Raw genomic sequence first — 57,671 nt, 5'->3', positions numbered from 1 at the left:
TACTTGCCTCTGTTAAGAAATTCCAAGCTTCAGTTTCAAAGAGTTCTTCTCGGAACTTGCCGCCCTCTTTTAACCAAGGTACGAGCTTACTGAATCCTTCTTGCGTTTCAATAATCCGCTCTTCGTAATCGTGCCATCTTTTTGGCAAGGAATCGATACTTTCATATACATATATGCGATGCGCACCACGTTTTGGCGTAACGACTGTTTCGAGCTTCCACATTTCAAATTCTTCTTGTGGTTCTTGCAATCTTAAACCAACTGTAAATGGCAGGTCATCTTCAATATAACCAATTTTTCGAAGCCAATCTTCTTCATGTAGCGCTGTCTCCAATTGCCTTTTCGTAAAGTCGTAATGTTCGTATAGTCTCTTTGCATCTTCCCAGCCGTCATTTGAGCGAGTGTCTTGCAAGATACTTTCGTTCACCGCTGAAGTGAAAAGAGATGCTAATGTTTCATCATCGATTGGGGTATTTTGAACAATCCAAGATGGCTGATGAGACCAACGCTTCATATCGGGCACGAAGCTTCCACTTACGAAAGCGTCCCATAATTCATTTGCGTCCTTTGTAAGGGCTGTAATAGGACCGTTCATTTGAATATTTGCAAAAGAGTTCATCGGTTTATTTGCGATGTATTCAAATGCTTGCACATTCGTTAGCATAACGCCTTGTTTTCCTTCATATGTTGCCTCTTTTAAAAACGTACCGTAGAAGGAGGTAGAGTGCCATGTGAATGCATTTTGTTTCCAAGTTGCTACGGATAAGGGAGTACCGCTATCATCTTCTCCCCAAAGGAACCAACCTTGACTAACGTGCTGGAGCCTAATTGTTACTTCAGTTTGTATGATCATCGATTAATTTTCCTCTCCGTAATTCCTCTTGTAGTGCACGCAGACGTGAATGTAAGTTAGCGATATGAATAATGAAGGCATCCCATTCATCAGTTCGCTTCAGTCGTTTATAAAGCATACGTAATTTCTTTAAGTAACGAACGGCACGTCTATATGATTTGCGATTGCGCTCTTCAATTGCTGCCGTTGCGGCAAGGTGATAAAGAGGAAGTGCTGCTTCAGGCGCTTCTTTTTCAATATCTTTCAATGGTTCTTTCAAAAGCTCGATTGCCTCAAATCCATGTAATAGATGAAGCTCCGCCCATGTACGGTATTGTTTCTTCGCTAGTACGTATTGTTCATAGTTCGCGAAACTATACGGTAATAGTTCTTGTAAAATCATTTCTAATCCCGCTTGTTCATTCGTATGCGTTGCATATGTTTCATACATCATTACAAATAAACGAACGATATCTTGTATGAAGACAGTATTTTCTTGTTCATGTATTGTTTGCTTTACTTGTTTATACGTAAAGGAAAGCCAGTTTTTAGCACGATCCCACTGCATCGCACTTAATAACTCTTCTAACCAATAAAAGTAAAGGCTCACAACAGAAGCAGGCTGTTTCTCAAGTAATTCCATTGCTAATAGATCTTCGTTATTTAAAAAGAGCAGATGAGAAGATGCCAATGTTTTGGAAAGTGGATTGATTTTTGCATCGATTCGTTTTTCTTCTTCTAGTAGCTGTTCTTCTGTTCTTAACAGTTCACCCCATATGTGACGATAAATGAAGAATCGTTCTTGTGTATAGGAATCGGTAGAGAAGAATACTTCATGTACGAGACGAACTGTTTCTTGTAAAATCAGTTCAGATTCTGCCGGAATCGCTTCTGTTTTTAAGTCCCGAACGATGGATTCAACTTTATCGACGAATAGACGGACGACGTTAACTGGCTGGTGATAAGAATACAGTTTGTTTACTTCAAATTCTTGAATTTCTTCTAATAATTTTTGAAAGCAATAAAGTGCCGCATGCAACTTAAATAATTCATGTATAGCAATGATGCGCGGGGCTTTCCGTTCTAATTTTGTATAGAAGTCTGTAAAAAGACTCATAAGAAAATACATTTGTTTATAAGTGAGCCGCTTCTGTTCTTTTTTAAATGATTCATATTCATTTTCAAAGTACGATTGCCAACTTTTATAATCCGTTTCTTCAAAAGCAGATGATTGCAATACTTGCCTTGCAGTTCGAATAGGAGGAAGGGAAGGTTTCGTATTATTTTTGAATAAAGTTAATACATCTCCTACCTGTCCGAAACTTGAAGCCGCAGATAGCAATACAGCGAGCATATGCTCACATTGCGTTGGTGCGAAGCAATCGCAATAGCTTTCAGCAACATTACGAATCGGGATGTGAACGCTATATACACTGCCTCCAGCATCTACAGTTCCTGATAGCGTATAGCCATCAAAGTCAACGTTATAGACAACACCACTACGATACAGGTGCCGAGCTGTAGCGACATGTTCTTGATCAGCTACTTGCTGCGGGTCAAGCCCTTGAACGAACTCGTTCGCAATCATCATAATTTCATCTTTCGTAATTGAGTGTTGCAGCATAATTTTCCTCCGTACACAGATTTCTTTCCTTTACCATTATAAACAAAAAATGCTCAAAACAGAAAAAATGAAATTCTAATTACACATTTAGAAAATCATGGTAATATATATAATGTTAATTTGTATATTACTATATATTTATAGGAGGAGAAGTCGTTTGTCAGATTTACAGACTAAATTAGGTAGTGGGATGAATAAGCTACAAGAGGGAATAGAACAAGGAAAGATGAAGCTACAGGTTGCACAAGAAATTGCTCAGTTGAAAAAAGGAATGCAAGTGCAGATGCAGAAAAAAGCAGAGGTTCTATTAGAGCTTGGACAGCAAGTATATGTTCAATTAAGAGGAAATGGAGTAAATGAAGCGAGTTTAAAAGAAATGATTGCTCCAATTCAAGAGTTTGATGTTGCTATTTATCAAGCGAGAAAACGAATAGTTGAACTGCAAAAGCAACAAGGTGAGAAAGCAACATGTGAATGTGGTGGATCTTTATCAATGAATGATAAGTTTTGTGGTTCATGTGGAAAGCCTAATCCGATGTTAGCAGTAGAAAATAACAGCGAAAAGGCAAATTGTATTACATGTAATGAGCATATCGATAAAGACTCTACTTACTGCCCGGTTTGTGGAATTAAGCAAAGTGGGGAGTGAATAAGATGTATTGTCGCACGTGCGGAAAACAACATGGTGAAGAAGTAAACTATTGTCCAAATGAAGGAAGTATGGAAATCGCAGGAGCTTTAGATGCAGTGACTCTAGAACAAGAGGCTGCTAAGTATTGCAAAGGTTGCGGTAATGAAAATGCTCAGCAAAATTTATATTGCCAAAAGTGTGGACATTCTTTATTTATTGTGAAGAAAAAAGAACAAACTGTAAAATTACCTACGATGGACAGCGCTCCTAAAGTTGAATTCACAGCAGATAAAGCAGTTTTAAAAACAGGATTGATTGGTGGAGCTGTTGCAAGTATTCTCATGTTAGTTGCTGGTTGGATTGGAAGTTTATTATTTGCTTCTATATTAAGTGAGATGTTTAGCAAATTTGCAAAAGAATTAGAAATGCTACCGAATTTTTATACAAGTGCAACTTCAACGTTATTAAATTACCATTTACTTGGTTTTTCAGCTGGTGATGATAGTGGATTGATTTTATCCTTATCTTGGCATACTCCATTCTTTTTATTATTAATTATTCCATTCATTGTCTTGGCTGGAACAGGAATATGGTTAGGGAAACAGCGCGTTGCAAAAACGATTAAGGACCAAATGTTTATAGCGGCAACAGTCGGTATTATCTATGGAGTCTTCTTATTTATCGTAAGTTTTATAGCATCACAATCTTTTGCAATTCCGTTCTCAGATGCAGGTAAGATAACAGTTGGTTATTCAGCTGTAAAGAGTTTACTGAGCGGTTTTGTATGTGGAACATTATTTACTTTAGTAGGATTTATTGCTCATACAAGCAAAAACAATATGGCAGCAGCATTTCAAGAGTTAATGCCATATGGAGCATCTATTTATTATGGGATGTCAGCTATGATAAAAGGTCTTTTAGTAACAGCGGTAGTTGTATGTATTATGGCATTAGTAAGTAAGGAAGACAGTATTGAACCATTAAAAGAAATGACTTCTTCAAAAACTCAAAGCACATTATTGGCGCTAGAACTAACACCTCAATTATGGAGTATGGCTCATTTTGCTCCGTTAGAAGTATCAAGTCCAGCATTCAGTCGGGAATTTACTGGAATAAGTAAGAAATCGAAATCATCTGAGAACAAATTAGCATTTTCATTTGTATCAGGCATCTCTGTAAATGGCGTAGGGGTTAAAGATATAATGGTTTCGCAAGGAGCGAATCAGGAAGATATTGCTGAATTTGATGAAGTGAATAGCGTATTCCATTATGGTTTATTACTGCTTATTATTCCATTGTTCCTTATGTTTAGAGCGGGAAGAAAGTTAGCAGAATTACCGACTGCCAATATGTATATTACATTAGCGGTATGCAGTGGTTCTTATACAATTATGATGATTATAATGAATATGCTTTCTAAGTTCCAAATTGATGTTTCAGGAACTGTAACGAGTTTATTTGGAGCAAGTGGAACAGTATTATCTATGCAAAATTCATTTGTATACTTAACATTATGTAGTTTTATTGTGACATATGTAGCGGCATTTGCCGGAATGAAATTAGCAAAAAAATAGGGGGAGAGCATATTGAAGTTTTGTGGAACATGTAATAAGCAGGTTGCAGACCATTTGAACTTTTGTCCTGAGTGTGGAAGTAAAGTAGAAGTAATCGTCGATAACACTGCTGCTTCGCACATGGAATTACAAACTGAGACAAAACCAGTGAAAAGTAAGAAAAATTTATTTTTAATCATCGGTTTCGTCATAATTGCTGCTTTATTATTTGGGGCATATAAATTTGGGGCACATAAGTTTTCAAAAGAAAAGCAAGTGAATGTAATGATTGAAGCATTCCAAAAGAAAGATGTCAATGCAATCGACGAGTTTGTGAAAGTAGATGATCCAAGCTTAAAGGTGAAGACAGAAGATATTAAAGCGTACTTACGTTATTTAAAGGATAATCCTTCGTACAATAAAGAGTTATTGTCTTATTTACAACGAGAGACAGTAGATCAAAAGTTAGCAAAGGATAAAGCATCCTTTAAAGACGGGCAAATTATAGAAGACGGGAAAGAGTGGTTCTTATATCCAAAGTATAAGTTCAGCTTGAAATCTTATTATATGAGTGTTAGCACAACTGCAAAGAATGCTGAAATATATGTGAATGATAAAAAAGAAACAGAGCTTTCTAGTGATAAAACTTCGAAAGAAATGGGTCCATACTTCCCTGGTGCTTATGTTGTAAAGGCAAAGGCGAAGACAGAACTTGCTGAATTAGAGACGGAAAAAGAAGTAGATTTAGCAGATGAAAAGAATGGAAAAGTAGAAGTGAATTTATCACTTGAAGGAAATTATGTAACCATTTCTTCTGATGAAAGCGACGCAACAGTTTTTGTGAACGGTAAAAAACGAGGGAAATTAAGTTATGGAAGTTATAAACTTGGTCCTGTACCGACAGATGAAACGGTTGAAGTACATTTAGAGAAAAACACTGATTTTGGTGTCATTAAATCCGAAAGCATCAAAGTTGGAGAACAAAGCACATATTATTTAAAGTTCCCGAAAGAAACGTCAAGCTCTGCAGTTGGTGAATTTGTGCGAAAACATATTTATGATAATGTGCGCGCGATTTCGTTAAATGATTTTAGCTTAATTGAAAATAATTATGATAAGAGTGGGAAATCGTATAAGGAAGATCGTGATTACTTACAATATCTAAACAAAAAAGGAATTAAAGAAGATTTATTAACAATGGATATTCGTAATGTAGAGCGTCAAAGTGAAACGAAATATAAAGTAACAACATATGAAGAGTACCATATTCGATACGGTGATGGATCTGTGAAGTTCAAAAGTTTTAATAACGAACATATTGTAACCGTGAATGGAAATGGAAAGATGCTGTATCATTCCCTTGGTGCAAATAATACGTTGAAATCAGAGGAAGTATCTGGTCCGACTCGTTAATGTAAGAAAGACTATCTCTTTTAATTGAGATAGTCTTTTTTTGCAATTAGGAGCGTGTTTGCTTTAATATCGCTTGTACATATGGATCATTTAATATTTGTTCAACTAGCGGTAGCATTTCTTGCTCGAATGGAATATCGATAGGGAATGGTTTTTGAGAGCCAGGTTTTATTCCATATTGTACGATTTTGTAATGTGTATTTGCTTCATGGCCTAGCACAATTAATTTATAACGCTTGTCATCGTTTGTGAGTGAGAAGTCAATTGCGATGGCGTTATATGTTACATCATCTTTATATATGTACGTTTTTGGTGTACCGACCCAGTCTACTTTTGCTTGTAAATTCATCGGCCTAGCCTCCTTATAGCTATTATAAAAAAATAAAAGCCAGCTCTCAACAAAGAGAACTGGCTTGTCATTTAGCAGTCATTGGTTATTTTAAAATTTTCACTTTAACAGATTTACGTCCCCATTTGTTAGCAGCTGCATCAGAGCCAACTAAAACGTCGATACGGTTACCTTTAATTGCACCGCCAGTATCACCAGCGATAGCTTCTCCATATCCTTCTACCCATACTTTAGATCCTAATGGGATTATTTTCGGGTCAACAGCGATCATTTTCATGTTTGGGTTCGCTGTTAGGTCATGACCCATTGCAGTTAATACACGGCCGCCGTATGTGCCACCGTTTTCGCTCGGATGAGCTGTATATGCTGTAGCTACAACTGTTAAATCACGACCATCAGAAGGTTCGTTAGTTTCAGCAGCTTTCACAGCAGGCTTAGCAGCTGTTTTTACTGGTGCAGGCGCTTGAGCCTTAGCAGGTGCTTCAGCTTTAGCAGGAGCAGGCGTTTCTTGTTTCTCGATAACAGGTGCTGTACCTGTTAAGAAAGGAACATGAACGTAAGCTGTTTTCCCGTTATATTCAAATTGTAACCACTCATTTTGTACTTGGTTCGTTGTTTCGATCATATCGTCTTTCTTAAGCGTCCCAAGAATTTCTGAGTTTGTGTTCGCTTCAGCACGTACGTTTAATACGTTAGCTGTTACGTAGTAAGAGCTTTTTGTAAACTCTGTACTTACGAATGCGTCTTTACCATCTAATTTGATTTGTGACCATCCGTTTTCTGTATTTAGAACATCTAATTTATGACCATTTAGTAATTTACCGACAACTTTTGATTCAGTAGTAGGGTTTTCTCGTACGTTTAGTACGTCTGTTGTAACAACAGTTTCTGCGCTAGCAGATGATGTGAAAATCCCAAGACCAAAAACTGCTGCTGTTGCTATACCAATTAATTTTTTCATGATAGCCTCCATTGCGTTTGTTTTCGTGTCCTCATTATAGCAACAGATTTTTTCGGATTTAGGGAAAACACACAATTACAAACCATTCGTAATGAGTCGTTAACACTTTGTAACATAGCAAGAAATGAAGGAAAGCGTTTTTCATTCCATGCAATTATTAGGTTTCTAGTTGTATTCAAAATATTTAATACAACATATTTTTTTCGGTGTAAATAAAAGTATTACAGGAATGTTACGTAATGTTTACTAAACGGTTACAATCCTTGAGTATTTTACCGTTTTATGGGTAATATAGTTATATAAACATAAATATCTCGTTTGTGAAGTTATAAACACGCGCTATGTACTAGCAAAAAAACCGCATAATTGTTACAAGAAGAAAGGGCTGTAAGGAATAAATCTGCCCTTTTTTACAACTGTAACACATCCTTTTTTGGGGGAATCTCTTCCCATCCGCATTTTTCTCACGCAATTTGACAGCAGTATTCCTATCTTGTAGCTCTTGCAGAGTGAAAAGGTTGTACGGAAGGTAAGGCTGTCCATAAGAATTCTAATTGGTGAAGGCAAAACTGAGAGAACCGAAAGAAAATCACCGCAAAAACTATAGTTTTCTATCCGATTTAACATATCGGAATTTATGCTATTTACATACAAGGAATGAAACATACGAAGGGGGATTTGATGAGGAAACTGACGAAAACATTTATTGTCTCATTAACACTATGTATTGCATTTACAATTTGGGGGATTATTCCCGAATCTATTATTGGAAAAGGTAGTTTAGGAAATGTAACGACTGCAATTCAGGCTGCGTTAGTTAGTAAGTTTGGATGGTTCTATATTATTTCCGTTTCTATTTTCTTAGGAATTGCTATCTTTTTAATTGTTTCTAAGTACGGTTCAATTCGTTTAGGTAAAGATGATGATGAACCTGATTATAGTTATATGACATGGTTTGCTATGTTATTTAGTGCCGGCATGGGAATCGGTTTGGTTTTCTGGGGCGTTGCAGAACCGTTGAATCATTTATACACACCTCCGTTTGGAGAGGGTGCAACTGAAGAGAGTGCACGTCTTGCACTTCGTTTCTCATTTTTCCATTGGGGATTACATCCGTGGGGATTATATGCACTTGTAGCATTATGTATTGCGTATTTTACATTTAGAAAAGGAAAGGCAAGTACAATTAGTGCGACAGTTGGTCCACTATTTAAGGGCGGTGAACATGGCCGTATTGCCCATATGTTTGACGTTTTAGCTGTATTTGCGACAGTATTCGGTGTGGCGACATCATTAGGACTTGGGGCAAAGCAAATTGCGGGTGGTGTTAGTTATTTAACATCCATTCCAAACTCGTTAACAACACAGTTAGTGATTATCGGAATTGTAACAGTTCTTTATATGTTATCTGCACAAACGGGACTCGATAAAGGGATTAAATATTTAAGTAATACGAATATTATTTTAGCGTTTGCACTTATGATAATTGTATTATTTGCAGGTCCAACAAACTTTATTATGAATTACTTTACTTCAACAATTGGTTCATACATTCAAGAATTGCCAAGTATGAGTTTCCGTTTAAGTCCATTAAATGAAGGCGGAAATCAATGGATTCAGTCATGGACAATTTTCTACTGGGCATGGTGGATTGCATGGTCACCATTCGTAGGGACGTTTATTGCTCGTGTGTCACGTGGACGTACAATTCGTGAGTTTGTTATCGGGGTGTTACTCGTACCAACAATAATCGGTGCGCTTTGGTTCTCTGTTTTCGGAGGAACAGGTATTCACATGGAATTGTTCGACGGAGCGAATATATATGGACAAATTAAAGAAATGGGAACAGAAGTAGGATTGTTCGCTATGTTAGACCAGATGGGTAGTATGGGGCCGGCTTTATGTGTGTTAGGTATTTTACTTATTTCAACATTCTTTATTACATCAGCAGACTCTGCTACGTTTGTTCTAGGGATGTTAACGACACATGGTAGTTTAAACCCACCAAATCGCATTAAAATGGTTTGGGGTATTGTCTTAGCGGTGTTAGCTTCGATCTTATTGTATGTTGGTGGATTAGAGGCGTTGCAAACTGCGTCGATTATTGCGGCATTCCCATTTGTATTTGTTATTTTCTTTATGATTGCGGCGTTGTTTAAAGAGTTGCAAAAAGAAGGACGTATGAAGCAACATTAATAATAGAAGAAAAGGGGCTGATTTTCTATCAGCTCCTTTTTTTATGCACCCTTGTTGCCAATCAAGAGATTAGGAAAAAGTATGTATATCCATACTATTAAAAAGGAAAATCGATATGTTTCGACAATATCCGATATTATGTAAATTATATTCACATTTTTGACAAAAAATTGTCGGAAATGTGTTGTCACTTTTATGTATATGTGCTATATTATTTCCTGTAAGCGATTTCAAATAGTTTTTAAGCGCATTCAAGGGGGACATCTAGAATAATGAAACGTTACGAAAGAAAGTGGAAGCATATTTGCTTGAAACGTGTGGCACATCGAAATGTCCAGGAAAGCACGGAACCAAAGACTGAGACTCGTAAAGAGCATCAAGAGAAGCAATTGGTTTTACAAAAATAGCAATCACTTTTTCGTATATAAATGAAGGTCGATCGTTCGTTGGGGGATGGACGTGAAATAACTTTCAGCTAAGGGGTATTGTCTGATATATAGTATTATGGTAAAAAATAAGCACAGAGCATACGGCGCTCTGTGCTTATTTTTTATCCCGCTATTTGCGGGCTGATTAAAGTTTCACTTTATTTTTCCTTTTTAAATCGTACTGTTTTATCCCAGCCAATTACTTGTTTCTTGCTCTTTGCACGTAAGTAAAGAATGAGACTACGAATAAACAAATATGTAAAGAGCTGTGCGTACGTAAAGTACATAATGACGCTAATGAAAATGTTGGTTGGTGTAAAGGTGCGCTCGACGCTCTGTGCACTAAATAATTGCGAGACATATGTAATATATGCGACATACCACATAAATAGTAACGGAATGCTATATTGAATCTGGAATATCCCGAGCAGTCCAATTACAAACCAAACATTTGAAATGATTAAGAATAGCCAAAAAACGACATACACTAAAACCTGTTGTAAAGAATGGACGAGAAGCTTTCCTTTAAAGAAGCTTAACGAGGAAAACATTTTTTCTAAAATGTATAAATTTCCTTGTAGCCAACGTGTACGTTGTTTAATAAGAATTTTTAAATGCTCAGGTTCTTGTTCCCATGTAATCGATTCCGGAACGATTGGTAAGAGGTAACCTTTTTGTGTAATTCGTAATGTTAACTCAGCGTCTTCAGCAATTGCATAAGGATCATAGCCACCAAGCTCTTCTAATGCAGAACGACGAAGAAGCATATTGGTTCCTGTCAGCGAGCCTGTTTGGAATAGTAACCAGCGTCCAGATTGCATAAGGAGCTGAAAGATTTGAAACTCTAGTGAAATCATTCGTGTAAGCCAGTTTCTTTTCTCATTTACTGTACGAACGTGTCCAACTGCTCCAACTGCATCTTCCACTGTTTCAGCGTGTTCTACGAGCATTCGTAAAGCATGCGGTTCAGGTTGATTATCTGCATCGTAAACACAGAAATATTCACCATCCGAAATGCTAAGGCCATAGTTTAATACACGTGATTTTCCTTTCGGTTCGCCAGGTGGTACACGAATGTGACGAATATGAGCATAAGCTTTGTCGAAATCGTCGCCAATTTCTGGTGTCTCATCTTGAGAGTTATCATTTAATAAATAAACGGTTAGTTTGCCTGGGTATTCAATCTTTGCCATCGCTTCTAATGTATCTTTCATAACGACGCCCTCATTATGGGCCGGTATTAAAATATCTACACTTGGATAATGTTCTAGCGTACGATCTTTTCGTTTACTATTTCGATGAATTAAGCCCGCGAGTGTTAAGAGAGAGTAGTAAACGAGTAAGGCAGAGAATAGGAAGGCAGTAAAAATAAGTACATATTTAATTGAAAATGTGATGCTGATCCAAAAAACGAGTACGCAGAACAGAAGGAATAAAAGGAGTATAATGAGTGTCATCATAACAATGTCTGTCCTTTACTTCCAATTTGCTCTCGCGAAATTTTTATATCTTGGATTGCTTCAGCAGCAAGCCATTGCTCCATTTTTGGCTGTAGGCGGTTCATTACAATATTAGCGCCAGCTTCATTTGTATTTTGTAATAAAATGACCAATGTATTACTGTTATATTCAGCAGCAAGATCAAAGTCAGCTCTTACCGTATCAACTAATAATGAAGCTACACGATCCATGACACTTTCTTTCGTGTATTTACTAAAGGAAGTAAAATCAAAGAAAATGATAATGCCTGTTTCATTACGACGATTCATTGCAGTTGTTAATAATGCTTTTCGTCTTTCGAATTCTTGTCTTGTTAATAATTTTGATTCTCCAATGAATTGCTCCAATACTCTCACTCGTTCAGTTAACTTTTTATTTTCAAGAATAACCTTTTTTAATAGATGGGTTGAGATATAAATAATGAAGAAGTTAGCTGCCATCAGGAAGTGGGTAATAATATATTTCCATTGATCTGATGTACTCCATAAGTGAAGCCACGCTTCATAAAATAAATAGAATACTGAAATAATGGTTCCCAGTATAAAGAAAATAAATGCTGTTTTATCAGCTAAAAATAGGAACAGTATATTTATGATGACATATATAATTGTAAAAATGAGCGCGTGCTCATAGTTCGTCACATGTACGGTAGTAAAATAAAATAAAATTTGTAAAATCCACATAGAAAGGATTTTATAGGATTTATTTTTCACGAAACTTCCCTCCTTAAAGATGATTCGTGCAGGATATTTGTAGTATGCACAATTATTAAGAAATGGACTATGTAGTTGGAATTCTTTTTGGAGCAAGAAACATCAAATAGTATCTCTTTTTTACAAGAAAAAATAAACAGGCCTACTAATTATTGTAACATAATGTCTATACATCTAGACATAAAGTATTTAATATATATATAAAAGCCTCCTCTTTTAAAGAGGAGGCTTTGCATAAAATTATAGGAACATCATACCTGCAACTGCTGCGTTTAAGAAGTTCGCTAGTGTACCAGCGATAACTGCTTTAATCCCTAATTGTGCAATTTGTTTACGGCGGCTAGGAGCTAAAGTTCCTGTTACACCTAATTGAATTGCGATAGAAGAGAAGTTTGCGAAACCACAGATTGCAAATGTTAAAATCATATTTGTTTTTGCAGAGAGCTCTGCCATGTGTGGTCCTAAGTTTGCATATGCAACGAATTCGTTGATTGCAAGTTTTTGACCGATGAAACTTGCTGCTTGTATAGCTTCGTTTGGTGAAACACCGATTAAGATTGCAAATGGTGATAGTAAGTAGCCGAAGATTAAATCAAGGCTAAGTTTAATATCGAACCAAGAGCCAACCCATCCTAATAGACCATTTAATAGAGCAATTAGTGCGATGAAAGCCATTAGCATTGCGGCTACGTTAATAACAAGTTGTATACCTTCAGATGCACCGCGTGCAGCTGCATCGATAACGTTTGCGTCTTCACGCTCTGTTGAAAGTTGAACATTATTATCTACTTTTTCTGTTTCTGGCATAATTAGTTTTGCAATTAATAAACTTGATGGAGCTGCCATAATTGCAGCTGCTAATAAGTGCTCTAATGGAATGCCCATCGCTGCATAACCGACAAGAACTGATCCGGCAACAGCTGTCATACCACTTACCATAATAGTGAAGAACTCACTGTTAGTTAAACGTGCTAAGTAAGGTTTAATTAAGATTGGTGCTTCTGTTTGTCCTAAAAATACAGTTGTTACTGCATTTAAGCTTTCTGCTTTAGAAGTTCCAAGAAGTTTACTTAATGCACCACCAATGACGCTAACAAATTTCTGCATAATACCTAAGTAATATAAGATTGCTACTAATGAACTAATAAATACGATTGGAAGTAGTGCTTGAATAACGAAGATAAATCCCCAAGGTCCTTTTGCGTTGACTAAATCCCCAGCAACGAACTTAATTCCCTCGTAAGAAAAATTGATTAATCCTTGAACACCGTCAGCAGCGTGTTTTAAGCCTGCTTTCCCGGCATCCCATCGTAATACAATAAATGAAAATGTCATTTGTAATGCTAGCGCGATTAAAACTGTGCGCCAATTAATAGCTTTGCGGTTGGAAGATAGTAAGAAAGCGATTGCTAATACTCCAATCACGCCGCCAATTCCCCATAAAAGATTCATGCAGTGTATGCTCCTTCCTCATAGTAAAAAAAGTGTATAAAACAGTTGTCTATACTTCTGCAAATATAACATCTTAAGTAACTTATCATAATGGACATCAGAGGTCAAACGTCTATTGAAAAGTTTAAATAGAAAGAAAATTCTTCAAAAAAACACATATAAAATGAATAGACATGAAATAGGTTATGTTTTTTGTGGAAATATATTCATTATGATAACGCTATGGACAATTTTTGTAGAATATAGTGTACGAAAGAGAAGAAGGAACGCATAATTTTTTCGCGAGAAATAGAATAAGAGGGATTCATATATTGAAACCTTTAAAAAAGAGCCTTCTAGTAAACTAGAAGGCTCTGAATCTATAACTTAAGGTGCTTTCGTATAACCTAAGAAATGGCTTTTCCAATAAGAGTTGCTTAATGAAACGATTGCTACACCTTTATCTCCAGCTTGGATAAATGATCCGCCCCCAAGGTAGATACCCATGTGAGAAGGACCTGCTTTATAAGTGTCTTTGAAATAAATTAAGTCACCTGGCTGTGGACTTGAAGTTTGTGGTAAGCTACTCCAATATCCTGCAACACTTTGGCGGCTAATGTTATGACCAAATTTCTTATATACGTGGTAGATGTAACCACTGCAGTCAACACCGTTAGCAGAAGTACCGCCCCAAACGTATGGTACGCCTTGCATAGATTTCGCGTATGCAAGTAGAGAAGAACTGTCACCGCTATTATTGCTTGTAGTATTATTGTTGTTGTTATTGTTTTGATTGTTATTTTGGTTATTGTTAGGTTTATTATCTACTGCGCCCCCAACTGGTGTTTTAGATAGGAAACGTGTTCCGATGTAACCAGTTTGACCGTTGTAGTTAATTTTGCTCCATCCATAATTTTCAGAGATTACTTGAACCTTCTGTCCTTGTGGAAGTGCGCCTATGATTCTATAATTTGTACCTTCGCCGCTACGTACATTTAGTGCAGAAGCATTAATGTAGTAGTCACCAATTGCACCTTGTTCAGGTTGTTTCGGTTGTTCAGGAGTAGCAGTGCCACCTTTAACGAATTTCATGAATTCGCTACTAACGTAGCCTGTTTTTCCCTGATAGTTAACTTTAAACCAGCTACCTTCAGATCCAATTACGTTTAATGTCGTACCATTTAATACGCCACCAATTACGCTATGGTAAGTAGCAGGGCCTGTACGAACACGTAGGGATGTTGCGTTAACAACGTAAGTACCGCCAGTTTGAACAGTTACATTATTATTTTGCCCTTGGTTGTTACCTTGAGTGACGTTTTCGTTAGAACCGCCTTTTGTTACGTAGTCTTTGCTTAAGTAAGCTGTTTGCCCTGCATAATTGATTTTGAACCAATCTTGAACTTCGCCTACAACTTGTACTACTTGTCCTTGTTTAACAGAACCTACAGTTGGGTGAGAAGTGCTAGGACCTGTACGAACACGAAGGGAAGATACATTTACTGTATAGTTTCCGCTTGCTGGTTGAACAGTTGCTTCATTGTTATTACTGTTTGTAGAACCCGTATTTGAAGAAGCACCTGATACAAATTGGCTACTTACGTAACCTACTTGTCCGTTATGCTTGATTTTTACCCAACCATTTTCTTGACCGATAACGTTTAAAGTTTGTCCTTCATATACACGTCCTGAAACAGAACTAGAAGTGCTAGGACCTGTACGTACACGTAATACATCAGCAGTAACTTTATTGTTTCCACCTGTGCTTACATTGTTATTTGTTGCTCCGTTTTTTGACACAAATTCGCCACTAACATAGCCTGTTTGACCATTATGGTTAATTTTGAACCAACCATTCTCTTCTCCAATTACGTTTAATGATTGACCATTATAAACGCGAGTGATGATGTCGTGAGAAGTACTTGATCCTGCACGAACATGTAATACGTCAGCATTCACCGTATACGATGAACTGTTTGATGCGGAAGCTTGGACAGCTTGTGTAGCAGCTTTTTGTGTATTTTGTTCTGGGGCAGCTTGAACGCTATCAAGTGTAGGTGCTGCTCCTCCTGCTACAGACACTGCCGCAAGACCGGCAAGGTATTTTTTCATAATTTGTCGATTCCTTTCTGTCTGTAATGTAGTGTAGTGTAGTGAAGAAATATTTACCAACTATTAAAAATTCTAAAAGGCATGTCGATTACTGTCAAGACTTATACGGGAATCTGAATATGACAAAAAGATTACAAGAAAAAATCAAGGCATAAATTCATACCTTGATTTCTATTTAAATACATATATTTGTTGTAGAAAGAGAGGAGATTATTCGTATTTAAGAAGATGGAATGTTGGATTTTAAAAGGCTTTGAGAAAATGACTTTTGTAGTAATTTGGTGATAGGACCAACTTGCCCATCTTGAATCGCAGTTCCATCAAGGTGGGTCATCGGTAAAATCTCAATAGTCGTTCCTGTAAAAAAGCATTCATCTGCGTTATAAACATCGCGAGTGCTGAAAAGCTCTTCTTGCACAGGAATTTGAAGGGTGTTAGCTAAAGAAAGGACGTACTGACGAATAATTCCGTTTAAAATAAGATGGTTAGCTGGATGCGTATATAGCGTTCCGTTTTTTATGAGAAAGAAGTTAGATTGGCTACCTTCAGTAACATTACCATTTCGTACGAGAAGTGCCTCTTTACATCCTTTGCGTTCAGCTTTCGTATAAGCTAATACATTTGGTAATAAATTTAGCGATTTAATATCGCAGCGAAGCCAACGAGTATCAGGTTCTGATATGGCGCGTACACCATATTCAATCCATAAAGCAGGCCGTTCCTTTTTGGATATATAAGCATAGATTGTCGGGGGTGTGTCATATGAGAATGCATGTGCACGAGCTTGTACACCACGAGATACTTGTAAATAAATCGTTCCATCTTCATGGAAATTATTACTCTCAATTAGTTTGTAGAGTAATATAATGAGTTCTGCTTTTGAGAAAGGGAGTGATAATTCCATTTCGTCCATGGAGCGATATAATCTTGTTAAATGTGGATCTAATAAGTGAAAGTTTCCGTTATAGAGGCGAATAACTTCATAGACACCATCTCCAAATTGTAAGCCTCTTTCTTCCAGCTCTATGTACGTTTTTTGTTTCGTTGTATCAATAACTGCATCATTCCATAGTACAAATCTTTCGTATGCCAATTTCCGTCCCATCCTTTCATGAGTACACAAATAAAAAAATCACTATAGTTACTGTTATGCAAGTGATTCTCTACATATGACGTATACGTACTTGTAAATATTAGAGAAATAGCGATGATTTATAGCATTTTGTATATACAAATTCGAAAATGAGAAATAAGAATCCTGCTTTTTGAAATAAAAAAAGCAACATTCGATGGAATGCTGCACAAGGAGGGTAGCTATCTTGCATAGGGACATCGTCTTTAAAGGTTTAGTTTATGTAAACAAAACACTTTGAAAGACAATAATAAGAAAGTTGAAAACAAATGATGCGCATATTTCTCTAAGGGATCTTGTTAAAGATGAGAGATAAGAAATATGTGGAACCTTGTTTACGTATTTTATTATAAAGATGCTTCATTAATGTAGTGTAAATATTTGGTGAAGGTTATGTAATTTTAAAGTTAATGTATAGAAGAAGTTATAGAGAGAAATATAAAAAAGAGGCTGAGATTACTCAGCGCTCTTCTTTTCTTCTTTAATAGCTGTTTTTACTTCACCAGTTTTGATCTTATTACTTTTAGAAAAACGAAGTAAGTCGCCCTCAATGAGTTTATCAGACATGTGCAATTCATTTTGTGCACGATCAATTAGTGGTTGAGCTTCTTCTTTCGGTAATTGTACAACTTCACCAGTGTTACGGTCGTAGAATGTACTGTTTGTGTACATGTATTTATCTGTAACGAAGCTACCGTCACGAAGAACAACGAATCCTTTATTATCTGGTGAGAATACGTCATGACCGAATCGAACGTCATCCGTAGAATCTACACCAAGTAGGTTTAGAATAGTTGGTTTAATGTCAATTTCACCAGTTGGTTTTGAAATTGTTTTACCTTCTTTTTGACCTGGAACGTGAATAAACATCGGTGTTTTTTGTAAGTTCATATGGTCAAATGTAGTAATTTCTTCTTTTCCTAAGAACTGTGCCATTGCACGGTTATGGTTTTCAGAAATACCATAATGGTCACCGTAGAATACAATTACAGAGTTGTCATAAATACCTTCTGCTTTTAGACGCTCAATAAAGTGTTTCATCGCTTCGTCTAAGTAGCGAGCTGTTACCATGTAACGGTCAAATACACCATCACCAGAATTGTATTCGTCGATTAATTTCGTACTATCATCATAAGTGAATGGGTAATGGTTCGTTAAAGTAAGGAAGCGAGTATAGAATGGTTGCTTCACTTGTTTTAACATATCGATAGACTGATCGAAGTATTCGATATCTTTTAGTCCCCAGTTTAATTTTGTTTCTGGCGTAATCTTGTAGTCAAGCTCGTTGTAGTAACGATCATAACCAAGTGCCGGATACATAATGTTACGGTTCCAGAATGTTGCGTTGTTTGCGTGGAATACTGCAGTGTAGTATCCTTGCTGACGCAAAATTTCTGGAGTTGCTGTATATTCGTTATTACCGTGTGTGAAGAATACAGCACCGCGGTCTAGTGGATATAGTGAAGTATCTACTAAGAATTCAGCATCAGATGTTTTACCTTGCCCAGTTTGATGGAAGAAGTTATCGAAGTAATAACTTTCTTTCGCAAATTGGTTTAGGAATGGTGTAACTTCTTGTCCGTTAACTGTCGCACCAATTAAGAATGTCTGTAATGATTCAAGAGAGACAACAATTACGTTTTTCCCTTTAGCAACACCATACATATTTGGATCTGGTTTACTTTGTGTTGCTTTCACGTAGTTCTCTGTTTCTTGCAATTTACTACCGTCGGCAAATGCTTTTTGTGAACTTGATTTTGCTTGTAAGCCAAGATCGTATGCTTGGTGTACATATAATCCTAAGTTTTTAACAAGCATAACGCGGTCGAATGAACGAGTTAATAGTTCTGGACGCTCAGTTTCTGCAAGTCCTAGGTTTGCGAAGAAAATAGCAACCGTTGACACGAAGTATAGGGAACGCATCGGACGCGCTACACGCTCTGTCGGTGCAAAATTTTTCTTCTTCTTCAATAGAATGAAGAATACGATAATATCAGCAAATGCCAAAATAATTTTGTAGTTAAATAATTCTTTTACACTAGAACCTAAACTTCCGAAGTTTGATGTTTGTCCTAGTACTGGTAAAGTAACGAAGTCATTGTAGAATCCGTAGAACATTACGTTACCAACAAGAATGAACGTTAAGACAAAATTAATTCCAAGTGCTATATAGTTACGTTTTTTCCCTTTTGCAAATAATGCAAGACCCACAAACAGTAATGATGCTGCTAATGGACTAATGAATAAAATAAATTCTTGCATAAAAGATTCAAGTTTTAAATCGAAGCTTGTGCGTGTAATGATATAGGTTTTTAGCCATACGGCCAAAGCTACGAATAAAGTGAAACGCACATTTTGAAATTGTGATTTCATGGTTTCTTTCATTCATTCCCACCCTTTCTCTATCAGGCTTGGTCGATTTTGGAGCGAAAAATGTCAAAATAAAAAATACATAGTTTTCTTGGCCATAATTAGAGTTTCTATATTCACCCATATACGACTTTAACTATGCATACCCTTTTTGGTTTCTTGTGTTGCTCATAAGCATAACGTCATTTCTGTATTATACAACAAAATTCATTTCTGAGAAACACTATAACATTTTACATTTTTTGTATGTGTTTTGTCACTACCAGAGAAAACTTTAACATTCGTTTATATGCTCGTCAACTAGAAAATATAACAGAAATTGAAAGTTTTTTTGTTGAGAAATATGGAATGAAGAGTTTTAGGTTGCTGTCTAGAAAACTATTATATGAAGGAAAATACGTAAAAATCAGCGAACACTTGTTCTTTTTGAGTTTATTTGTTACAATAAAATTTCATTGATAGATTATGTGTAATTTTGATGAACTTTTACTGATAACATAACATATTGTAGCTTATTTCTTTTGAAGAATAGGGAGGCTTTTGAATGAAACAAAAATTTTCAGCTGAAGCGTTTTGGAAGAAAATAAAACATGTTGCAAAGCAGGCAGGGCAGTCGGTAATTTATGCGAGTTTATTATTGTTTTACGTTTTGCAAAGACCTGATGTTCCAAAACGAGTGAAAATTATTGTAATTGGAGCACTTGCTTATTTCATTGCACCGATTGATGCAATCCCGGATTTCATTGCTGGAATTGGTTATACGGATGATTTGGGTGCGTTAACGGCCGCACTATTACAAGCATCGATATACGTAAATGAAGATGTGAAAGATAAGGCACGAGTGAAGTTGGCAGAATGGTTTAGTTCGGATATAGACACATCATTTATCGATCAAAAATTAGATCAATAGGTGAGAACTGTCATAGGATGACAGGGCGAACGTAAGCGAGGAAGTGCATTATGCCATCAGGAAGAACGCATACGAAAATAAACTTAATATCTCTTCCAGTTGTTTTGTTTATGCTCTTTTCGTATGGATTAACAAATTTTGATTTTTTATTAACTTTTGCAATTGGCTTTTTAGTAGGCACTTCATTTTTAACACCGGATTTAGATACGTACAGTAATGCGTATAATAAATGGGGATTCCTCCGCATTTTTTGGTATCCATATAGGAGCGTAATGCCCCATCGTTCCTTTTTCACACATACGATTATAATTGGTGATATTATTCGTATTGCATACATGTTAATCGTGTTTTCTCCGTTTTTATTCCTATTAAATGTAATAGCATTGGACGGAAATTTAATAGAGATTGCGAAGGAACATGAAGTTGAAATTGTAACGTTTGTAATGGGAATTGTTGTGGCGAGTACACTCCATATTATAGCGGATAAAGTGAATACGCGCCGAAAGAAAATGATGAGAAAAAAGAAGAAACGCAGAAGATAAAGTGAAACTTTAATCAGTGGGGGTTTTGTTCATCCCCACTGATTATTAGTTGAACCAATCGGGCGTTTACGGGCAGTTGATCTCCCACCTAACTTCTTTGCTCCAGCCGAATTTTGAGGTGGGAGTCTTACTGCCCGTTAATGCGGGATAAAGGACACTTGCAAATCGCAAGTGTCCTTTTTTAATTAAACGTTTGTTTAAAAGAAGGATTAAGATTTCAGTACTTTAATACCTTTTACGATATTCCAAACGAAGTAGTATAAGCTAATGATTCCGCAAATACATAAGACAATGATTGCTCCGATTCCAAATGTTACATCAGGTTGTTCAGATCCAACGCCCATAATTCCTAGAATAATTAAACCGATAAATGTAGCGATACTTGGAATTATGTGTGTCCATAGAGCTCGTTTCGCATGTGGTTTTGTTTCAGAATCGCCTACAATCCAAACGATAATAGGGAATAAGATAGGCGCAAATAGTACACTAAAGTATGATAAAGCTGCTAGTATTTTGTTTCCGTTCATATATATCACCTCATAAATAATGTCCGTTGTTATACTTTTATTATGCAGGGAATTTGTCTAGCTTCCTATCGATGAACCTTACAAGAACGTGACGTTTTTGTAAGATTTTCACGCAAGATAATAAAATTTTCAAAAAAATCTTTTTTAATGGAAAATGATATGTTAAAGTAGAAATGAAACTTAGTGAAAACGTTTTCTTAAACGTTTTTTATTTTTAGGCTAAAAGGTATGATGACCTGATAGTCTATTGATAAGGTTATGTTTTATTTAAAAGGGGATTATTGAGGGGGAGAGAACAATGAACACATGGACACAAGTTTATGACCCATTCGGTAACATTTGGATTTCCGCAGCGGTCGCACTTATTCCAATTATCTTTTTTTTCTTAGCTTTAGCAGTTTTCCGCATGAAGGGGTATGTGGCAGGATTTATTACAGTTGTATTAACAATTTTGGTGGCGTTATTTGCGTATAAAATGCCGTTCACAATGGCAATGGCAGCAACCGGTTATGGTTTCTTATATGGATTATGGCCAATTGCTTGGATTATCATTATGTCGGTATTTTTATATAAAATTTCTGTGAAGACAGGTCAATTTGATGTCATTCGTGCATCTGTATTATCAATTACAAATGACCATCGATTACTCGTTATTTTAATCGGATTTTCATTTGGAGCATTTTTGGAAGGGGCAGCAGGATTTGGTGCACCAGTAGCGATCACGGCAGCGCTTCTTGCAGGTCTTGGATTAAATCCTTTATATGCAGCAGGTCTTTGTTTAATCGCAAATACTGCACCAGTAGCGTTCGGAGCAATGGGGATTCCGATTACAGTTGCTGGACAAGTAACAGGCATTGATCCGCATAAAATCGGACAAATGGCTGGGCATCAATTACCATTCTTATCTTTATTTGTTCCATTCTTTATCGTATTTTTAATGGACGGTTTTAAAGGAATAAGACAAACGTGGCCTGCTTTATTTGTAGCGGGTAGTTCATTTGCAATTACACAGTTTATTACAGCGACGTTTTTAGGGCCAGAACTTCCTGATATTACGTCAGCACTTGTAAGTTTAGTAAGTTTATCGCTATTCTTAAAAGTTTGGCAGCCGAAAGAAATTTATCAGTCTAAAGAAGCGAATGGTGAAGTAGCAGCAACGACGGTGACATCTATACCGAAACTAACAGTAGGCAAAGTAGTAAAAGCGTGGTCTCCGTTCATTATTTTAACTGTGATGGTAGTCATTTGGAGCCAAAGTTTCTTTAAAGCATTATTCGCTCCAGGTGGCGCTTTAGAAAGTCTCGTATTTAAGTTTGAAATTCCAGGCTTGCACAATTTAGTAATGAAAGCAGAGCCTATTGTAAATAAAACAACACCTTATGAGGCAATCTTGAAATTAGATATTTTATCAGCGACTGGAACAGCGATTTTAATTGCGTGTATCATTTCTATCTTTATTTTGAAAATGAGTGCAAAAGATGCAGTGGCAACATTTAAAGAAACGTTAAACGAACTAAAAATGCCAATTCTATCTATCGGATTCGTATTAGGATTCGCATTTATCGCAAACTATTCTGGTTTATCTTCTACATTAGCGTTAGCATTAGCAGGAACTGGCGGACTATTCCCGTTCTTCTCACCATTCCTAGGCTGGATTGGCGTATTCTTAACAGGATCAGATACGTCAGCTAACGCACTGTTCTCGAATTTACAAGCAATTACAGCGCAGCAAGTTGGCGTATCTGAAGTGCTTCTTGTTGCGGCAAATACAACAGGTGGTGTAACAGGTAAAATGATTTCTCCGCAATCGATTGCGATTGCTTGTGCAGCAGTTGGTCTTGCTGGAAAAGAATCAGATCTGTTCCGCTTCACATTGAAGCATAGTTTATTCTTCGTTACTATTGTTGGGATTATGACGTATGTGCAGGCTTATTATTTGACTTGGATGATTCCGTAAACAATAAAAGAATTAACCTTTGCATTTTTCAGATTATCGTGTATGATGGGAAAGTATTGAAAATTAAATCAGTGATAAACTAGGGGTGCCTAACGTATGCGTAGGCTGAGAGAGAAGCGTGTGAACTTCTTAACCCTTTGGACCTGATCTGGCTCGTACCAGCGTAGGGAAGTTAACGGCTTTACATAATTATGTCTTTATGAGCCAGGTCCTTATTTTTTTATGGACCTGGCTCTTTTTATTTTGGCATACGCTGGCCATATCTCGTCCTTGTCACGAACAGGGGGGCAATAAAGGTTATGAAACAGTCTGTTTCAGCTGAGCAAATTGAATTGAAATCGAGTTTACCAGGGAGTAAAAAAGTATATGTGGATGGACCACGTGAAGGTATGAAAGTACCGATGCGCGAGATTGAACAAAGCGACACGAACGGCATCCCAAATCCGCCAATCCGTGTGTATGATACGAGTGGCCCTTATACGGATCCTGAGTATAAAGTGGAGCTGGAAAAGGGGATTCCAACGCCGCGCCACTCTTGGATCATCACGCGTGGTGATGTGGAAGCTTATGAAGGGCGCGAAATTAAACCCGAGGATGACGGTGTAAAGGTGGCTTCAAAACATACACCTGTTTTCCCGCAAATGAATCGCAAGCCGCTTAAAGCGAAGCAAGGTGCAAATGTTACGCAAATGCATTATGCACGTAATGGCATTATTACATCTGAGATGGAATATGTTGCGATTCGTGAAGGGGTAGAACCAGAGTTTGTTCGTAAGGAAATTGCGGAAGGACGCGCAATTTTGCCGGCTAACATTAACCATCCAGAAGCAGAACCGATGATAATTGGACGTAATTTCCACGTGAAGGTAAATGCAAATATCGGAAACTCAGCTGTCTCGTCTTCCATTGCAGAAGAAGTAGAGAAGATGACATGGGCAACGCGCTGGGGTGCGGATACGATTATGGATTTATCTACAGGTAAAAATATTCATACAACACGAGAGTGGATTATTCGTAATGCTCCGGTACCAGTTGGAACAGTGCCAATTTATCAAGCGCTTGAAAAAGTAAACGGGATTGCAGAAGATTTAACGTGGGAAGTGTATCGCGATACGTTAATCGAGCAAGCGGAGCAAGGCGTTGATTACTTTACGATTCACGCTGGTGTATTACTTCGTTACATTCCAATTACTGCAAAGCGTACGACAGGTATCGTTTCCCGTGGTGGTTCTATTATGGCGCAGTGGTGTTTATTCCATCATAAAGAAAACTTCCTATATACTCATTTTGAAGAAATTTGTGAAATTATGAAGCAGTACGATGTTTCGTTCTCTCTTGGAGATGGGTTACGTCCAGGTTCCATTGCAGATGCAAATGATGAAGCACAGTTTTCTGAGCTTGAGACACTTGGTGAATTAACGAAAATTGCTTGGAAACATGATGTGCAAGTTATGATCGAAGGACCTGGGCATGTACCGATGCATTTAATTAAAGAGAATATGGAGAAAGAACTTGATATTTGCCAGGGCGCGCCGTTCTACACACTTGGGCCGTTAACGACTGATATCGCACCAGGTTATGACCATATTACATCAGCAATTGGTGCAGCGATGATCGGCTGGTTTGGAACGGCGATGCTTTGCTATGTAACACCGAAAGAACATTTAGGTTTGCCGAACAAAGATGATGTTCGTGAAGGGGTTATTACGTACAAAATTGCTGCGCATGCGGCCGATCTTGCGAAAGGGCATAAAACGGCTCATCAGCGTGATGATGCCCTTTCAAAAGCACGATTTGAATTCCGTTGGCGCGATCAATTTAATTTATCTTTAGATCCTGAACGTGCGATGGAGTATCATGATGAAACGTTGCCAGCAGAAGGGGCGAAAACAGCTCATTTCTGTTCGATGTGTGGACCGAAGTTTTGCAGTATGAGAATTTCACATGATATTCGTGAATATGCGAAAGAAAATGATTTAGAAACGACAGAAGCAATTGAAAAAGGAATGAAAGAGAAGGCAGAACAATTTAAAGAAACTGGTAGTCACTTATATCAATAATACGTTACACCTCTTTACTTGATTGATCACACTGTACCTAGCTTAAATATAGAAGAAGCCCCCTTTGCTAAGACGGTAGCAAAGGGGGCTTCTATTTTCCCTTGAGCAAACGTAGCTTGTCTCAAGTTTGTACTGGTAGTATATTCAGCAAAAAATAAGAAGAACTAGACGTATAATGGAATGATGTGAATATGTGTTTTTTTAGATATAAGGCAAGTATACATAGTGGTGAAATAACTATTAGGAGAGGTGTCTAATAAATGAGGGGCATTCTATGTTTCAATGCCCCTCATTTATTATTTTTCCTTCAAAAAAGTTCGATCCTTCAAGAATAAATTCCAGAAGAAAATAAATCCTGGTAGTAAAATTGCAATCCCGATTGCGTAAAGAATAAGCAATGCATAAAATGTTTCGGTCGTCGTAAAGCTTGTAAATACAGTTACATCTGGGTAAATGATATATGGTAAATGCGCGACGCCGTAAGCGTAGCTTGCAAATGCATACTGAGCGACAACAGCTAAAACTGCAATACGAGGGAAGCCTAGTGTGTTGTATTTCTTATTTGTCCACCAAAGGGAGGAATAGCCGATAACAAATAAAACGATAGAAACTGTAAACCATGGGAATTGTTTTATTAATCCCTGCATAAGCCAGTGTGTTTTAGGGTCCATTACAACGAGAGCAATAATAGCAGTAACAAGCGTTGCGGGACCAAGTATGATGGCATTTCTTCTATAAATTCGGTACGTATCTTCAGAACCTTGTTCTCTCGCAAAATCAGCAAGGAAGAGAGAAGAGAGAAATAGTTCCGATGTTAGTCCGAAGAGCATATAACAATATATAACGGGGCTAGAAAGAAGCTTTCCATAAAGGAGCACTTCTTTTCCTTCAGACATTGTAATATAGGCGCCCTCTGTGACGGGTAGAACGGTAATTAATAGAGCTGGAATTAAGAGTCCAGTAATACCTGAAATAATACGAAGAAGATGTTGGTATTTCGGCAAAGAGTAAGCAAATACCATAAATGTACTTCGAATCGCAACGAGTACTAAAATTAACATAACTGGTACGAACATAACCGTTGCAAGGGTAAAGGCTGCTTTTGGAAAGAAACCGAGAAAAGCGACTACGACAAAGACGAGAAACGTATTTGTTACTTCCCAAGTTGGTGATAAGTACCGATTGGCAAGCTTTGCAGCGAGTGTCGGATGTTTAGCGTATACCATGCCCCAAAAACCAGCTCCAAAATCAATGGACCCTAATATACTATATACGAAAATAAGAGCCCATAAGATGATGATTGCAATGCTTTCCTCATGCACGAGAATCGCCTCCTTGTTGATGTAAATCATTCTTTAGCGGATGTCTCTTAAAGAATGTCCGTAGTACAAAGACTGTTAAAATAGCGAGCCCGATGTATAAAATGATGAATAGGACAAATAAAGGACCGACGAAATCGGCACGTGTAGCAGCATCTAACGTACGTTGCATGCCATAAATTGTCCATGGTTGGCGACCACTACAACTGAAAATCCATCCGAATTCAATACCGAGCATCATAACGGGTCCACATGCAGCAGTCGCCCAAAGAAGCCATTTCGGTAACTCCGCTCCTTTTTTTCGATAAACAAAGTACCAATACATGAGGGCAATAGCTGCGACAGCAAAGGTAAATGTAGCAGAGCCGACCATTAAATTAAAAAGCGTATGTGTATAAAATGGTGGCCACGTTTCTTGCGGGAATTCATTTAGCCCTTTTACGACGGTACTAGGATCGAGTCCTACTAATAAGCTGAGCATGTTTGGAATTTCGAGTGCATAGTTTAGTTCAAGGGTTTTAGGATCAACAACCCCGCCAATTGATAAAGGAGCATGTGATGTCGTTTCAAATAAAGCTTCAGCAGATGCTAGTTTTTCGGGTGAATGTTTATGTAAGGCGATAGCAGACTCGTGCCCTGAAAGCCACATCGTAGCACCAGTAATGAAAGTAACGACAAGTCCTAAAAGTAATCCTTTTTTATGATAAGCAATTTCACGTGCGCTTATATTTCGTTTCAATAATTTAAATCCGGCGATAGAGGCGATAACTGCTGCTCCAGTTGCATATGCCGTAATAACAACGTGGAATGCACTTGTACCAAAGCTCGGATTAAAGAAAGCTTTCCACGGATCAACGTTAAAAACTGAGCCATCCGGACTCATTGAAAAGCCCGCTGGTGTATTCATCCATGTATTTGCTGATGTAATAAGCACGGCGGATGCAGTGGCACCAAGCATAACGAAAAAGAGCGAGACTAACCTCATAAAGGGAGGTAGTTTATCAGCTGCATATACGTAAATAGACATGAATAAAGCTTCCAAAAAGAAGGCGAAAATCTCAATTTGAAAGGGAACGGAAATAACTTGACCAACAATTTTGGCGAAGCCAGGCCAAAGAAGTGAAATTTGCACACCAACAATTGTTCCAGTTGGAATTGCTACACCGAGAAGGATGGCAAAAGCCTTTGTCCATCTTTTTGCCATAATGGCATAGTCAGAATCCTTCTTCCAGTGATACAATATTTCACTTATAAAAATCATTAAAGACAGTCCGACTCCAAGCGTTGCAAAGATAATGTGGAATGCTAGTGAAGAACCGAAAAAGGCCCTTGCTAATGTTACAGTATCCATATGTATGCTCCTCTTCTCTTTTTGCCATTATTTTCTGATTGAATTGGAAGATTTATTCAAAAAACTACCAAAAATATGTGTGTATTTAAAAAAGTGAGTGTGGTAATATGATTTTGAAATATTCGAAAGAGAAAGAAATATAAAATCGGTAATATTTTGTTTGTTTTTTAGCAGGTAATATTTTATAATCTTTTATGCGAACATAAGTTCTGTTTAAGCGTGTTACGTTTATAGAATGAAGAAGTTTATGTGAAATGGAGAGGGTGTCTTATGTATCCTGAAGTCATTAAAAAGATGGCATTTTCAAAAGAGCATAGAGATTTATTATTAAAGTTATATAATAAAGAAATTACGCGTCGTGAATACGATCGACTTGTGGAATCGCTATATAGGCCTTCTAAAGAAGCTTGTGAAGGATAAATGGAGGAGACAATCTAAAGGATTGTCTTTTTTATATTTGTGTATGTTCTAGTAAAATTAAGGTTAGTCTTACTAGGGAGGTGAAAAGTTTGCGAAAACGTGTATATATAGGGATTGGAATTATTGTCTTACTTGCTTTAGGAGGAATTGTGTTTTGGGCGGCTTTACAAGGAAATCGTACGGAACGTTTTATTTTAAGGCATATGGTAAATGAAAATGGGACACTTGCAACGTACCGTTTAGCAGATACAAAGGCAGGAACAGGTGAGGCGAAAGGCCACGAAGCTTTATCGGAATCGGCAGGATTATGGTTACAGTATACGCTTGATAAAGACGATCAAGCATTATTCGATGAACAAGTAAAGGTCATTCAAAATTATTTTGTACATAAGGATCATATTGTTTTATGGAAAATCTCTGAAAAAGGGGAAATGCAGTCAGCCACAAATGCACTTATAGATGACCTTCGTATTATTGAACAATTATATCGGGCTTATGAAATGTACAAGGAAGAGCGTTATAAACATTTGGCAGATCAATTGAGCGATGCTGTACTTCGGTATAATAAAAAAGATAATTATTACGTTGATTATTATGACGTAGATGCAGGTAGACAAAATAAATTTACAACAACATCTTACATAAATCCTCATGCATTCTCTTATATGAAAAAGTACGGAAAAATTTCTGCTGAACAATATCAGGGAGTTGTTCAGTTTTTAGCTAATTATCCGAGAAACGGTTGGGCATTTCCGAAAGAGTATAAAGAAGATGGTACATTTACGTATGATAAAGAAGTGAATCTTATTGATCAATCGTACGTTGCTTACCATCGTAGTCTAGGTGGTCTTTCATCAGATGCTTATTTGGAATTTATAAAGAGGAAATTCCACGAGGATGGAAAGTTATACGGTCGCTATAACTTAGAAACGGGAAAACAAGCTGTGAATTATGAATCACCAGCCTCTTACGGTTTAACTATTTTGTATGTACTACAAACAGGTGATACAAAGTTTGCTAAGGAATTGTATGAACGGATGACTACATTCCGAAATGATAATGTATTTAGTAGATATTACGGTGGATATGTAACAGGTGAAAATAATAATACACATATATTCGATAATGTATTGCCACTTCTAGCTGAAATGGAACTGGAGAAGAGTAAGAAATAGAAGGTGCCATCCTAGGGAATGGCGCCTTTTTATGTTTGTTGTTATTTGTTGATAAGTCGATATAATTTCATGTACTAATAGTAGAGAAGTACTTGATAACAAACTTACGAAATTGCTGGGCAGTTTTTGATAAGTAACGTTTCTTTGACCAACTTAAGCCGATTGTTCTTTCGCAATTGGGTTCAATAATACGTAGTTTATTTGATGCTAAAGTAGAGTTTTTCAATAAAGTTAGGCCTGGAACAAAGGCGACGCCAAGACCTTGTTTAATAAGGTCGCTAATAACGGTTGGTTCATCTACTTCAAACGCGATATGCGGAGTAAAACCAGCTTCTTTACAAAATTCATCTGTTAAGTGTCGGAATCCGTAACCAGTGTTCATACTAATGAACGGTTCGTCTTTTACTTCATGCAGATGAATGCTTTCGTGGTTTGATAATCGATGGCCTGAAGGGACGACTAAGAAAACTTCTTCTGTGATAAGTGGTTCCCAAACAATTTCTTCTCCTTCAATTGGTACAGAGGAAATGCAAAAATCAATCTCCTTATCATCTAGTTGCCGTTTCATAGAAGGAGTAGATGCGAGGAATTGTTGGAATCGTACGTTAGGATGTTCTAATAAAAAAGAACCGAGGAGTTCCGGTAATATTCTCGGGATAGAAACGGCTAGTGTAATAGAGCCTTGTTGTAATTCTGCTAAATCTTTAATTTCTCGTTCTCCTTCATTTAATTCATGAAAAATACGTTCTACTCGCTTTAAAAATACTTTTCCGAAAGAGTTTAGTGTAATTTTTCGACCTTGGCGATCAAATAAAGGGACACCTAAGTCCTTTTCTAGTCTAGCAATTGTTTTGCTCAGTGAAGGTTGTGCAATGTGCAATTCTGCGGCAGCTTTCGTCATATGTTCTAACCGTGCAACGGTTTGAAAATATTTTAATTGAAGAAGTTCCATCTTGAATCTCCTTTCTATAGACCAAAAGAAATGAATTGATAATTAAAGATGTATTATACAGTATGAAAGGTGACGTGTATAGTAAATCTGTTAAACCATTCGAAGAGTGTTAAATTAGAAGAAGGAGTATTTTTCATGAAGGGAATTCAACTTATATTTAAAGATTGGAAGGCGATGTGGAATCATAAACATGGACGTATCGCTTTAATTTTTTTACTAATTGTTCCTTTAATTTATGCAGGATTCTTTCTAGCTGGATATTGGGATCCATACGGACGATTAGATAAATTACCTGTTGCAGTTGTTAATTTAGATAAAGGTGCTGTGATGGATGAAAAAGCGATCCACGCTGGAGACGATTTTGTAAAAAATTTAAAAGAAAATAAGGAACTAGCTTTTCATTTCGTATCAGAAAAAAATGCAGATGAAGGGTTAAAAGAAGATAAATATTATATGGTCGTTACAATTCCAGAAGATTTCTCGAAAAAGGTAAGTACACTAATGGATGAGAAACCAGAGCCGGCACAGCTACAATATAAAGTAAATCCAGGTAAAAACTTTGTAGCAGCTCAAATTGGAACGACAGCTGTTGAAAATATGAAAACAAAAATCTCAAATAGCATTACAAAGTCTTATACAGAAGGTGTCTTTTCGAAGTTTCAAGATTTGGCGCAAGGTTTGAATGATGCAAGTAATGGTGCTGGAAAATTGCATGAGGGGACGACAGACGCGAAAAACGGAGTTAATGAGCTTTCTGGTGGTATTAACCGTTTAAGTGATGGCGCAAATCAGTTGAAAGAAGGTAGCGATAAGCTTGCAGCTAGCCAAGGAGCGTTAACCGGAGGAGCGAATGAACTGAGCCAGGGAGCAACATCTCTTCATAATGGAATGGAGTTGCTAACGGAAGGTGAGAAAGGGCTACAAGAAGGAGTTAGTAATTTAAGTGCTGGAACAAATGAATGGATAAGCGGAAATGAAAAGTTAGCAGAAGGACAGGCTAAGGCAGATGAAGTGGCAAATGCGGTCAAAAAGCAATTAGAAGAGTACGCGAAAAATCATCCAGAAGTACAGCAAGACCCTGCCTTCCAGCAAATTGTTGCTACTTCTAGCGGATTAGCTAAAGCAACAAATACATTAAATGCTAGTCAACAACAATTGACGCAAGGTGCGAAGAAGTTGGCTGACGGGCAGCATAAGATTGAAGAAGGTATGAATACATTCGGAGCTAAATTAAATGAAGCGACGAGTGGAACAAAAAAAGTAGCAGATGGTGCGGCGAATTTAGCTGATGGATTCACGAAGTGGGGAAATGGATTTACATCATTACAAGAAGGTGTAAATCATCTTGCGAGTGGCGGAACGGAGCTAAATAATGGCGCTGGAAAGTTAACAGATGGACTTGTTAAGCTCGACGATGGTGCGAAGGAACTTTCTACGAAATTGGGAGAAGGCGCAGAGAAGATAGCGAATGTTCGTAATGATGATGCGCGTAATGCGATGTTCTCAGAGCCAGTTCAATTAGTGAAGTCAACCGTTTCTGACGTACCTAACTACGGTTCAGGAATCGCGCCATATTTCTTATCACTGGCATTCTATGTCGGTGGAATTATGGCATCGAATATTTTACCTCTTGGACGTAGGCAAAATATGAAGGTAAGCGGGACGGTACATTTTATAAATAAATTAGGCTTAGTATATTTAATTGGATTAATTCAAGCATTCCTTGTAGATACGGTTGTGCTTGGAATTATGAAATTAGAAGTCGCAAGTGTACCACTGTTCGTGTTATCAAGTATTATTATTTCCTTTACGTTCATGACATTTATTCTTATGTTAGTAACGGTATTCGGCATTGTTGGGAAATTTGCAGCGGTAACGCTTCTCGTCCTTCAATTAGCGACGAGTGGAGGTACTTTCCCAGGAGAGTTAAATATAGCAGTGCTTAGCAAAATTGGGCAGTTTCTCCCAATGTCTCATTCTCTTAGAGGATTACAAGATGTTATCTCGTTAGGGGATTGGTCGCAATTACGAATGCAAATTTTAATTTTGTTATGCTATCTTGTTGTCGCTGGTGGAATTGCCTGGATCACGAGTCATATACAGCATAAGGAAACGAATAAAGAGCAAGTTTCATAATATAAAGAAGCTATCCGTACAAAAGGTTTCATTACGACCTTTTCGGATAGCTTTTTCTTATTTCTTTTCCATAACTGCAAAGTAATTCTGTTCGCTATCAGCAAAGTTGAATGCTCTACCTGTAGGTAAGTCCATAATTTTCCCAACTGTGACGTTTTTCTCAGAAAGATCTTTATAGAGTTGATCTAGGTTATTAGAGAAGAACATTAATGAAGGGGTATTTAAGTTTAAGTCAGGTTGCATCTTCGCGATTAACGCTTTATCGTGAAGGACGATGCTTGTTGCTGCTTCTTTTGTTGGAGCGAGTTCAATCCAGCGAAATCCTTGTCCATTATTTTCTTCAGCAATGATTTGGAATCCTACTGTTTCTGTCCAGAATTGTACTGCCTCATCTTGATTGTTTACATATAACATAATTTGTCCAACTTGATTGATCATAGCTGCCTCTCACTTTCTCTTCTCATATGAAATATTATTATATCAGAGATATTGTTTAAATACTTTTTTGTGATTCTTTCGGAGTGAAATAATAGCCCATTTCATCTTCGTTGTAGGCGAAGGTCCTGTAACCCACGTATGAAATGGGAGTATGCTACAAATGACCATAGCTGCAAGAGAAATTGTGGCCGTTACTATAAATAGTAATAGGCTATATAATATTGTGTTTTCTTGCAGGGCGAATAAGGAAAGAAATTTTGTACATAGTTGCAAGAAGAAAAAATGAGCTAAATAAGCACCGTACGTGTAATTCCCGATAAATCGTAAAGCTTTATATAAGAAACCACGTCGCTGTACAATTGTAATAGATAGCACGTATAGTATGATAATTTCGCATACAATATATAGAAACATTGATGGTTTTAAATAGGTAGAAACAGTTAAATGAATAGAGTTTGCACCGTAAAAACTAAATAACTCATAATTGATAAATAAAAATAAAACGAAAAATAAGATTGTCACAAGAGGGATATGTTTCATTACAAATAAGCGCCAAGTTTTTAATGCTACAGCTGCTATTCCTCCCATAACGAAATAGAATGAATAGAAGAAGAAAGAACGATCTGTGTAATGTAAAATGGTCGAGTTAGTCAATTTCTCTCCATTGAAAATGTAGTGGGAAGAGTACCACATTAAAAGAAAATATAGACAAGCGAAAATGGTCATATATTTATATATGTCTTTTTTATTTTCTGTTCGTTTTTGAAACCAATAAAATAGTGTGCATAGTAAAGGGAACAATAAGTGAATTTGGAACATCATAATAACGTACCAAAGATGAGGTGCGGCCGTTCCGAGTAATAAACTTTTTATTCCACTTTGCATTGTAACGATTTCATTTGTTGTTAATAGGTAAAGAATAGACCAGAAGAAATAAGGAATAAGTAAATGTGAGGCTTTTTCATAAATATATTCTGTATAAACGAGTTGTTTCGTATATTGCCGAATTAAGTGAAATCCGACGATAAATATGAATGCAGGTGCTGAAAACTTTGCGAGATTAAATAACATACCCATAATGAGGGATTGCTCAAGTAAGATGTTCCCTTGATTCATTGTATATAATAAGGAACTTTGCAAAACGACAGCAAGAAATGCAATGCTTTGCAAAACTTTAAATTCTGGTGCGCTTTGTGTCATCATGTCCATCTCCTTTTCCATACATGATTATAGTACGGAGGAGGGATGAGAGATGTGGAATATTTGTGAAGATTGTAACAAAATTGTGGCAGATGGAATTATATCGATGCAAAATCAAATATATCGACGTTTCGACAAATCACAACAAAAAAGAGGATGCTCAAAACGAGCATCCTCTTTCTATATATTAAGCAAATTTATTTTTGATCCAGTTCTTACCTTCTACAAGGCGAGCTGTCATTACGGCACAAGCATTATCTCCTGTTACATTTAACATCGTTGCAGGAGGATCGATGATTGTACTGATTGCTGCGATAATTGGCAACGCTTCTGGAGGGAAGCCGTATAGAGAAACGATTAACATTTCACCAATCATACCTCCGCCTGGAATTGCACCCATTACTGTTCCTACTAATAGAGAAACGACAAGTGCGATTGCTAATGTTTTCGGTCCTTCGAATTCCATGTTGAAAATACCGAATAAGAAAGCAATTTTTAATACGCCGCCTAAAACAGATCCGTCTTTATGAAGTGTAGATCCAAGAAGGACAACTGTTTCACGAACGTCAGAAGAAATCCCCATTTTCTTCGTTGCTTCTAAGTTCGCTGGAATACTTGCGGCACTACTACAAGTTGCAAGTGAGGTAACAGTAGGAGAAACCATGTTCTTCCAAAATACTTGTACACCTTGTTTGCGACCTGCAAGGTACGCATAGAATGTAAAGAATACAAAGAAGTAAATAAGAGAAGCTGGATAGTATACCATTGCCGCTCGGAAGTAAGTTCCAAGAAGTTGTGGTCCGAATTCACCAACTAATGCTGCGAAGTAAGCAGCTAGTCCGATTGGAGCGTAGTACATAATGAAAGATACAACTTTCATTGAAATTTCTGCACCAGCTTGTAGAAACGTAGCGAATGGTTTTCCTTTTTCGCCAACTGCTGAAGTTGCGATCCCCATTAAGATAGAGAAGAAAATAAGTGCTAACATGTTCTCGCGAGATAGTAACTTTGAAAAGTCTGATACTGTTATGATACCGACAATTTGATCAGCGACGCTAACAGCTTTATCAGCTTTATCAGGCTGTGTTAGTTCTAATACAACACCTTGTGCTGGCGGGAATACTTTCACGATGATAATCATAAAAATAGCAGCTAAAATACTTGTAAATAAGAAAGTTCCAGCCATACTAGACATAATTTTACCAAAACGTTTTAGTCCATCCATATTGGCAATAGATGACGCGATGCTAAAGAAAACTAGAGGTACAACAATCGTAAACATTAAGTTTAAGAAAATGTCACCAAGCGGCTTTAAAGCAACTGCATCGGCACCCATGAAATAACCAATGAAACCACCAATTAGGATGGAAGATAATAAAATAAGCGGAAAGCGATATGCCTTCATAAATATACCCTCCTATCGATTGTAAAAAAATCATACTGAATCATTATAGCGAGTTAGGGTCCTCTTTACTAGAAAAATACAGATAGATAGAATAGCGTGAAAACCGAGAAATTTTTGTTTTTAAGCTCGGCATACAGTAAGAAATCTAGACATATATATTTGTAACCTAGTGATAGCAAAGGATAGGCTATAACTTAAGGTTAGAAATGCTAGGAGGGAAGTGGAATGAATATTTTGCTTTGTTGTGCAGCGGGAATGTCTTCCAGTTTGATTGTTACGAAAATGGAGAAGGCAGCACAAGCAAGGGGGATAGGGGTAAAGATTTGGGCTGTATCAGGTTCAGAAGTGCGAAATCATATTGATGATGCAGATGTACTTTTACTTGGGCCACAAGTACGTTATTTATTACCGAAAATGAAAGAATTATGTAAGGAGAAAGGAATACCTGTTGATGTAATTCAATCCGTCCATTACGGACTTTGTAATGGAGAAGCTATCTTGCAAGCAGCTTTGTCAATGAAACCATGAGGAGAGTGGGATAGATGATTGGATTTTTGGAGAAATATGTGATGCCAGTAGCAGGAAAGGTTGCAGAGCAGAGGCATTTGCAGGCGATTCGTGATGGAATTATTTTGACGATGCCTTTCTTGATTATTGGATCTTTTTTTCTTATTATTAGTGCTTTACCAATACCAGGGTATAATGATTTTATGGCAGGCTTGTTTGGGGAGCATTGGCAGAAAGCTTTGGGGTACCCAGTCAGTGCAACTTTTAATATAATGTCTTTAATAGCTGTTTTTGGAATCGCTTACAGGCTTGGTGAGTATTATAAAGTGGATGCTTTAGCATCTGGTGCATTGTCACTTGTATCATTTTTGCTTGCAACACCGTTCCAAGTTATGTATATGATACCAAATACAAAGGAAAGTGTACTTGTAGATGGAGTTATACCAGCTGCACTAATGGGAAGCCAAGGTTTGTTTGTGGCGATGATTATTGCAATTATATCTACTGAAATTTATCGATTTATTGTTCAAAAAAAGATGATTATAAAAATGCCAGAGACAGTTCCGCCAGCAGTAACGCGTTCATTCGCTGCGCTTATTCCAGGTTTTATTGTTGTGACGGTTGTTTGGATAATTAGATTGATTTTTGAACATACGACTTTCGGTAGCATTCATAATGTTGTAGGGAAGCTTCTACAGGAGCCTCTTAGCGTACTGGGAGCTAGCCTTTGGGGTGCAGTAATCGCAGTTATCGTTGTCCATGTACTTTGGGCGTGCGGAATTCATGGCGCTGCAATTGTTGGTGGTGTAATGAGTCCGATTTGGTTGTCATTAATGGATCAAAATCGAATTGCATTTCAGGCTGGGCAAGACGTACCGAATACGATTACTGCGCAGTTTTTTGATTTATGGATTTATATGGGGGGTTCTGGTGCAACACTTGCTTTAGTTGTAGGAATGTTATTATTTGCGCGAAGTCAGCAATTAAAAAGTATAGGCCGATTGTCGATTGCACCAGGTATTTTTAATATTAATGAAATGGTGACTTTTGGTATGCCGATAGTAATGAATCCAATTTTACTTATTCCATTTATATTGGTGCCAGTCGTATTAACGATTGTTTCTTATTTTGCAATGGAATGGGGATGGGTTGCACGTCCGAGCGGAGCTGCTGTACCTTGGACTACACCTATTCTCTTTAGTGGATATTTAGGATCAGGTGGGAAAATTTCAGGAGTTGTTTTGCAGCTCGTTAACTTTGCACTTGCATTCTTTATTTATTTACCATTCTTAAAAATATGGGATAAACAAAAAGTAGCGGAAGAAAAGGGGGAGTAAATAACTGAAATGGATACGATAGAGATGAAAGTTTTTCATTTAATCTTGCATGGAGGAAATGCGAGAAGTTGTTCAATGGAAGCAATTGATTGCGCTAAGCGCGGTGAATTTAAGGAAGCGGAAGCTAAACTACAAGAAGCTTTAAATGAATTGCAAGAGGCGCACCGCTTACAAACGGAGCTCATACAGAAAGAAGCTGGCGGGGAAAAGACAGAGGTTACCCTGCTGATGGTACATGCGCAAGATCATTTAATGAACGCAATTACAGTGAAGGAATTGGCGAGTGAGTTTGTAGAATTATATAGGAAGATGTCAGTAGCTGAATGAACCTTGCTTATGCAAGGTTTTTTTATGTTTTTATGACGGAACGAAGACCACATTATATTGGAAGAGAAACATTACATCACTAAATAGTGGGTTAAAATAAAGAAAAAATTTCCGCTGAAAAAATTTTTTCAGTGTTTTTTTGTTTTAAACATAACTAGACAACTAAACACTAATCTATTTTCATACAGTTATGTGTTAAAAGCGTGTTGTTTTATAACACACTATGTGTTTTTTCGATAACACACTATTTGAAAGCGGTAACACATAAAAGAATTGCTCGAAAAAACGCTGATTTTGGGCGTTTTAAAAAGTTGGCACGATAATTGCATTAATAAATAGCGTAAAGAAAAATAAATAAATAAACATAAATTTTTTATACTACACAAGGGGGATTCAGAAATGAATATTTTATTATGTTGTTCAGCAGGGATGTCTACAAGTTTACTAGTTACAAAAATGGAAGCAGCTGCAAAAGCTCGCGGTCTAGAAGGAAAGATTTGGGCTGTATCTGGGGATGCAGTAAAAAACAATATCGATGAAGCAGATGTATTATTACTAGGACCACAAGTTCGTTACATGCTTTCTTCAATGAAAACGCTTGCTGATGAGAAAAATGTTGGGATCGATGTTATTAACCCAATGCACTACGGCATGATGAATGGAGAAGCAGTTTTAGATCACGCATTAACACTTAAAAAATAATTAGGGGGGAAGCGAAATGCAAAAGTTTATTGCATTTATGGAGAAATATATTGTTCCTGTCGCTGGTAAAATTGGATCGCAACGTCACTTAGCTGCGATCCGTGATGGATTTATTGCAGTTATGCCACTTATTTTAGTTGGTGCACTTGCATCACTAATTAATGGTTTTCCATCTGAAGCTTTCCAAGATTTCATGAAAGGTTTGTTTGGTGAAACATGGAAACAAGTTGGCGGTGGAATGTGGACCGGTTCTTTCGCAATTCTAGCACTAATTATAGCATTTACAACAAGTTATAACTTAGCAAAATCTTACGGCGTTGATGGTTTGTCAGCAGGTATTATTTCATTTGGTGCGTTAATTATTCTTACACCAACAACACCGAAAGAAGGCGGATTGAACTTAGCTTGGACAGGTGCACAAGGGTTATTCGTAGCAATTATCGTGGCACTTCTTGTTACTGAAGTATTCCGTTTCTTTGTACAAAGAGAAATTACTTTTAAAATGCCAGATGGAGTACCACCGGCAGTTTTAAGATCTTTCGCAGCTTTAGTGCCAGCATTTGTTATCTTAACAGCAGTTGCAGGTATTCAATTGGCAGTGAAATTAGCTGGTACAAGTGTTCATGAATTCATCTTTAATACGATTCAATTACCATTGCAAAGTTTAGCAGGGACATTACCAAGTGCAATTGTCATTGTATTCCTTGTTCATCTTCTTTGGTTCTTCGGTTTACATGGTCCAAATATCGTTGGTGGTATTATTGAGCCATTATACTTACCGGCATTAGAGAAAAATATTAAGTTATTCCAAGGTGGCACATCTGCATTTGATGTTCCGAACATTATTACAAAACCATTCTTTGATACTTTCGTGTATCTAGGTGGTTCTGGTGCAACATTAGCATTCTTAGTAGTTGTGTTACTTGTAGCGAAAAGTGCACAATTACGCGGTGTATCTCGTTTATCAATTGGACCAGGTGCATTCAATATTAACGAACCAGTAATATTTGGTACACCAATTATTTTAAATCCAATTTTATTCCTTCCGTTTATCGTAACACCAATTGTATTAGTAATTACTTCTTATACAGCTATATCTATTGGATGGGTACCAAAAACAGTTGCGATGATTCCATGGGCAACACCACCAATTATTAGTGGTTATCTTGTAACAGGTGGACATCTTTCAGGTGCAATTCTACAGTTATTCAACTTTGTGATTGCGATGGTGATCTATTACCCATTCGTTGTATTATGTGACCGTTCTGTTGTTCGTACTGAAAAAGCAGCAGCACAAGGAAATGATAATTCTTTACCTATGTAACATAAAAATTGTTCTCACAGACAATATTGTCTGTGAGAACAATTACCTTTATATCATGTTCAAAAAGATGGAATACATCTACAAGAACACCAAACTATGATTAATAAAATAATAATTTAATAGACATGTTCAAACTGAAGGGGTATTTAAATCGGTTGAACCTTATAGAGAGGGCGGTAATTATGATGACTACAGCAGAACAAATTCCATTCCAATTGATTTTAAATAGTGGTAATGCAAGAAGCTATGCAATGGAGGCATTGCAATTCGCAAAACAGGGGAAAATGGCGGAAGCAGATGAAGCGATGGTAAAGGCGAAAGAAGCGATTAATGAAGCGCATCATTTCCAAACAGAGCTCATACAATCAGAAGCAAGAGGAGAAAAAACAGAAATTAGTGTTCTTCTAATTCATGCGCAAGATCATTTAATGAATTCTATTACAGTAAAAGAATTAGCAGCAGAATTTATCGACCTTTATAAAAAGCTAGAAGCGAAAGGGGAATAAAGCATGACTGGAATTAAAATTGCTACAATCGGCGGTGGATCTAGTTATACACCAGAGTTAATTGAAGGATTTATTAAACGTTATGATGAGCTTCCTGTTCGTGAAATTTGGTTAGTAGATATTGAAGCGGGAAAAGAGAAGTTAGAAATCGTTGGTAACTTAGCGAAACGTATGGTGAAAAAATCAGGTTTACCAATTGATATTCATTTAACACTTGATCGTCGTGAGGCATTAAAGGGTGCTGACTTCGTAACAACGCAGCTTCGCGTTGGTTTATTAGAAGCACGTGCAAAGGACGAAGCAATTCCATTAAAATATGATGTAATTGGTCAGGAAACGAATGGTCCTGGTGGTTTATTTAAAGCGCTGAGAACGATTCCTGTTATTTTAGATATTTGTAAGGACATGGAGGAACTATGTCCAAATGCATGGCTTATTAACTTCGCAAATCCTGCTGGTATGGTAACGGAAGCTGTACTTCGCTACACGAACATTCAAAGAGTAGTTGGTCTGTGTAACGTTCCAATCGGAATTCGTATGGGTCTTGCGAGATTGCTTGAAGTAGATGCAAGTCGCGTACATGTTGATTTCGCTGGTTTAAATCATATGGTATACGGATTAGACGTATACTTAGATGGTGTAAGCGTAATGGATCGTGTATTAGAGCTTGTAACAGATCCAGAAAAGCAAATTACGATGGAAAATATCGCTGCGCTTAACTGGGAGCCAGATTTCATTCGTGGTCTACGCGCTATTCCGTGTCCGTACCATCGTTACTACTATAAAACTCGTGAAATGTTAGAAGAAGAGAAAGAAGCTTCAATTGAAAAAGGTACACGTGCAGAAGTAGTAAAACAATTAGAAGATGATTTATTCGAGTTATATAAAGACCCGAATTTAGACATTAAACCACCACAATTAGAAAAACGCGGCGGAGCTTATTATAGTGATGCAGCATGTAGCTTAATTACGTCTATTTACAATAATAAAGGTGATATTCAACCTGTTAATACGAGAAACAACGGTGCAATTGCAAGCTTACCACATGATTCTGCTGTTGAAGTGAACTGTATTATTACGAAGGAAGGTCCAAAACCAATTACGGTTGGAGACTTACCAGTACCAGTTCGCGGTTTAGTACAGCAAATTAAATCATTTGAGCGTACAACAATTGAAGCTGCTATTACAGGGGATTATCATAAGGCGCTGCTTGCTATGACAATTAATCCACTTGTACCATCAGATAAAGTTGCAAAACAAATTTTAGATGAAATGTTGGAAGCACATAAAGAACATCTTCCACAGTTCTTTAAGAAAGTAGAGAAGTAAAGCGGCGCTATTTAGCCCGCTTTTTTCTTATATTAGTAGGAGGGATATAAGTGATTAAATTAATTGTAAATGCAGATGATTTCGGTCTTACAGAAGGGACAAATTACGGCATTATTGACGGACATACAAACGGACTTGTAAATTCAACGACGATGATGATGAATATGCCAGGGACAGAGCATGCTGTAAGTTTAGCGAAAGAGTATAAAACGTTAGGGGTAGGAGTGCATCTCGTATTAACGGCAGGAGAACCGCTTCTTGGGGACGTACCATCACTTGTAAGTAGCGATGGATCGTTTCAAAAGCAAAGCGTCGTTCGAGAAGGGAATATAAATCCAGAAGAGGTAGAAAGAGAATGGACTGCTCAAATTGAGAAATTTTTATCGTACGGATTAGCACCAACCCATTTGGATAGTCATCATCATGTGCATGGGCTACCGATTTTACATGATGTTCTTGAGAGATTAGCAAGTAAATATAATGTTCCGATTCGTCGTTGTGAGAAAGAGCGAGCTGTGCACCCATTTTCCGATGTGTTTTACAGTGATTTTTACGCTGACGGTGTGAAGAAAGATTATTTTGTGAAGTTAAAAGAAAGAGTACAGGACGAACAAACGGTAGAAATTATGGTGCATCCAGCTTATATTGATCCAGAGCTTGTGAAACGTTCTTCTTACGTAATGGATCGTGTGAAAGAATTGCGTATTTTAACGGAGAGCGAGTTGCCTGAGGGAATGGAGCTTGTGAAGTTTTAATAGGAAAACGACGGCTAAATATGGCCGTCGTTTTTTAGATTTATCCCGCATTAACGGGCAGTAAGACTCACACCTCAAAATTCGGCAAATGCAAGGAAGTTAGGTGGGAGATTAACTGCCCGTAAAAGCCCGATTGGTTCAACTAATAATCAGAGGGGGATGGACAAAACCCCCTCTGATTAAAGTTTCACTTTATAAAATGGACAGAACATACCCACCGAATGCTCCGAGTATAACGATAATCCAAGGTGGTGCTTTCCAAAAAGCGAGTAAACAAAAAAGAAGAGAAGCAAAAACGAAATCTACGGAATTCATAATTGTACTCGTCCAAATTGGATCATAAAAGGCTGCTAGTAAAATACCAACAACGGCTGCATTCACTCCAAGTAGTGCACCTTGTATGTAAGTTAACCTTCTTACACTGTCCCAAAATGGTAAAACGCCGATAATGAGTAGGAAGGCAGGAAGAAAGATAGCGATGGTTGCAATCGTAGCTCCCATTGTTCCATTTAGCACTGCTCCTATATAGGAGGCGAATGTAAATAGTGGTCCTGGCACTGCCTGTGTTAATCCGTATCCGGCTAGAAATTGTTCTTTAGTCATCATCCCGTTTTGTACAAACTCAGTTTCAAGAAGGGGAAGTACGACGTGTCCTCCTCCGAATACGAGTGCACCAGAGCGATAGAAGCTGTCAAATAAAGAGATAAAATAAGAGTACGGTCGTAACATTGGTAGTAGTATTAATAGTCCGAAGAATAAGATGAGACAAGAAATTGCTACCGTTTTTGAAATAGGGACTTTTATTGTGTGAGCTTGGCTAACTGGTTGACCGCGATATAAAAACCAACCGATAAAACCAGATACTATAATGAGAATGACTTGTGTCCAGCTACTTGGCCATAATAAGGCAATCGCGGCAGTTACAATAGCGATTGTTGCACGGTTTCGGTCCGGTGTTAACTTTTGAGCCATTCCCCATATTGCATGAGCGACAATTGCGACTGCGACAAGCTTCAGTCCGTGAATCCAGCCAGTGCTTCCAAGTTCAAATTGGTTAAGAAATGAAGCAAAGAAAACTAAAACGAGCACAGATGGTAGAGTGAATCCGATCCAAGAAATGACGGCCCCTAATAATCCACCGCGTAATAATCCAATCCCCATACCAACTTGACTGCTGGCTGGCCCAGGAAGGAATTGACACAGTGCTACTAAGTCTCCATAGCTTCGTTCATCCATCCATTTTCTTTTTTGTACGTACTCATGATGAAAATAACCGAGATGGGCGACAGGACCACCAAATGAAGTAAGTCCTAATTTAAATGAGACGAGAAAAATCTCTAATAATGTGTGGAAAGTGTATTTGTTATTTTCCAAAATAACCTCCTAGAATGTTTTTCTATGTGCATTATACAAGAGGCAGTAAAGTGAAAGAAACGATTTTGATGTAAAGATTTTGTGAATCTTTTAATTGTAATTATAAATTGAAAAAGTCATAAATGATTATGTCTAAACCATAAAGTAGTAGAAGTAGTGCTGGGAAATTTATATAAGGAGAATGCCTGTATGACAACACATTTCTTTGCTAGGTTAACAGGGAAGAGGGAAATACCTCCTGTAAATACAGAAGCTTATGGTGTAACTGAGTTCATTTTTAGTGAGAATTTAAAGAAGTTGCAATATCGGGTCATATTGAAAAATATTGAAAAAGTTACATCATGCCAAATTCATTTAGGGAAAAAGGATCAAATTGGTCCAGTTGTTTTAAGTTTGTTTGGTCCGCTAAAGCAAGGAATTAGTGTGAATGAAGGAGTCGTTACTGGTGTAGCCAAAGTGGAGGATTTTGAAGGTCCTTTACAGGGGAGAGCATTTGACAGCTTACTTCAAGAAATAATGCAAGCAAATGTGTATGTAAATGTTCATACAAAGTCGTTTAAAAAAGGAGAAATAAGGGGGAGAATAAGGGAAGTAAAGAAGTAAGCGAAAAGGCTGTCCAAAAACATTTTGGAACAGCCTTTTCTAATTATAATGGGTGCTGTTTTTGTCAATTATTGTTGGTAAATCGATATATTTAAAAAATCGCCTAGTTTAATTTTTTACAGGTTGATTTTTGATAAAGAAGTCCATTACATAAAATACTTCGTCATCTGGTATTTGTATTTCAAATGTATTTTCAATAGGTTGCAACGCTTTTTTCACTTTCATATACATCCAGTACTCATCTTGTCTTCGTTTTTCTTTTTCAGGATGAGGGAGAAGACTTTCTCCTTTTTGAAGACGATCAACCATACAGCTCATATGCAAAATAACACCCATTAAACTATCAGGGGTTAGCTGCAAGGAGATGAGTTCTTGAATTGTATTTAATGCGTAACGAATTGTTTTAATGAGCAATGCACCATCATTACGCTGCATTTGTTGCTCAAGAATATCAGCCATTTTTGCATATGTTTCCTCGTACGTGATCAATTCTTGAATTGGCTGAATAGCTGTGTAGTTCACAATGTCTTGGAAATGATACGTTAAGCACGGTACTTGTACATTAAAATTCGTTACGATGCAAATGATATTGCGCTCTTTCTTAATGTTTTCAATCATTTTCGTTAAATCTTTTTCGTGGACGATGCTAATCGGAATAATTTCAATTAAGTCTTTATCAAATCGTAAATAGTTCTCTAACATTTTTTGAATTGCTAAAGCACTTCCTTCACCAGTTAAACAAGCTGTTAAAATAACGGATTTCATTGGCGACAGCGGCTGTTTCTTTTCTTCCTGCACGTTTAAATAGAACGGTGTTAAGTTCTTCACTGTTTCATATAGTGCATCTAATGAATAACCGAGCTGAGCTTTTCGGGCAGCTTCTAGGGCGTGCGGTGTGCTCGTCATAGAAAGAACACGTACAGGAATTTTGAACTCGGTTTCTAATATATCACCGATATAAGCGAGCGATCCCATATCAACAAGTAAGAGAAGCCCGTTTACATGTTGAAGTGTTTTCATATACACTTTAACACGCTCTAAGAAATCTTTCGGTGATTCATGAAGCGGCATATCAATACCAGTTACTTCATCAATACCGAGAAGTTCGTTTGCAACGTTTGCCATTTCTGTTGCGATGCCATTACCGTGAGCTAATATTAATACTTTTACTTCTGTTTGTGAGGCAGGAATTGGATCAACAACGAAGAACATTGTTAAAAAGCCCGCTTCATCAATAGGCATTGTTATTTGTAATTCTTCCTCTAACAGCTGAATACATTGCATAGCTACGGAAAAAGCCTCTTTATATTTCGTACGAATTTGATTTAATTGTGGGTTGTGAATTTGTTTTCCACCTTGTAAACGTTGTAGAGTTGTCTGTACATGTAAACTTAAAGCGAGAAATACTTTTTCATCAAAAGTCTTAGATAAATGTTTTTCAGCTAGTTCCGCAATTTTTTCACATACGGAAACGATATTACGATCCACAATTTTAAAAACATTTTCATGACTTGTTTTTTTAGACATTTGGTTAAAATATTGGACGAAAAAGCTTTGAATATCATTTTCTATTAGTAATTCTAATTCTTCTTCTTCAATGCCGCGTGCTTGAAGTTCTTCGTATTTATGGTCGATATAATCGTAAATGGAAGAACGGCTTCCTTCAGGTTCTGTTTTATGCTTACTCCAACCTTCATCACCTGTAAATACAAATGTTTCATTTGGTATTTGATATAGATGACGGCTCTTTCTTTCAATAAATAATCCTTCTTTCATATACCAAGGTAAATCTGTACTTGAAACACCGACAGAATCACGTTTCTTTGTTACGAAATCAGAATAAGCTTTCGCGCAGGCAATTTGTACATCTGTTTTCAATTGGCCAATGTTATTTGGACAATTGTAAAAAACGAAAGCCCGCATTGCATTTGGACTAACATGAATCTCTTTTCGGAGACGAATCGCTTCATTTGTGAAAAATAGCTGTAGTAAAGCAAAGCGTTCTTTATGCGTTCGCTCACGAAGTGGTGGAAGCGTAACGGTCATTGGAATACGTCTTGTAAATGTCTTTAATAAAAATGAGTTTGGTTCTTCTGTTGTTGCAGTAATGATTAATACTTGTGCTTTACGCTCGTTCTCTGTTTCTCCAAGGCGGCGGTATACTCCGCGGTCAATAAATGTGAAGAGCATTTCTTGTCCTTCTGGAGGCAGGCGATGGACTTCATCTAAGAAGAGGATACCTTCATGTGCCTTTTCAATTAACCCTTTTTGATCACTGGCACCTGTGTAAGCTCCTTTTTTTATCCCAAATAACTGTCCAAGTAGTAGTTGTGGATTGTTTGCATAATCAGCACAGTTAAAGACGATAAAAGGTGCTCCTTTTGGGAGTTGCTCTACTTCAATTGCGTATTCGTGCATTAAAGAAGCGAACATAGATTTCCCGACACCTGTTTCTCCAAGTAGTAAAGTGTGCATACCGTTTGGAGGATAGAGAATAGAAGCTTTGGCTTTTTCAATTGCAATTTTTAGGCTGGTATTTTCAATTGCAAATGTATCTAGTGAAGTGCCATTTGTTGAATGCGTTTCCAATGAAGTATTCGTTTCTATATAAAAACGGACAGGGCGTGTACTCGTTTTTAATAAACGATCATCTTTCACAAGCTTGTTCAAATCGCTACTAACATTTGCACGGTCTAACTGTAGAAGTGTAGCGAGTTCTGATGCTGTTACACCTTCTGTATAATTCCCTTTTTGTATTGCGTTAAAAATGAGATCTATTCGTTTCATTTCTATTCACCTCGAAACTTCATCACTATTTAAAATTTTACACAAAAATGGGAAGTGTGGGAAGAGAAAAATAAAACAGCTTTAGTACATAGGCACTAAAGCTGTTACAATCTTGTGTCTTTCCAAAAATTCACTTCAAGATGGGAAGATGGATTGTATGGAAGTAGTTTATACCCTTGTGATTGCAAATAATCAATTACTGCTGGAAGTATTTGTACTGTGACACTAGAATCGTGCATTAAAATAACCTCCATTTGTTCATCGCTTTGATTTCGTACTCTTTCTAGTATTGCGGAAGGATTATCATAGCTTTTCCAGTCATATGTATCAATTGTCCAATCCCACATTTTGTACTGGGCAGATACGAGTGCGTCGCGGTAATTCTTTTTTAAATAAGGCATACTACCGTATGGGACACGAACGAGATGTGTATTTAAATTCGTAACTTGCTGGACGATACTTTGAGCTTGCTCCATTTCTGCAATTAAAACAGAGGGATCGCCAGTATAAAGACGTTTTACATCATGTGACATACTATGAAGTCCGATATAATGTCCGTCTTTAATCAACCGATGCATTGTTTTTTGGTAATGTGGTACTTTCCCACCGATGACGAAGAAAGTTGCTTTGCCATTCTTCTCTTTTAAAATGTTTAAAATTTGTGCTGTATATTTGTTGGGTCCGTCATCAAATGTTAAGTACGCAATCTTTTGTATAGGAGTGTTGGTTTGAGTAGTTTGGTGATGTTCTGCTGGAATGGTTATAGTCGCTTCTGTATTAGATGATGCGTACATAGTAATAGTTGAAAATAAAATTATACATTGAAATACTCGCTTGATCATAACATTCACCCTCAGTTTGACAATCAAGATGTAAAAAAGAAATGTTGATATTTTCCTCATTATCTTTGCTATACGTATATCTTTCTCCAATAGAGTGACTCTCAAACAATCTATATTTTGGAAATAGGGAATAAGGAGTAAAAAACAAAAAAATAGCATCCTCTTCCAAGAAAGAGGATGCTATTTGAATATTTCATAATAGTAAAGGCTATACTACAATTAGTCTTCGCGTTTTTTTACTTTTTTATAGAAGGAAATAATTGGTTTGTAACGTTCGTGTACAAGACCGATTACTTCAGCAATGATTTCTGTAAAGAAGATTAAAACGAAAAGAAGAATAATGGATAACCATAATGTCGCACTAGTGAAAAGGATTGCATTTATACTAAAGAAAATACCAAATGCGTAAATAATTAGTACCGTTTTACGATGAGAGAATCCCATTGCAAGTAAGCGGTGATGTAAATGCGATTTATCTGGTGCTGAAATAGGTTTTTTATTGACGATACGGCGGATGATTGCAAATGTCGTATCAAATACAGGTACACCTAAAATGATAACTGGAACGAGAAAACTGAATAGCGTTACGCTTTTGTATAATCCAAGTAACGATATAACAGAAATACAGTATCCTAAAAATAGTGCTCCTGTATCTCCCATGAAAATTTTTGCTGGATGGAAGTTATAGAATAAAAATCCAATTGTACTTGCTAATGTAATCAGCGCTAGAGGTAATATAATAGCCGCTCCAGTGCCCCACGGACTAGTGAAGGCCATATATGCTAGCGTTGCAAGTACGATAGATGAAATCCCAGCGGATAATCCGTCTAATCCATCAATTAAGTTGATGGCATTTGTAATACCTACAATCCAAAATACTGTAATTGGATAAGCGAGCCATCCGAGTTCAGTATCTCCAAGGATTGGAATATATAATACTTGCACTAATAATCCACTTTTTACAATCATGATGGCAACTAGTAGTTGTCCACCGAATTTTACCCTCGCAGATAGTTCGTACATATCATCTAAAATCCCGATGATAACAATGATGATAGCACCTAAAGTTATCGATAGCATTCTTTGTTCGTATAATCCACCGACAACAAATCCTACGGCTACACCGATGAAAATTGCTAATCCGCCAAGACGAGGCATAATTTTTTGGTGTACTTTACGCGCGTTTGGCTTGTCTGTTGCTCCTATTTTAAATGCTAATTTAATAACTAAAGGAGTAACGACGAGTACAGTGATGAAAGATGCCAAAATGGCATAAATCACTTGTGAGTCCATTAATACCCCACCCTTTATAGTTTAACGTAATTTTTTTAGTGTATTTATCTGAAAATTATGATGTTTATTTGCAGGCTCATAACATATGGTATCACAAAAAGATTAGAATTCAATCTTTTTTTCTTTTAACGGTAAGTGGAAGTGAATAAAATATATGACAATGGTATATGGAATATTGAATCGCTTGAGAAGGTTATTCATATTGTGACTTGTAATATGACATTGTATTTGCTTCGTCTATAGAGAGTATTTTTATTTCAGTATTATTATAAGTGTTGCACGTAAAAATGAGTAAGTTCCGTGTTAAAATATGGGAATTTATATTTGAGATAGATTGCATCATTTAACTTTACAAAATCTTAAAAAAGAATAAAAAAGATAATTCATATAATAAAGAAGTAAAAGAGTTTTCTCATTCTTATTGTGAGAGGGGGAAGCACAATAAGAATTCTATGTATTCGTATATTTTCTTTTGTATATTCCTGTGCGAAAGGAAAATGAAAATTACGATAATAGGTACCGGATATGTTGGATTGATTACAGGGGTAGGATTGGCGAGATTAGGACATTCGGTTACGTGTTTTGATATAAATAACGAAAAAATTGAACGGATAAAACAAGGGGAGTTACCTATTTATGAATGTGGCTTACATGAATTAATAAATGAAGCATATGAGAATAACCATTTAACTTTTACAACAAGTAAATCGAAGGCTTTTAATAAGGCAGAATTTATATTTATTGCAGTTGGAACGCCATCTTTATTAGATGGCACAGCAGATTTAACGTATATTCGTAGTGCTTGTGATGATATTGGAACATATGTGAATAACGATATTATTGTTGTTACGAAAAGTACGGTTCCTGTAGGTACGAATGATGTAATGAAGGGATGGATCGAGGAGAAGTTACAAGGCAGACATGAATTACATATCGTATCAAATCCAGAGTTTTTACGAGAAGGTTCTGGTATTTATGATTTTTTTCATGGTGATCGTATTGTAATTGGAGCAAATAGTGAGGCAGTTGCACGAAAAGTAGAGAATTTATATAGTGAATTATGTTTGAAAACGTATATTACAGATATTCGAAGTGCAGAGATGATTAAATATGCATCTAACGCTTTTTTAGCTACGAAAATTAGTTTTATTAATGAAATTTCGAATATATGTGAGCAAGTGGGTGCAGATATATTAGAGGTAGCTACAGGAATGGGGATGGATAAGAGAATTGGTGCATCTTTTTTAAAAGCGGGTATCGGATACGGGGGATCTTGTTTTCCGAAAGATACGAAAGCACTTGTGCAAATTGCAGGGGATGTTTCTCATGATTTTCGTTTGTTGAAAGCGGTCATTGAAGTGAATAATAAACAACAGTTGTTATTGGTTGAAAAAGCGAAGAAAGTAATGGATATGAATAAGAAGCGGATTGCAGTTCTTGGCGCAGCGTTTAAGCCGAATACTGACGATATTAGGGAAGCGCCATCCCTTATTATGATACAAGAATTAATTAATATGGGTGCGGATGTGGTTCTATATGACCCGCAAGCAATTCAAAATGTAAAAGATTTATTTGGTAAGACTATACAATACGCTGGATGTATAGATGAATCGATTAGAGAAGCGAATGCAGTTTTTATCGTAACAGAATGGGAATCAATCCGAACTTATCCGTTAGAAAAGTATGTACAGCTTATGAGGGAACCTATTCTATTTGATGGGAGAAATTGTTATACTAATGAGGATGCCAAGAAGCATGGGATAGATTATTACTCAGTTGGGCGAAAAAACATTTGTAATAGTAATATTTCTATTATTTGTTAAAAAGTCTATTTCCCCATGCCTATTCTGATATGTCATAATAGAAGTTGTAACTAGTGAAAGAAAAGAGGCAATGAAATGACTGAACGTTTAAAAGTAATGACAATTTTCGGGACACGTCCAGAAGCAATTAAAATGGCACCTCTTGTATTAGAGTTGCAAAAGCACCCAGAAAAGATTGAATCGATTGTGACTGTAACAGCACAACACCGTCAAATGTTAGATCAAGTATTAAGTATCTTTGGGATTACGCCAGATTTCGATTTAAATATTATGAAAGATCGCCAAACTTTAATCGATATTACAACACGTGGTTTAGAAGGTTTGGATAAAGTAATGAAAGAAGCGAAGCCAGATATCGTCCTTGTACATGGTGATACAACGACGACATTTATCGCAAGTTTAGCTGCTTTCTATAATCAAATTCCAGTAGGACATGTTGAAGCAGGACTTCGTACATGGGATAAATATTCTCCATATCCAGAAGAGATGAATCGCCAATTAACAGGTGTAATGGCGGATCTTCATTTCTCACCTACAACAAAATCAGCAACGAACTTACAGAAAGAAAATAAAGATGAGTCAAGCATTTTCGTAACAGGAAATACAGCGATTGACGCATTGAAAACGACTGTAAAAGAAACATATAGCCATCCTGTACTAGAGAAACTTGGAAATGATCGTCTTGTGCTTATGACAGCGCATCGTCGTGAAAACCTAGGTGAACCAATGCGTAATATGTTCCGTGCAATTAAGCGTCTTGTTGATAAGCATGAAGATGTACAAGTTGTATACCCTGTTCATATGAATCCTGTTGTTCGTGAAACAGCGAATGATATTTTAGGCGAGCATAGCCGCATTCATTTAATTGAGCCGCTAGATGTAATTGATTTCCATAACGTTGCAGCTCGTTCATACTTAATGCTAACTGATTCTGGTGGTGTACAAGAGGAAGCACCATCACTAGGTGTGCCAGTTCTTGTCCTTCGTGACACGACGGAACGTCCAGAGGGTATTGAAGCAGGTACGTTAAAATTAGCAGGAACAGATGAAGAGACAATCTTTGGGCTTGCTGACGAATTACTATCTGATAAAGAAGCTCATGATAAGATGACGAAAGCATCTAATCCATACGGCGATGGCCGTGCATCAGAGCGTATTGTAGAAGCGATTTTACAACACTTCAAGAAGTAAAGTGAAACTTTAATCAGTGGGAGTGTTTATCCCCCACTGATTATTAGCCCGCACCAATCGGGATAAATGAAAAAAGAGCCAAATCCTATGTGATTTGGCTCTTTTTTATTATTGGTGATTCCTCATAATCCACTCTGCATGGGCATTTGTAGAAGGAGGAGGAGGCGGTGGTGTTTTGTTCTCACTCGGCTCCTTCTTTGCTTTTGCGCTGGAGTTAGAATTTGAATCGGAATTTGTATTCTCATTTTTCGTAGTCTCTGTTGGGGCTTTTGCTTTTTCTCCTATTTCCTTTTCAATTTCGTTACGTACCGTCTCTACACTGATTGGATCTGGAAGGAAGTAATAAATACCGCCTATTTTTCTGTCTTCTCCTTCAATTTTTAACGTTTGTATTGTAGAAGGATCAAATCCAGAGAGTTTACTGTAAAGAGCAAGTCCGTCTGAAATAGGAATGTCGGTTTTTATATATTTTCCAACGACAGTCGTTAAATCTTTAATTTTAAATACAGTAGAGGCGGAATTTAGTTTTTGAGCAACAGCGGCTAGTAATTGTCTTTGTCTAGCGGCCCGACCATAATCGCCGTTTGGATCCTGCTTTCGCATACGGACGTAAGCAAGTGCTTCTTCGCCGTTTAAATCTTGTTTACCTTGTTTAAATTGGATTTTTTTGTCGTAATCAACATCAGAACGTTCCCAAAAATCGAAGGGAACATCGACTGTAACACCGCCAACAGCATCAACGATACCTTTAAAGCCTTGGAAATCAATTTTAACATAATGGTCTACAGGAACTTTTAGAAAACCTTCGACAGTTTTGATTGTCATTTTTACTCCACCGTAAGCATGCGCAGCGTTAATTTTGTCTTCTTTGTCCTTTCCAACAATTGGAACTCGACTATCACGAGGAATACTCATAAGCGAAACCTTTTGAGTTTTCGGATTGACTGTCGCAAACATTAATGAGTCTGTCCGACCATTTTGACCGTCTGTTGCATAATCCTCTATTCCCATAATGAGGATTGTAAAAGGTTCCTTTGTAATTGCTACATCTTCGGTTCTTAAATCCGATTTTTCACGGTTAAATCCACTGTACATCCCCATGAGAGAAGAGTAGGAATTTAAAATATAAAGTCCTACGCTACTAAATAAAAATGCGAAAATAAGAAAGTAGAAAAGTTTTCTTCTACGTTTCTTTTTTATTCTGCTATTTTGGAGATGATAATAACGTTCTTCCATATATAATCTCCTTAGTTCATTTGTAGGGAATTAATTCACTACATTAATCTTTAAAGGGGATAAGTTAGCTATTCTTAGTTAACGTCTTGTTCTAAGTACAACATATCTCCTTCTTTAATTGTACATTTCCCGTTTGTTAATTCAATCATCCAATTCGTAAATATTTGTTTTCGATTTTCTTCTACATACGTATCGAATGTGACATTTTCGAGATAATGTATATCTTTAATGGCATATTCTGAATTGCGTAATTCATTTTCCACTTTGCCAAGCAATGTATAATCAATTTCTGTTTGCATAACGCGCATTAGTTTTCGCTCAACAATGCCTACGTGATTAAGTCCTTCACTTGTACATTTTCCATATGCACGAATTAATCCACCAGCACCAAGCTTAATGCCACCAAAATAGCGCGTGACGACAACGACAGTATCTTTTAGACCTCGTTTTTTTAATACCTCTAACATAGGTACACCAGCGGTACCACTCGGTTCGCCGTCATCGTTTGCTTTTTGAATTTGATCTTGTTCACCGATTAAATATGCGGAACAATTATGTGTTGCATTCCAATGTTGCTTTTTTATTTTTTGTATAAATTCTTGGGCTTCCTCTTCAGTTGTGGCTCGATTCACATAGCAAATGAATCTTGATTTTTGAATAACAATTTCGTGCTCATCGTAGCCTTTGACTGTTAAATATTGTAATAACAATGGTATACGCCCCTATCCTTCAAAATGACTGGTACTTTCCATTTTAAAAGCGGGCGTTTTTATATTCAAACATTTTTTATAAATATGTTGAAATTTTTGATGATTATTTTATCTTTTTGTTGTAATTTGTCGAGATGGTGATTATAATTTCTAACCTGCATTTTCATGTATTGGTGCACCTTTTTTAGTTTTCGTGTAAAATTAGGGAATAAAAATTTTTTTATAAGGCAGGTACGAAAATGAAAACAGCTATTGTTACTGATAGTACAGCATATATACCGAAGCATATTCGTGACGAACTAAATATATATATGATTCCATTAAACGTTGTGTTTGGAACGGAATCTTATCAAGAAGAAGCTGAAATTTCAGCAGATGATTTTTATGTAAAAGTACGTGAACAGGAAGAACTTCCGAAAACTTCGCAGCCAGCAATTGGAAAGTTTTTAGAGTTATATGAAGAATTATCTAAAGAATATGATGCAGTAATTAGTATTCATCTTTCAAGTGGAATTAGTGGTACATACCAAACAGCAACAACAGCTGGACAGATGGTGGATGGTATTAATGTATATACGTACGACTCTGAAATTAGTTGTGAAGTACAAGGATTTTTCGTACGTGAAGGTGCGAAATTAGCAAGTGAAGGCAAGACGCCAGAAGAGATTATCGCTCGCTTCGATGAAATGAAGCAAACGATGGATGCCTATTTTGTAGTGGATGATTTACATCATTTACAACGTGGAGGACGATTAAATAGCGCACAAGCTTTCATCGGTAGTTTGTTACAAGTAAAACCAGTGTTATATTTTAGAGATAAAGTAATTATTCCATTCGAAAAAATTCGTACGCGTAAAAAAGCGTTGAAGCGCATTATTGAAATCTTTGATGAACAGGCAAATAAAGGTGTACCTATGGAAGCTGTCATTATTCATGCAAATCGTGAAGAGGAAGCTGAGGAATGGAAGAAAGAATTAGAAGAGCAATACCCTCATGTTACAATTCGTACGAGTTATTTCGGAGCTGTAATTGGCACGCATTTGGGTGAAGGTGCACTTGGTTTAGGCTGGTATACGAAGTAATAAAGATATAAAAGCTCTCTTTTGAAGAGGGTTTTTTTACGGATGTTTTATAAAAATTTGACAAGTTAATATTTGGAAATGGTAAAATGTACGTAAAATTAAATAATGAGGAAAGTTTTATTACTTACTTTTTACAAGAAACTATCTTATAATAGAGGAGAGGTGAAACATATGGAGCATAATTCATGTTTATGTCCAAAATTTGAGTCAGCTTTTACATTGCTTAGTAAGAAATGGACTGGCTTAATTATTAAATCTTTGTTGGAAGAGCCGAAACGCTTTAGAGAAATCGCAGATATTATACCTAATATGAGCGATCGTATGTTGTCAGAACGTTTAAAGGAATTAGAAGGCGAAGGTATTGTAGTTCGTGACGTTTACCCAGAAGTACCAGTTAGAATCGAGTATGGTTTAACTGATAAAGGGAAGGCGTTGGAAAGTGTTATGAATGAAGTCCAAAATTGGGCTGAGAAATGGATGAAGTAACGTTTCAGTCTCATTCATGTTGGTATAATTTCAAAACGTAAGGGAGTCCCTTACGTTTTTTCTATTTGTATAAAAATGGCGAAACGTTCTTAAAATTCTACATATATATACAAAATTAGATATACTTTGCTATAGAGACAAATGTAATATTACATTTATTTTACAAAACCGTAACATCGGCGAAAAAACTCCCGAATTATGGTATAAATTTTAATAGGTTAAGTACGGAAAAAGAAAAAAGAAAGCGGTGTAAAAAATAAAATGAAGAAGCTAAAAATGGCATCTTGCGCATTAGTTGCAGGGTTAATGTTTTCAGGGCTAACACCAAATGTATTTGCAGAAGATAAAATTTCTGACGTGAAATCACAAATTAACACACAAAATGACACTTTACATAAACAACAACAAGAACGTGATGAATTACAAAAACAAATGAATGACTTAAACAAAACAATTCAAGGTTTAGATAAGTCTGTTCAAGAGAACGCTTCAAAACTTGATGAAACAACAAAAAAAGTTGCTGATACTGAGCAATTAATCGAGAAGAAAAATAAAGATATTGCAGAACTACAAACAAAAATTGCAAAACGTGAAGAGTTATTGAGAAAACGTTTAGTTGCACTTCAAGAACAACCAAACACGAACGTTGTAACAGAAGTTCTTGTAAACTCTAAAAACATTGCAGATCTAGTTGATCGCTTCAATTCTATGTCTAAAATTCTTGAGTCTGACGAAGATATCATGAAAACACAACAAGAAGATCAAGTGAATGTGAAGAAAGATGTTGAAACAGTAAAAGAAAAACAAAAAGAATTAAAAGAAGCACAAGCTCAAATTGAAACTGCTAAGAAAGAACTTGACGTTGAAAAAGCGAAAAAAGAAACTGCAGTAAATGATTTAAGCGGCAAAATGGATACCGTTGTAACTACAATGACAAGTACGGAAAGTCAATTGAAAGATCTTGAGAAACAAGCGTTACAATTACAACGTATTGCTGAAGAAGAGGCACAAGCAAAAGCTGCACAAGAAGCTGCTGCTCAAAAACAAGCAGAGCAAGCTGCTAAAGCAAAAGAAGCACAAGCTCAGCCTGCACAAGCGCCTGCTCAACCAGCGGCACCAGCAGACAATGGTGGACAAGCTCAAAAAGAAGAGCCTAAAAAAGAGCAACCTAAGAAAGAACAGCCTAAAAAAGAAGAATCTAAACCAGCACCAAATGCGGGTGGCGTAATCGGTAAAGCACAAAGCTACTTAGGTTTACCATATGTTTGGGGAAGTGCATCTCCATCAAACGGCGGTTTTGACTGTAGTGGATTCATCTCTTACATCTTTGGTGTAGGTCGTCAAGACGTTAATGGATATTGGAACTCAGTTTCTAAAGTAAGTAGCCCACAACCTGGAGATTTAGTATTCTTCCAAGGTACTTATAAAGCAGGTCCATCTCACATCGGTATTTACGTTGGGAATGGACAAATGATTCATGCGAGTGATAAAGGGATTGCGTACGGTGATATTAACAGTTCTTACAACCAAAAACATTTCTTAGGATACGGTCGATTCTAGGATTTATAATTTAATAAAACACATGTATAAAGTCGATAGCTTACTATTTTATAAGTAGGTTATCGGCTTTTTTGAGTTTTTACGAGATAAAGAGAAGGATTTATAGTAGTGCTGGAGGTGCTTTATTATGTTAGCAGGAAGGCAATTGCTACTAGAGGAACTTTCAGGATTAAAGGGTGAATTAAATCATTTAGAAAAGAATGGGGAAGTCGTTTGTGTACAAGGTGTAATTAAGAAGTTTTCAAAATATATGTGTCAGCG

The 57,671-nt window shown here is 36.9% G+C and carries 49 protein-coding genes, 1 pseudogene and 1 riboswitch (2 of these 51 running past the window's edge); of the genes and pseudogenes, 27 read left to right on the top strand and 23 right to left on the bottom strand.

Annotated elements, in window-relative coordinates; translation table 11 throughout:
* On the bottom strand, positions 1–853 hold the beginning of the coding sequence (locus tag ACTFQM_RS20845; protein ID WP_440036090.1) for a DEAD/DEAH box helicase. It extends 1,904 nt beyond the left edge of the window; the window shows 853 of its 2,757 coding nt (coding positions 1–853); the start codon lies at positions 851–853; its stop codon lies off the left edge, out of view.
* A complete protein-coding gene (locus ACTFQM_RS20840) occupies positions 837–2,456 on the bottom strand; it encodes an SWIM zinc finger family protein (RefSeq protein ID WP_440036089.1) in 1,620 nt (539 codons plus the stop codon). The genes ACTFQM_RS20845 and ACTFQM_RS20840 overlap by 17 nt, the downstream gene beginning before the upstream one ends.
* Before the next feature lie 157 nt (positions 2,457–2,613).
* On the opposite strand from ACTFQM_RS20840, the gene ACTFQM_RS20835 reads away from it, so the two are divergent.
* Genes ACTFQM_RS20835 through ACTFQM_RS20825 form a run of 3 tightly spaced genes read left to right on the top strand, consistent with a single transcriptional unit; the run spans position 2,614 to position 6,053 of the window.
* Positions 2,614–3,105, top strand: a complete 492-nt coding sequence (locus tag ACTFQM_RS20835; protein ID WP_071717909.1) for a zinc ribbon domain-containing protein — start codon at positions 2,614–2,616, stop codon at positions 3,103–3,105.
* A gap of 5 nt (positions 3,106–3,110) precedes the next feature.
* Positions 3,111–4,661: a zinc ribbon domain-containing protein gene (locus tag ACTFQM_RS20830; protein WP_440036088.1), complete on the top strand. Its 1,551-nt coding sequence runs from the start codon at positions 3,111–3,113 to the stop codon at positions 4,659–4,661.
* A 12-nt stretch (positions 4,662–4,673) separates the two neighbouring features.
* Complete coding sequence (locus ACTFQM_RS20825; protein WP_440036087.1) at positions 4,674–6,053, top strand: zinc ribbon domain-containing protein; 1,380 nt, start codon at positions 4,674–4,676, stop codon at positions 6,051–6,053.
* Positions 6,054–6,099: 46 nt separating this feature from the next.
* On the opposite strand, the gene ACTFQM_RS20820 is transcribed toward ACTFQM_RS20825, so the two are convergent.
* Both ACTFQM_RS20820 and ACTFQM_RS20815 read right to left on the bottom strand, forming a co-directional pair.
* A complete protein-coding gene (locus tag ACTFQM_RS20820; protein WP_440036085.1) occupies positions 6,100–6,402 on the bottom strand; it encodes a DUF3910 family protein in 303 nt (100 codons plus the stop codon).
* Positions 6,403–6,487: 85 nt separating this feature from the next.
* Positions 6,488–7,363, bottom strand: coding sequence for a cell wall-binding protein EntA (locus ACTFQM_RS20815; protein WP_440036084.1), 876 nt, complete (start codon positions 7,361–7,363; stop codon positions 6,488–6,490).
* Positions 7,364–8,044: 681 nt separating this feature from the next.
* Here ACTFQM_RS20815 and opuD point away from each other — a divergent pair.
* A complete protein-coding gene (gene opuD, locus ACTFQM_RS20810; RefSeq protein WP_400530165.1) occupies positions 8,045–9,559 on the top strand; it encodes a glycine betaine transporter OpuD in 1,515 nt (504 codons plus the stop codon).
* Positions 9,560–9,831: 272 nt separating this feature from the next.
* Positions 9,832–9,966, top strand: a complete 135-nt coding sequence (locus ACTFQM_RS20805) for a hypothetical protein (protein WP_002123916.1) — start codon at positions 9,832–9,834, stop codon at positions 9,964–9,966.
* A gap of 179 nt (positions 9,967–10,145) precedes the next feature.
* Here the strand turns inward: ACTFQM_RS20805 and ACTFQM_RS20800 are convergent, their stop codons facing one another.
* From ACTFQM_RS20800 to ACTFQM_RS20775, 6 genes are all read right to left on the bottom strand, one after another.
* Complete coding sequence (locus tag ACTFQM_RS20800) at positions 10,146–11,447, bottom strand: glycosyltransferase family 2 protein (protein WP_440036083.1); 1,302 nt, start codon at positions 11,445–11,447, stop codon at positions 10,146–10,148.
* Positions 11,444–12,199: a dGTP triphosphohydrolase gene (locus ACTFQM_RS20795; protein WP_440036081.1), complete on the bottom strand. Its 756-nt coding sequence runs from the start codon at positions 12,197–12,199 to the stop codon at positions 11,444–11,446. Before ACTFQM_RS20795 ends, ACTFQM_RS20800 begins: the two co-directional genes overlap by 4 nt.
* A 240-nt stretch (positions 12,200–12,439) precedes the next feature.
* Positions 12,440–13,651, bottom strand: a complete 1,212-nt coding sequence (locus ACTFQM_RS20790; protein ID WP_440036080.1) for a NupC/NupG family nucleoside CNT transporter — start codon at positions 13,649–13,651, stop codon at positions 12,440–12,442.
* 366 nt (positions 13,652–14,017) lie between these two features.
* Positions 14,018–15,742: a C40 family peptidase gene (locus ACTFQM_RS20785; protein ID WP_440036079.1), complete on the bottom strand. Its 1,725-nt coding sequence runs from the start codon at positions 15,740–15,742 to the stop codon at positions 14,018–14,020.
* Positions 15,743–15,962: 220 nt separating this feature from the next.
* Positions 15,963–16,847, bottom strand: coding sequence for a D-amino-acid transaminase (locus ACTFQM_RS20780; RefSeq protein WP_440036078.1), 885 nt, complete (start codon positions 16,845–16,847; stop codon positions 15,963–15,965).
* 483 nt (positions 16,848–17,330) lie between these two features.
* Complete coding sequence (locus ACTFQM_RS20775) at positions 17,331–19,259, bottom strand: LTA synthase family protein (protein WP_071717898.1); 1,929 nt, start codon at positions 19,257–19,259, stop codon at positions 17,331–17,333.
* Positions 19,260–19,788: 529 nt separating this feature from the next.
* Here ACTFQM_RS20775 and ACTFQM_RS20770 point away from each other — a divergent pair.
* Both ACTFQM_RS20770 and ACTFQM_RS20765 read left to right on the top strand, forming a co-directional pair.
* Entirely contained in the window at positions 19,789–20,154 is a 366-nt protein-coding gene (locus ACTFQM_RS20770; RefSeq protein WP_002174247.1) for a YkvA family protein, read from the top strand.
* A gap of 50 nt (positions 20,155–20,204) precedes the next feature.
* The gene (locus ACTFQM_RS20765) at positions 20,205–20,696 is read left to right on the top strand and encodes a metal-binding protein (protein ID WP_002174246.1); all 492 of its coding nucleotides are present in this window, start codon (positions 20,205–20,207) and stop codon (positions 20,694–20,696) included.
* 209 nt (positions 20,697–20,905) lie between these two features.
* On the opposite strand, the gene ACTFQM_RS20760 is transcribed toward ACTFQM_RS20765, so the two are convergent.
* Complete coding sequence (locus ACTFQM_RS20760) at positions 20,906–21,223, bottom strand: DUF4870 domain-containing protein (protein WP_440036077.1); 318 nt, start codon at positions 21,221–21,223, stop codon at positions 20,906–20,908.
* Positions 21,224–21,521: 298 nt separating this feature from the next.
* Here ACTFQM_RS20760 and lldP point away from each other — a divergent pair, with 298 nt between their 5' ends.
* On the top strand, positions 21,522–23,180 hold the full coding sequence (gene lldP / locus ACTFQM_RS20755) for an L-lactate permease (protein WP_440036075.1): 1,659 nt from the start codon (positions 21,522–21,524) through the stop codon (positions 23,178–23,180).
* A gap of 71 nt (positions 23,181–23,251) precedes the next feature.
* A riboswitch (TPP riboswitch) is annotated at positions 23,252–23,367 on the top strand.
* 112 nt (positions 23,368–23,479) lie between these two features.
* The gene (thiC, locus tag ACTFQM_RS20750) at positions 23,480–25,240 is read left to right on the top strand and encodes a phosphomethylpyrimidine synthase ThiC (RefSeq protein WP_048370215.1); all 1,761 of its coding nucleotides are present in this window, start codon (positions 23,480–23,482) and stop codon (positions 25,238–25,240) included.
* A 296-nt stretch (positions 25,241–25,536) separates the two neighbouring features.
* Here the strand turns inward: thiC and ACTFQM_RS20745 are convergent, their stop codons facing one another.
* Together ACTFQM_RS20745 and cydA are read right to left on the bottom strand one after the other, a co-directional pair.
* A complete protein-coding gene (locus ACTFQM_RS20745) occupies positions 25,537–26,562 on the bottom strand; it encodes a cytochrome d ubiquinol oxidase subunit II (RefSeq protein ID WP_002174242.1) in 1,026 nt (341 codons plus the stop codon).
* Positions 26,555–27,910 carry a cytochrome ubiquinol oxidase subunit I gene (gene cydA / locus ACTFQM_RS20740; RefSeq protein ID WP_440036073.1) on the bottom strand — a complete coding sequence of 452 codons (1,356 nt, stop codon included), beginning with the start codon at positions 27,908–27,910 and terminating at the stop codon, positions 26,555–26,557. The genes ACTFQM_RS20745 and cydA overlap by 8 nt, the downstream gene beginning before the upstream one ends.
* A 270-nt stretch (positions 27,911–28,180) precedes the next feature.
* Here cydA and ACTFQM_RS20735 point away from each other — a divergent pair, with 270 nt between their 5' ends.
* Together ACTFQM_RS20735 and ACTFQM_RS20730 are read left to right on the top strand one after the other, a co-directional pair.
* Positions 28,181–28,330, top strand: coding sequence for a hypothetical protein (locus ACTFQM_RS20735; protein ID WP_002174240.1), 150 nt, complete (start codon positions 28,181–28,183; stop codon positions 28,328–28,330).
* Between the two features lie 89 nt (positions 28,331–28,419).
* A complete protein-coding gene (locus ACTFQM_RS20730; protein WP_440036072.1) occupies positions 28,420–29,505 on the top strand; it encodes a transcriptional regulator in 1,086 nt (361 codons plus the stop codon).
* 67 nt (positions 29,506–29,572) lie between these two features.
* Here the strand turns inward: ACTFQM_RS20730 and ACTFQM_RS20725 are convergent, their stop codons facing one another.
* Positions 29,573–30,457, bottom strand: coding sequence for a LysR family transcriptional regulator (locus ACTFQM_RS20725; protein ID WP_440036071.1), 885 nt, complete (start codon positions 30,455–30,457; stop codon positions 29,573–29,575).
* Positions 30,458–30,592: 135 nt separating this feature from the next.
* Between ACTFQM_RS20725 and ACTFQM_RS20720 the strand changes: the two genes are divergently transcribed.
* Positions 30,593–32,593, top strand: a complete 2,001-nt coding sequence (locus ACTFQM_RS20720) for a YhgE/Pip family protein (protein ID WP_440036069.1) — start codon at positions 30,593–30,595, stop codon at positions 32,591–32,593.
* Between the two features lie 57 nt (positions 32,594–32,650).
* Here ACTFQM_RS20720 and ACTFQM_RS20715 read toward each other — a convergent pair whose 3' ends face one another.
* The 3 genes from ACTFQM_RS20715 to ACTFQM_RS20705 all read right to left on the bottom strand — a co-directional run bounded on the left by ACTFQM_RS20715 (position 32,651) and on the right by ACTFQM_RS20705 (position 35,636).
* Positions 32,651–33,031 (bottom strand): VOC family protein, encoded by a 381-nt coding sequence (locus ACTFQM_RS20715; protein ID WP_440036068.1) that lies wholly within the window; start codon positions 33,029–33,031, stop codon positions 32,651–32,653.
* Between the two features lie 42 nt (positions 33,032–33,073).
* Positions 33,074–34,231 (bottom strand): acyltransferase, encoded by a 1,158-nt coding sequence (locus ACTFQM_RS20710; RefSeq protein WP_440036182.1) that lies wholly within the window; start codon positions 34,229–34,231, stop codon positions 33,074–33,076.
* Between the two features lie 187 nt (positions 34,232–34,418).
* Positions 34,419–35,636, bottom strand: a complete 1,218-nt coding sequence (locus ACTFQM_RS20705) for a dicarboxylate/amino acid:cation symporter (protein WP_440036067.1) — start codon at positions 35,634–35,636, stop codon at positions 34,419–34,421.
* A 225-nt stretch (positions 35,637–35,861) separates the two neighbouring features.
* Here ACTFQM_RS20705 and ACTFQM_RS20700 point away from each other — a divergent pair, with 225 nt between their 5' ends.
* From ACTFQM_RS20700 to chbG, 8 genes are all read left to right on the top strand, one after another.
* Positions 35,862–36,164: a PTS sugar transporter subunit IIB gene (locus ACTFQM_RS20700; protein ID WP_440036066.1), complete on the top strand. Its 303-nt coding sequence runs from the start codon at positions 35,862–35,864 to the stop codon at positions 36,162–36,164.
* Positions 36,165–36,178: 14 nt separating this feature from the next.
* Entirely contained in the window at positions 36,179–37,480 is a 1,302-nt protein-coding gene (gene celB, locus ACTFQM_RS20695) for a PTS cellobiose transporter subunit IIC (RefSeq protein ID WP_440036065.1), read from the top strand.
* Between the two features lie 9 nt (positions 37,481–37,489).
* On the top strand, positions 37,490–37,807 hold the full coding sequence (locus ACTFQM_RS20690; protein ID WP_002174231.1) for a PTS lactose/cellobiose transporter subunit IIA: 318 nt from the start codon (positions 37,490–37,492) through the stop codon (positions 37,805–37,807).
* Positions 37,808–38,206: 399 nt separating this feature from the next.
* The gene (locus ACTFQM_RS20685) at positions 38,207–38,509 is read left to right on the top strand and encodes a PTS sugar transporter subunit IIB (RefSeq protein WP_002174230.1); all 303 of its coding nucleotides are present in this window, start codon (positions 38,207–38,209) and stop codon (positions 38,507–38,509) included.
* Between the two features lie 16 nt (positions 38,510–38,525).
* Positions 38,526–39,833 carry a PTS cellobiose transporter subunit IIC gene (gene celB / locus ACTFQM_RS20680; RefSeq protein WP_440036064.1) on the top strand — a complete coding sequence of 436 codons (1,308 nt, stop codon included), beginning with the start codon at positions 38,526–38,528 and terminating at the stop codon, positions 39,831–39,833.
* Positions 39,834–40,015: 182 nt separating this feature from the next.
* Positions 40,016–40,339 (top strand): PTS lactose/cellobiose transporter subunit IIA, encoded by a 324-nt coding sequence (locus tag ACTFQM_RS20675; protein ID WP_025148178.1) that lies wholly within the window; start codon positions 40,016–40,018, stop codon positions 40,337–40,339.
* A gap of 3 nt (positions 40,340–40,342) precedes the next feature.
* Positions 40,343–41,668, top strand: coding sequence for a 6-phospho-beta-glucosidase (celF, locus tag ACTFQM_RS20670; protein ID WP_440036062.1), 1,326 nt, complete (start codon positions 40,343–40,345; stop codon positions 41,666–41,668).
* 50 nt (positions 41,669–41,718) lie between these two features.
* The gene (gene chbG / locus ACTFQM_RS20665) at positions 41,719–42,423 is read left to right on the top strand and encodes a chitin disaccharide deacetylase (protein ID WP_440036061.1); all 705 of its coding nucleotides are present in this window, start codon (positions 41,719–41,721) and stop codon (positions 42,421–42,423) included.
* Between the two features lie 192 nt (positions 42,424–42,615).
* Here chbG and ACTFQM_RS20660 read toward each other — a convergent pair whose 3' ends face one another.
* Positions 42,616–43,797 (bottom strand): chromate transporter, encoded by a 1,182-nt coding sequence (locus ACTFQM_RS20660; protein WP_440036060.1) that lies wholly within the window; start codon positions 43,795–43,797, stop codon positions 42,616–42,618.
* A gap of 189 nt (positions 43,798–43,986) precedes the next feature.
* Between ACTFQM_RS20660 and exsM the strand changes: the two genes are divergently transcribed.
* The gene (gene exsM / locus ACTFQM_RS20655; RefSeq protein ID WP_265622888.1) at positions 43,987–44,400 is read left to right on the top strand and encodes an exosporium regulatory protein ExsM; all 414 of its coding nucleotides are present in this window, start codon (positions 43,987–43,989) and stop codon (positions 44,398–44,400) included.
* Between the two features lie 108 nt (positions 44,401–44,508).
* Here exsM and ACTFQM_RS20650 read toward each other — a convergent pair whose 3' ends face one another.
* The 3 genes from ACTFQM_RS20650 to ACTFQM_RS20640 all read right to left on the bottom strand — a co-directional run bounded on the left by ACTFQM_RS20650 (position 44,509) and on the right by ACTFQM_RS20640 (position 49,322).
* Positions 44,509–47,187 (bottom strand): PRD domain-containing protein, encoded by a 2,679-nt coding sequence (locus tag ACTFQM_RS20650; protein WP_440036059.1) that lies wholly within the window; start codon positions 47,185–47,187, stop codon positions 44,509–44,511.
* Positions 47,188–47,291: 104 nt separating this feature from the next.
* The gene (locus ACTFQM_RS20645; protein WP_440036058.1) at positions 47,292–48,029 is read right to left on the bottom strand and encodes a polysaccharide deacetylase family protein; all 738 of its coding nucleotides are present in this window, start codon (positions 48,027–48,029) and stop codon (positions 47,292–47,294) included.
* 219 nt (positions 48,030–48,248) lie between these two features.
* Positions 48,249–49,322: a glycosyltransferase family 4 protein gene (locus ACTFQM_RS20640; protein ID WP_002174221.1), complete on the bottom strand. Its 1,074-nt coding sequence runs from the start codon at positions 49,320–49,322 to the stop codon at positions 48,249–48,251.
* Between the two features lie 452 nt (positions 49,323–49,774).
* On the opposite strand from ACTFQM_RS20640, the gene ACTFQM_RS20635 reads away from it, so the two are divergent.
* Together ACTFQM_RS20635 and wecB are read left to right on the top strand one after the other, a co-directional pair.
* Positions 49,775–51,145: a UDP-glucose dehydrogenase family protein gene (locus ACTFQM_RS20635; RefSeq protein WP_440036057.1), complete on the top strand. Its 1,371-nt coding sequence runs from the start codon at positions 49,775–49,777 to the stop codon at positions 51,143–51,145.
* Between the two features lie 75 nt (positions 51,146–51,220).
* Complete coding sequence (gene wecB, locus ACTFQM_RS20630; RefSeq protein WP_440036056.1) at positions 51,221–52,336, top strand: non-hydrolyzing UDP-N-acetylglucosamine 2-epimerase; 1,116 nt, start codon at positions 51,221–51,223, stop codon at positions 52,334–52,336.
* A 108-nt stretch (positions 52,337–52,444) separates the two neighbouring features.
* Here wecB and ACTFQM_RS20625 read toward each other — a convergent pair whose 3' ends face one another.
* Entirely contained in the window at positions 52,445–53,572 is a 1,128-nt protein-coding gene (locus ACTFQM_RS20625; protein WP_440036055.1) for an LCP family protein, read from the bottom strand.
* A 74-nt stretch (positions 53,573–53,646) separates the two neighbouring features.
* Positions 53,647–54,282 carry a YigZ family protein gene (locus tag ACTFQM_RS20620; RefSeq protein ID WP_440036053.1) on the bottom strand — a complete coding sequence of 212 codons (636 nt, stop codon included), beginning with the start codon at positions 54,280–54,282 and terminating at the stop codon, positions 53,647–53,649.
* Positions 54,283–54,521: 239 nt separating this feature from the next.
* Here ACTFQM_RS20620 and ACTFQM_RS20615 point away from each other — a divergent pair, with 239 nt between their 5' ends.
* The 4 genes and pseudogenes from ACTFQM_RS20615 to comFA all read left to right on the top strand — a co-directional run.
* The gene (locus ACTFQM_RS20615) at positions 54,522–55,364 is read left to right on the top strand and encodes a DegV family protein (RefSeq protein WP_427287477.1); all 843 of its coding nucleotides are present in this window, start codon (positions 54,522–54,524) and stop codon (positions 55,362–55,364) included.
* A 171-nt stretch (positions 55,365–55,535) separates the two neighbouring features.
* Entirely contained in the window at positions 55,536–55,850 is a 315-nt protein-coding gene (locus ACTFQM_RS20610; protein WP_025148190.1) for a winged helix-turn-helix transcriptional regulator, read from the top strand.
* A gap of 131 nt (positions 55,851–55,981) precedes the next feature.
* A pseudogene (locus tag ACTFQM_RS20605) lies at positions 55,982–57,410 on the top strand (C40 family peptidase).
* Positions 57,411–57,537: 127 nt separating this feature from the next.
* On the top strand, positions 57,538–57,671 hold the start of the coding sequence (gene comFA / locus ACTFQM_RS20600; RefSeq protein ID WP_440036052.1) for an ATP-dependent helicase ComFA. The gene runs 1,213 nt beyond the window's last position; the window shows 134 of its 1,347 coding nt (coding positions 1–134); it begins with the start codon at positions 57,538–57,540; the stop codon falls past the right edge of the window.

It is taken from the genome of Bacillus cereus group sp. MYBK30-2, assembly GCF_051915945.1.
Classification (GTDB): Bacteria; Bacillota; Bacilli; order Bacillales; family Bacillaceae_G; genus Bacillus_A; species Bacillus_A paramycoides.
This window is presented reverse-complemented; position numbering and strand designations above follow the sequence as displayed.

What these genes read in the sequence shown, in the direction of transcription:
- ACTFQM_RS20775 (WP_071717898.1), bottom strand. Translation starts at nt 19,259, where the DNA reads ATGAAAGAAACCATGAAATCACAATTTCAAAATGTGCGTTTCACTTTA.
- ACTFQM_RS20790 (WP_440036080.1), bottom strand. Translation starts at nt 13,651, where the DNA reads ATGAATCTTTTATGGGGAATTGGCGGCGTGATTGGAGTATTAGCAATC.
- ACTFQM_RS20815 (WP_440036084.1), bottom strand. Translation starts at nt 7,363, where the DNA reads ATGAAAAAATTAATTGGTATAGCAACAGCAGCAGTTTTTGGTCTTGGG.
- cydA (WP_440036073.1), bottom strand. Translation starts at nt 27,910, where the DNA reads ATGGATACTGTAACATTAGCAAGGGCCTTTTTCGGTTCTTCACTAGCA.
- ACTFQM_RS20785 (WP_440036079.1), bottom strand. Translation starts at nt 15,742, where the DNA reads ATGAAAAAATACCTTGCCGGTCTTGCGGCAGTGTCTGTAGCAGGAGGA.
- ACTFQM_RS20705 (WP_440036067.1), bottom strand. Translation starts at nt 35,636, where the DNA reads ATGAAGGCATATCGCTTTCCGCTTATTTTATTATCTTCCATCCTAATT.
- ACTFQM_RS20700 (WP_440036066.1), top strand. Translation starts at nt 35,862, where the DNA reads ATGAATATTTTGCTTTGTTGTGCAGCGGGAATGTCTTCCAGTTTGATT.
- ACTFQM_RS20780 (WP_440036078.1), bottom strand. Translation starts at nt 16,847, where the DNA reads ATGGGACGGAAATTGGCATACGAAAGATTTGTACTATGGAATGATGCA.
- ACTFQM_RS20710 (WP_440036182.1), bottom strand. Translation starts at nt 34,231, where the DNA reads ATGACACAAAGCGCACCAGAATTTAAAGTTTTGCAAAGCATTGCATTT.
- ACTFQM_RS20820 (WP_440036085.1), bottom strand. Translation starts at nt 6,402, where the DNA reads ATGAATTTACAAGCAAAAGTAGACTGGGTCGGTACACCAAAAACGTAC.
- ACTFQM_RS20625 (WP_440036055.1), bottom strand. Translation starts at nt 53,572, where the DNA reads ATGGAAGAACGTTATTATCATCTCCAAAATAGCAGAATAAAAAAGAAA.
- ACTFQM_RS20615 (WP_427287477.1), top strand. Translation starts at nt 54,522, where the DNA reads ATGAAAACAGCTATTGTTACTGATAGTACAGCATATATACCGAAGCAT.
- ACTFQM_RS20690 (WP_002174231.1), top strand. Translation starts at nt 37,490, where the DNA reads ATGGATACGATAGAGATGAAAGTTTTTCATTTAATCTTGCATGGAGGA.
- ACTFQM_RS20610 (WP_025148190.1), top strand. Translation starts at nt 55,536, where the DNA reads ATGGAGCATAATTCATGTTTATGTCCAAAATTTGAGTCAGCTTTTACA.
- wecB (WP_440036056.1), top strand. Translation starts at nt 51,221, where the DNA reads ATGACTGAACGTTTAAAAGTAATGACAATTTTCGGGACACGTCCAGAA.
- lldP (WP_440036075.1), top strand. Translation starts at nt 21,522, where the DNA reads ATGAACACATGGACACAAGTTTATGACCCATTCGGTAACATTTGGATT.
- ACTFQM_RS20650 (WP_440036059.1), bottom strand. Translation starts at nt 47,187, where the DNA reads ATGAAACGAATAGATCTCATTTTTAACGCAATACAAAAAGGGAATTAT.
- opuD (WP_400530165.1), top strand. Translation starts at nt 8,045, where the DNA reads ATGAGGAAACTGACGAAAACATTTATTGTCTCATTAACACTATGTATT.
- ACTFQM_RS20685 (WP_002174230.1), top strand. Translation starts at nt 38,207, where the DNA reads ATGAATATTTTATTATGTTGTTCAGCAGGGATGTCTACAAGTTTACTA.
- thiC (WP_048370215.1), top strand. Translation starts at nt 23,480, where the DNA reads ATGAAACAGTCTGTTTCAGCTGAGCAAATTGAATTGAAATCGAGTTTA.
- ACTFQM_RS20805 (WP_002123916.1), top strand. Translation starts at nt 9,832, where the DNA reads ATGAAACGTTACGAAAGAAAGTGGAAGCATATTTGCTTGAAACGTGTG.
- ACTFQM_RS20640 (WP_002174221.1), bottom strand. Translation starts at nt 49,322, where the DNA reads ATGGACTCACAAGTGATTTATGCCATTTTGGCATCTTTCATCACTGTA.
- celB (WP_440036064.1), top strand. Translation starts at nt 38,526, where the DNA reads ATGCAAAAGTTTATTGCATTTATGGAGAAATATATTGTTCCTGTCGCT.
- ACTFQM_RS20840 (WP_440036089.1), bottom strand. Translation starts at nt 2,456, where the DNA reads ATGCTGCAACACTCAATTACGAAAGATGAAATTATGATGATTGCGAAC.
- ACTFQM_RS20635 (WP_440036057.1), top strand. Translation starts at nt 49,775, where the DNA reads ATGTATTCGTATATTTTCTTTTGTATATTCCTGTGCGAAAGGAAAATG.
- ACTFQM_RS20800 (WP_440036083.1), bottom strand. Translation starts at nt 11,447, where the DNA reads ATGATGACACTCATTATACTCCTTTTATTCCTTCTGTTCTGCGTACTC.
- ACTFQM_RS20770 (WP_002174247.1), top strand. Translation starts at nt 19,789, where the DNA reads ATGAAACAAAAATTTTCAGCTGAAGCGTTTTGGAAGAAAATAAAACAT.
- ACTFQM_RS20830 (WP_440036088.1), top strand. Translation starts at nt 3,111, where the DNA reads ATGTATTGTCGCACGTGCGGAAAACAACATGGTGAAGAAGTAAACTAT.
- ACTFQM_RS20675 (WP_025148178.1), top strand. Translation starts at nt 40,016, where the DNA reads ATGATGACTACAGCAGAACAAATTCCATTCCAATTGATTTTAAATAGT.
- ACTFQM_RS20715 (WP_440036068.1), bottom strand. Translation starts at nt 33,031, where the DNA reads ATGATCAATCAAGTTGGACAAATTATGTTATATGTAAACAATCAAGAT.
- ACTFQM_RS20760 (WP_440036077.1), bottom strand. Translation starts at nt 21,223, where the DNA reads ATGAACGGAAACAAAATACTAGCAGCTTTATCATACTTTAGTGTACTA.
- ACTFQM_RS20725 (WP_440036071.1), bottom strand. Translation starts at nt 30,457, where the DNA reads ATGGAACTTCTTCAATTAAAATATTTTCAAACCGTTGCACGGTTAGAA.
- ACTFQM_RS20765 (WP_002174246.1), top strand. Translation starts at nt 20,205, where the DNA reads ATGCCATCAGGAAGAACGCATACGAAAATAAACTTAATATCTCTTCCA.
- celF (WP_440036062.1), top strand. Translation starts at nt 40,343, where the DNA reads ATGACTGGAATTAAAATTGCTACAATCGGCGGTGGATCTAGTTATACA.
- celB (WP_440036065.1), top strand. Translation starts at nt 36,179, where the DNA reads ATGATTGGATTTTTGGAGAAATATGTGATGCCAGTAGCAGGAAAGGTT.
- ACTFQM_RS20735 (WP_002174240.1), top strand. Translation starts at nt 28,181, where the DNA reads ATGTATCCTGAAGTCATTAAAAAGATGGCATTTTCAAAAGAGCATAGA.
- exsM (WP_265622888.1), top strand. Translation starts at nt 43,987, where the DNA reads ATGACAACACATTTCTTTGCTAGGTTAACAGGGAAGAGGGAAATACCT.
- ACTFQM_RS20645 (WP_440036058.1), bottom strand. Translation starts at nt 48,029, where the DNA reads ATGATCAAGCGAGTATTTCAATGTATAATTTTATTTTCAACTATTACT.
- ACTFQM_RS20720 (WP_440036069.1), top strand. Translation starts at nt 30,593, where the DNA reads ATGAAGGGAATTCAACTTATATTTAAAGATTGGAAGGCGATGTGGAAT.